Below are 57,103 nucleotides of genomic sequence, written 5' to 3' on the forward strand. Positions count from 1 at the left end.
GGCTAGAAAGACCGTAGAGTCAGGGCTGGATCGGCTTATTGTTTCAATAGATGGAACTACTCAGGAGACCTATCAATCTTATAGGGTAGGCGGAAGATTACATAAAGTGATAGAAGGTACAAAAAATATTGTGCGCTGGAAGAAGGAGTTAAATTCTAAAACGCCACATGTTATTTTTCAATTTTTGGTAGTCAGGCCTAATGAGCATCAGATAGAAGATGTGAAAAAAATGGCGGCTGATCTGGGCGTGGATGAGGTAGGCTTTAAAACTGCACAAATTTATGACTATGAAAATGGCTCAGATCTTATACCCACTATAGATAAGTATTCCCGTTATAAGAACAATGGAGATGGCACTTACTCTATAAAAAATAAATTATTGGATCATTGTTGGAAGATGTGGCACAGTAGTGTTATCACGTGGGACGGAAAAGTGATTCCTTGTTGTTTTGATAAGGATGCACATTACCGAATGGGGGATTTACAGCAGTTTTCATTTAAAGAAGTGTGGGAAGGGGATACCTATCGAAAATTCAGACAGGCCATTGTTAAATCAAGAAGTAAGATTGAAATGTGTCAAAACTGTACAGAAGGCACTAAAGTTTGGGCCTGATATTCTCCTGCTAAGAACGATCTGCCTGGTTCATTAAAGGGTTACCTGATTACTGTTTTTCTGTATAGTAAAGGTAGGTATGGAGTTTGTTATACACTCTCAAAATTTTTAAACGTACGGTTATGATAAAAAAACTTGGCTTTTTTAGTTTGTCTGTGGTTTTGCTTTTTACTATTTCTTCATGCGAAGATTTGGACGATGCATTAGGAACCAACTTAAGTGAAAGTGAAATAGTAGCGGGCCTTAAAGAGGCCTTAGTAGTGGGTACTGATACCTCTACTTCTATTTTAGGGGCTACAAATGGTTACTTAGAAGATGCCGCTGTTAAAATATTATTACCTGAAGAGGCTCAGCCTATTTTAGATAATATGGAGAAGTTAGGGATCACTTCGCTTATTCAGCCAATAATAGATCAGACTGTTACCAGTATGAACCGTGCTGCTGAGGAGTCAGCTGCTCTTGACTCTACAAAAACTATTTTTAAAGATGCTATTACCACTATGAGTATTGCAGATGGCTATACCATACTTACTGGTTCTGATTCTGCAGCTACAGTTTATTTGAAGGGCAGAACGTACTCTCGTCTGCTTACTAATTTTAGTGGAATTATTTCGCCTGTATTAAATAAGAACTTAATTAGTGGCGTAGACCTATCTACCGAAGAGTTATACACTAAGCTGATAAACACCTATAACGATGGTGTAAGCATATATAACCTGGCCTATACTTTTAATCCTGATAAACAATTGGATAAGATTACTTCTAATAGTTTAGCCGAGCATGCTACTGGTAAAGCTTTGGATGGTTTATTTTTGAAAGTTTCTGAAGAAGAGAAGGCTATCAGAGAAGATCCTATTGCTCGTGTTACTTCCCTTTTAGAAAGAGTGTTTGGAAGTGTAGATTAAAATTAAAGAGCTTGATATGAAAAATCCCTTTCTCAATAAGAAAGGGATTTTTTTATGGTCTTTATTTAAAAGCAGTTAATTTTTGTGTTGAACATTTTTTAAATGTTGAATGCCTGATGATGATTCACATCCGCAACCTTTAGAGCAGCCGGCATCACCTTTAAAGTGTTTATAAACCAAGTTCAGTAAATATATGATGGCTCCTAAAAATAAGAGGCCTATTATTATCTGTTGTACCATACTTTGCTAACGAATTAGATTTAGAATAGGTTTCTATGCATCCCAATGTTTTCGGATTACTTCTAGCAGGCTATCATTAAGCTTACCTGTGGCGCATATTTCTCTGCCAAAAATATAATCATCTTCTCCTTTAAAGTCAGTTACTTTACCACCGGCCTGCTGTACTATAAACGCCCCTGCAGCTACGTCCCAGGCATTCAGGTTATATTCAAAAAAGCCCTGAAATCTACCGCAGGCTACATAAGCAAGGTCTACTGCAGCACTTCCCATTCGGCGTAAGCCATGCGTGCTTTGCATAAGCTCGTCTAGTATTTTGAGGTACTTATTCATATCCTCAAAGTTATAGTACGGGAAACCTGTTGCCAGCAGGCTGTCTTTTAACTGACCTATGGGAGAAACTGAAATCTCCTCATCATTACAATAGGCCTTTTCTCCTTTTACCGAATAAAAGCATTCGTCTTTATTAATTTCATATACGAACCCCATTACTATTTTGCCATGCTGCTTGAGAGCTAGGCTTATAGCGAAAATAGGCAACCCGTGCGTGAAGTTGGTGGTGCCATCAAGAGGATCAATTATCCAGTTGAATTCTTCTTTTCTCTCTGTTTCTGTACCTTCTTCTGTAATGAAACCGGCCTCTGGAAGTATATTTTTACAGCCAGCAACTAATTTTTTCTCGGCCTCTTTATCTACGTATGATACCAGATCATTGAAGCCTTTGTGTTCTATATCAGATAATTTGAAGTTTTTACTTTCTTCTCTAATGAAAGTACCCACTTCCATTACCAGTGCCTTGGTAGGTTGGATTAGAGTTTTTAAGTCAGTCATTTTTTTGTTTTTCTTTGTACGAATCCATAGCAAATCATCAAAATACTTACCCACACCGCATTTTTACCCAAGTATTCACCGCTACCCGTGAGCTGTTTAGAGGCGGCTTCCATAGAAATGAGATCTATTGGGATTATAGCTTCAGATGAAATATTCATAGCGAAAGGAATAACCACAATTACAAGGGTGTATATGATGCTTAGCCAGCGAATTTTAGAATTAAATATGGCCAGATCTTTAAACAGAGCAAAATAAAAAAGAATGTTTACAAGAATAATCCAGAAGGAGACACCTTGCAAGCCAGTGTATAAGTCCCAGGAAATAAGATAAGTGTCATGGCTAAAAACAGCTCCCAGAAAGTAATTGGCAAAAGTAGGGATGTATCTATATAGCAGATATTCTATCGCCAGCCAATAAATAAGTATTGTAAACAAGCCAATTCTATTTTTTGCATACTTATTGGTGAATAGATAGATCAAAAACGATAAAGAGATGGCTATGCCGAAAAGGGCTCCCTGCATAAAGTGAACAGGTTCCGGTGTGCTGAATGAAAGCCCCCATGAGCCAAATCCCAGAGCGAGAATGGCTAGAATATACCCGTAGTTTTTTAGTTGAGAGCGTTCGCTGCCAGTTTTATTAAATTCATTAAATATGGCAAAGAGAGGGGATAAGCCTAAGAGTATTAAGAAGGAAAAAGTGTTAAAAACAGCACTAATAACTAATAATGAAAGCGATAATAGGGCTAGCAGCCAGAGTCTTGTGTTAGGGTTTTCCATCTATAATAATCACTATTTCACCTTTTACAGGTTTTTGAGAAAAATGCGTTTTTAATTCTGCTAAGCTGCCATTGGCAGTTTCCTCATGGAGCTTAGTGAGCTCTCTTGATACTGAAGCTTGCCTCTCTTCCCCCATGTGTTCAGCCAGTTGGTCCAGCGTTTTTAATAAACGGTGAGGAGATTCATAAAGAATAATGGTTCTAGATTCGGTTGCCAGAAATTCTAGTCTGGTTTTCCTGCCTTTTTTGTGTGGTAAAAAGCCTTCGAAAACAAACTTATCAGAAGGAAGGCCTGATTTTACTAAAGCAGGTACAAAAGCAGTAGCACCTGGCAGACATTCCAGTTCTATCTCTGCTTTAAGGCACTCCCGAACTAATAAAAAGCCAGGGTCTGAAATAGAAGGGGTGCCGGCATCTGTTATGAGTGCCATTACCTCTCCATTATTAAGTCTCTTTACTAACTGATCTACCGTTTTGTGTTCATTGAAAATATGATAACTCTGTAACGGTTTAGAGATATCGTAGTGCTTTAGCAATTTACCTGAAGTACGAGTGTCTTCGGCCAAGATTACATCTACTGAATTGAGTATTTTTACTGCTCTGAAAGTGAAATCATCCAGATTGCCGATAGGAGTGGGTACAAGGTATAATTGCGTAGTATTTTCTTTCACTTACTTAAGCTAGTTTATCAATTTCTTCAGCCAGGTCGTGGTCTTTTTGCGTTACCTTATCCCCGGCATCATGTGTATTTAGCTCAAAGCTAACAGTATTATAGATATTAGACCAGTTTGGATGATGATTCATTTTCTCTGCTACTATTGCCACCTGGGTCATAAAACCAAAAGCCTCTTTAAAATCTTTAAATTCAAAGGTCTTTTTTAGCTTATTATCTTCTTCTTTCCACATAATTTTAAGGTTTAGTTGCTGTAATCATATATTGATAGGGCAGGCTTTCATTATCATTTTTTATATCTGTAAAACCTGCCGCTTTCAGTTCATTAGCTACTTCGGCTGGGCTAACTTTATTTATTTCTTGCGGACCAACAGGTAAATCGCCCTGTTTATAGTCTACAATCAGAATGGTTCCATTAGTAGTAATGGCATTTAAAATTTTCTTCAGGTAATTTGTTCTATCACCAAGAAAATAATAAGTATTCACCACCAATGCGCCGTCTACTTCACCGGCCTCAAGTAATGGGTCATTCTCAGCCGAAATACGAGTGCTGATTCTTGATCTTTGTTCTCTGGGTAATTCTGCTTTATGCTCATCAATATAACTAAGGAAACGCTCATCAATGTCTACAGCAATTACTTCAGCACCTTGATCTGCCATTCTAAAAGTGAAGTACCCAGTTCCTGCACCTATGTCAGCAATGGTTTTTCCTTTTAAAGGGAGTAATTTATTGAGAACCATTTGAGGGTTTTGCCAATTACCCCTATCTGGGGCTTCATAATTTTGCACCAGACTTTCAAACGGATGTCCTTCATCTTCATCTGATGAATCTGCTATAATCACTTGCTGTACTGCTTCCTTTTTATCCTGTGGCTGACAGGCATAAATAACCAAGGGTAATGCGCAGATCAAAAACCGTATACTCACATACATATTAACAGACAACGAGGGCTGATGTTACAGCGCTATAATTCCTTCTATTTGGTTAGCTTTAATGTAATACTCTATGATGCTGTCGCTGGAGGGCATCATCATTTCTACGGTAATGCTTATATAATTTCCGTTGCTAGAGGCCTTTTCTTTAATTTCATGCTTAGTAAAAAGCCCTTTTAGTTCGGCTTCCTTGCCTTTAGGAGCTATAAACTTGAATATATATAGTGCAGGGAATTCGTATTCTTTATCTAGCTTGTCTTTAAATAACTCTATTGTTCCTTCTTGCATAATTGAAAATTGCTTTTGCCTTTAAATAAGAAAAGCGGGGCTTAAGTTCCCCGCTTTTCTTATTCTATAGTTGAAATGTTTTTAATAGAACTTATATCTATAATCTTCTATGTCAGCATCTTCTTTAATAGCCTCACCTATGTTGAAGGCGGTTCTACTTTGATTACGCTGCTCTATTTGGGCTTTATATGAAGAGTAATCAGCAATTTCTGGTGCAACAGTTTTGTTTTGCATTGTAACTATTAACACTCCATTTTCAACCTTAAGTGGTTCTGATGTTTCTCCGTTATTCAGAGCAAATGCTTTACCTACCGCTACAGGATCAAAACCTACGTTAGGGATTGAGTTAGAGCTAAGTTTAAGGTTACTTGTTGAATAAACATTAGCATCTTCTCCGAAAGAAGAAGCTTTTTCATCTAAGTTACCAGAAAGACCGCTTAGCTTTTGGATGATCTGATCTCCTTTTTTCTGCTTTTTCACTTCAGCAGTGATTTCAGTTTTTACATCAGCAAGATCTTTATAACCTTCTTCTGTTTCTGCTGTCATTACAGCTACTACGTAGTCTTCATCTAGTTCAAAAACTTTAGATACATCTCCTTTAGAAGCATCTCTAAACAACCATTGCACTATTTCTCTTGCTTCGCCAAGTACTCCTATGCGGCTATCATTTGGCCCTAGTTGGTTAGCAGGTGTAACTCTTAATCCTTTTTCTTCTGCAGAAGCATCAAATGAACTAAGGTCAGAAACTTCATTCGCAAAAATATCAGCTTTACTGAAGGCAGCATTTCTGGTGTCATCACTAGCGATTACACTTCTGTCAATTCTTGCGATTTTGTAAGCCTGGTTGGTTTTAGCTTCATCTACTTTAATGATATGGTAACCATATTTAGTTTTCACTAAGTGATTTATCAGTCCTGCTTCATTTGCAGAGAAAACAGCTTCTTCAAACTCTGGTACCATTCTTCCTGATTCGAACCATCCTAGGTCTCCACCTCTGCTGGCACTGCCATCTTCACTGTTTTCTCTGGCTAGAGTAGCGAAGTTAGCACCTCCTTTAAGTTCGTTTAATAAGTCTTGTGCCTTTTGCTTGGCTTCGTCATCATCTCCTTTTATAAGTATGTGGCTAGCCTTGGCATATGATACAGTATCTTGATAAACATCAGATACTTTGTAAAGAACATAACCATCGTTAGTAAGGTATGGTCCTCTTACATCTCCTATAGTTAGGTTTCCTTCGTTAGCCTGAAGTTCCTGAGGTAAAATTCCTGAGTGGTAAGATCCAAAGAAAGTATCTCCATCAGTGCTGGTGCCTGCAAAAAGAGAATCGTTTTTGCTGGCTTTAAATTCTTCTTTTAATTTCAGCATATCTTCTTTTACGAAGGCAGAATCTTCTGCAGAGGGCACAATAGGGAATGTTACGTATTTTAAGCTTCTGGTGTGCTCTGATTTATATTTCTCCTTGTTCTTGTTATAGTAATCTTGCAGATCACTATCAGAAACATTCACAGCAGAATCACTAATTGCATAGTAAGGAACGTATAAATATTTTATTTCAGCTACATCATTTTGCGCATGATACTCCATTTCGGCTTCAGCATCTGTAATGTAGTTAGTTTTTATGATCAGGTTTTCAAACTTAACCCTTTCTCTACCTGGTCTTAGGTTTTGTTTTAAGATAGCCCAGTAATTTTGATACATAGCTGGTTGCTGATCTATATTTTGGTAGAAGTTAAGGAACAACTGTCTGTCAAATTCTCCTGTTTCAGGATTAGTGAAGAAGTTAGCTACGTTAGGGTCCTGGTTTTTACCTTGGATCATATCCCAAACTTCGTCGCTGGTTACTTCAGAGCCTACTTCATCATACTGCTTTTGGAAAGCATATTTATTGATGAGAAGTTGCCATGCCTGATTTCTTAAAAGAGGACGATCACGATCTGATGGCTGGCGATTATATTGAATAGAGTATTCGGCTTCGCGCTGCTGCACCAGACTTTGGAATTCCTTGAGGTCGACATTCTCCCCAGCGATTTCGCCGATTTGATTATCGTTTCCAAAGAGACCTGATTGGTTGCTAGCAAAGTCTGCCAGGATAAAGGCTACGATAGCGAAGGATATTAGAAATACCACTACCTTCCCCATTTTGTTTCTCAGAGTGTTGATTAATGCCATTTTGTGTATAATACGTTCATTTTAAAAGAGGCGCAAATTTACATAGTATCCAACTAAAATCAAACTACGTTTTTTGCTCCATATTATTTATTTTCAGAGTCTTTAATATCTAATGTAAGTTTTACGATCTCAATTCGTATATCATTAGTAGATTGAATAGAAAAATTAAAAGGAGGAAGAGTAATAGAATCACCTGGTTGAGGCAGATCTTCAGTAATAGATAGAATGAGTCCGCCCAGAGTTTCATAGTCTCCTGTAGGTAAGTTCCACTCATATTTATCATTGAGGTAATCTATCTCATGGCGAGCGCTTAAGAGGTAATTATTGTCATCAAGCTGCTGTTCTACCCAGTCTTCATCGTCATGTTCATCTTGGATTTCTCCGAAAATTTCTTCTATAATGTCTTCTATACTTACTATACCAGATGTGCCTCCAAACTCATCTACTACTAATGCTAGGCTCTTGCGTTCATTAATAAACTGAATCATGAGTTCATTGGCCAGCATGGTTTCTGGTACTATCAATATAGGTGTAAGAATATCTTTAATATTTTTAGGTTTTTTGAATAACTCAAGTGAATGGCAGTAGCCAATTACATTATCTATAGAGTCTTCATAAACTAATATTTTTGAATGGCCGCTGTCAATAAACGCTTTTTTCAGGTCGGCCAGTGCATCTTCTATGTCTACTGCTATGATTTCCGTTCGGGGTATCATACATTCTCTGATGCGGATATTTTTAAATTCGAGAGCGTTATTAAATATTTTTGTATCTACCTCTACGTTGGTGTCTTCATCGGAGAGGATGGTATTTTTGATATAGTTATCAAGGTCTGTGAGGCGAAATGCCGGCCTGTCTTCAGAATATTCCAGCCCCATGACTTTAGTAATGATCACTTTTGAGAGTGAAACTATAGCCCATACCACCGGGCCCATGATCCAGTAGATAATGTACATGGGGAAGGCGAAAATGGTGAGCATCCAGTTAGGGTTAATCAGGAATATGCTCTTCGGTAGAAATTCGGCAGTAAGTAATACAATCAGGGTAGAGGCTACCGTTTGTACGATCAGTACCGACAGTTCATTGTATATTACTTCTGGCAGGGCCTCCCTTATAAAAGGATCTAACAGCTTGGCCATAAATATACCGTAGATAACCAGTGCGATAGTATTACCTATAAGCGTAGTGCCTATGAATCTGCTGGAGTTGTTTAGAAATTTCCCTAAAATCTTGCCTGTTCTATAACCTTTTTTGCCTTGTAGCTCTATATGAAGCTTGTCTGCCGAAACAAAGGCAATCTCTATACCTGAGAAGAAGGCAGAGAATAGTAAGGTGAGAGCGATGGGAATAAGAACGGATAGGTCCATGTATTAGTTAGAAGTATTGTCTTTCTTGTTCTTGTCTTTTAAAAGTTTATATAAAAATAAAAGACTTAAACATAACATAAAAATCCAGTAAGACGCCATCAGTCCCACAGTCATGAGCTGGTGTATGCCTATAATGAAAAAAGCTACGCTTAAAGAAAATATAATTATAGGAGAAAGTTTATTCATTATCGTCTACAGAAAATATTCCTTCGGGTTTTAATATTTGATATTCAGAAAAATCCTGCTTGGCGTCCAAGCCGGTGCCGTATACTGTTTGATCTGGCAGTTTTATGGTTACAAATTTATCGGTATACATCTTTTCTTCATCAGGCTTCCAGAATAATTCTTCAGTATTTAGTTCTTGTTGGTTTTCAATGTTCTTTAACTGAACGTCTCCACGGCCTCTCCATTTATTTTCTTCTTTGAAATAAACAGCTTCATTGGCCTTTAGAGTAGAAGAAAGCTGTCCTTCTTCATCATAAAATTCCATATATAATCCTTCAGGAAATTCTCTGTTGCCATTAGCAAATTCTAGTAGCCGGTCTGTGATGAGCTTTACTTTTAAGGTAGCAGACTCATTATAGAATAGCTCCAGGTCTTCGGCCTCCTGAATAGGGCCTTCGTAAGGCTTTATTTCAGTTACTTTTTTTTCAGAATCTCCACAGGAGAGTAAAAGTAAACTAAAAAGGATTAGAATTAAAGAGGGTAGATGTCTCATGGCTATATAAAAACATGGGCCATGAAACATAAATTCATGGCCCATGTACAAATTATATGATCAATGTATTAATCTCTGCTTCTAATAGTAGTTGATCTGCCCCAGCAATCAACAGTGATTTTCTGACCTTTTTCATGGTTGAAAGTAAATATCTCTTCAGTAGAAGGGAATTGTTCTTTCATAGAGTTCATCATTCTGGAGTTACCAGCTTGAGAGAAAAAGTCATAAGCTAAAAGGAATACTCCTCTATCTTCTACAGGGTCTTTACCTTTTTTACAGCTGTTATAGCTTTGAGAGATAGCATAACCCATAGCATTATAAGCATCCTTATTGTTAGGATCTACAGATAAAGCTTTTTGGTAAAGTTCTAAAGCTGCTCCGCCACTTCTTAATGAACCTAACTGTATGTACATGTCAGATTTTTGAGAAGGATCTTCTGTAAGAGAAAGAGCCATGTTAAAGTACTTTTCAGCTTTAGCTTTATCAGTGTCTTTAAATTTAATACCCAGGTTTTTAGCCAGTCCGTAGTTAGGCTCTTTTTCCTGAATTACTTGTCCTGCTTCTAACCAAAGAGGGTCATCAGTACATTTACCATTAAGCATAAAGGCAAATATCTTTTTAGCCAATTTAAGGTCTGTAGGATTTTCTTTAAACTTAGGAGCCAGGTTAGTTTTAACGAAGTCACAGTCCACATCGATAATGCTTACTAACAACCCATCGATTTTACTTTTGTAATCTTCTAGTTTTTCAACATACTTACCTCCTTCATTGATTTGGTAATCTACAGCTTCCATGATTTTATCATAGCGCTCTAAAATTTCCATGTCAGTCAGGTTATCTAAGTATTTTTTGTTATAAACCACAGCACTCATATAAGGTACGTGCATGTAGTAAGGAATGCTGGTACCATTAAGGTCATAAGCTTTGTCAAAATGCTCTAGCACTTCTTTAAGTTTATCCTTTTGTCTGATGTTATAAACGTAAAACTGGTAAGCTTTTCTGGCTGTTACTTCAGCTTCTTCTCCACAGTTTTCTATTCTCATATCATATATGAGCATAAGCGAGTCTACTAGCGCTGCTTTTCTGGTTTCATCATCAGTAGCGTCTATAAGACCTTTATATATTTTTTCTCCATTGATATAAATGGAAGTGTTTAGTTTAGGTGCATTTTGCAATAACCACAAATGCGGCTTTTGAGCAGCTGCAAAGTTGTCATTTCTAACTGCGTCGGTGTAAAGTACGTTTTTTTCTTCTGCTGTTGCTTTGTCTTCTGGCCAGTTCCAGTCATTACATTGCGCCTGAAGCATGTAGGTCTGTAAACAAATAGCCGCTAACAAAAAGATGCGCTTCATTATTTTACTTTTCATCATTCTTAAAAATTATTACTTAATCATATTTTCTTTTGATAAACCACTGGTCGTTAAAGTTAAAGCCCAGGGTAACCTGGTAGTAGTCTTCTTCTATAGTGTTATCACTAATGCTTCCTCTTTTACCCACTTTAAAGGCAAAATCTAGACTTGACAAGCGGCCTACTGGTAATGACCAGCCAAAATTGATGCCAAGATCTGTTACTTGCTCTCCGGTTTCAGGATTAGGAAGTACATAAGGTGTATTTTCATAACTCAAACCTAAGCGATAAGTCACCCTTTTGAGATAACTATTTACAGAAGCATAATCTGGAGTAAATTCCCCTCCTACAGCTACGCGATAGGAGTTTTTCATTCCATCATCACTACCACTGAAGTTTCTAAAATCTGACCACTGTTGTAGTTTTACGTCTACTCCTGCAGTCCATTTATAACCATTGGTAAATGAAAAACCAGCGGTTAACGCCTGAGGAAGCACAATTTCGCCACGTTCATAGGATAATGTGTCTGCTATTGCGGCTTGATTCCCCACCAGTTGTTCAGTCGCAATGTACCTTTTTGCCTTTACATTTGCTTTTAAATCGTAAGTTATTCCTGCGTTGAACCTAATTCTGTTATTAAAAATGGAGTCTTTTCTAAATGCAACACCACCGCTAAACATAAAATCAGAAACACTGGTACGAGTTAAAAGGTTTGGCGTGTAAGAAACTCCGTCAGAAAAACCTTCAATAGTATTGTTTAATTCACGTTCAATACTACTGAAAAGGTATGTAATTTTTAAGCCTACACTAAAGTTCTTGTTTAAAGCTACACCGTTAGACCAATAAAGTTGATTAAAGCCGCCACTACCGGTAGAGGTAGTAAGAGCTCTCACGGAGTCGCTGGTATTGGCAACCGAGCTATAGTAGCTGTTAGTGTAATCAACGTTAGAGTAAGGCATTAGGCCAAGAGATGAAGTCCATTTTCCTGGCTTAATAGGTAATGATATTACCAAATAGCTTAAGTTACCTCCAGAATTAGTTTCTGAAGTGGTTTCGTTACTTATCTCCCGGTATTCTCCTAAAAAACCGGCAGTAAAAATAGTGAGTGAGTTATAAGGAAGTAATGCCGGGTTAAGATTATTGATATTCCAAGGGGTACCATTACTCACACCTACACCTCCCATTCCTTTATTATGAATTAACCCCATGTCATTGATATCACCTATTCCGCGAGAAGTGAAAGGAGATTTGGAAGCCTGTCCTATAGCTACAGATGTGAAGAGACACAGAGTAACTACTAATAAAATTCCTGATTTTAGTTTATACATTGTAAAGTAATATCCTGTTTAAGCCCGTTAATACCAATTCAGGGGCTACAAATATGTTAGCTTTGATTCTGTTTTCAAAGAATTTGGCATCTCCACCACACATAATAATCTGCAAATGTGCAAATTTGTCAGTATACATCCGAATTATTCCATCTATTTCGGAGATCATTCCGTTAATTACTCCTGAAAGAATAGATTCTTTGGTGGACTGTCCTATGAGTTCAAAATCGTTAGTAGGTTCTATTAACGGTAGTTTGGCTGTGAAATTATGTAATGATTTGAATCTCATTTTCAAGCCAGGAGAAATGCCCCCGCCGTGGTATACATTTTTAGCATCTATAATATCATAGGTAATGCATGTACCTAAATCTATAACAAGCGTATTTGCATTCGGAAATATGTATTGGCCACCAGCAACTCCCGCCACTCTATCACGCCCCAGTGTTTGAGGAGTTTTATAATCAATGGTAAAGGGAAGAGGTAAATTGTATTCAAGAAAAAAAAATGTCCTTTCTGTGAAAGAAAGTGTATACATCTTCATAACTTCTGCTCACCGTGCTTACAATAATATGCTCAGGGGCAAAGTCTTTTTCAATGGCTTTCAGTTCCTCCTCCTTAAGATTAGAGAACAATTGCTTTTGCTCTGAACCTTCAAAGAGGGCTGCTTTTATAGAAGTGTTGCCGAAGTCAACCGTTAAATTCAATGTGGAAATATTTTAAGTTTCAAACTTACATATTTGATGTGAGATATGAAATCAGCTTATTTCATAATAGGCCTTGAATTAATGTTTAAAAAAGTAAAAGATCTAAATAATGTATATGAATGATATATTAATTATAAATAATAATCTATAATGAACATTATTTTAATTGATTAGTTTTGTAGATGTTGGAAATACTACAAGTATGTCTCAAAACTAATTTTTTTAATGAGTATTGTCATTTTTTGTATACTGAACACTAAGAGTCATCATTTATCTACTTTTAGGCTGGCTAATGAACTTCAGAAGAAGGGGCATGAAGTGGCTTATGTGGGGCCAGATTCTATGAAAAATTTCATTGAAAGTAATAATTTTACTTTTATTGAAAATGATCATAAGTTAATCTCATCTCCCGTAGATGTTCATTTGAAGAGGTCAAAGGAGATTTTTAAGGAGTTTGTGCGAGATTATAAGCACAATGATCCATTTGAGGGTGTCTTCAAAAGGGTTAAGCCTGATCTAATGCTTCTAGATACTTCGTATTTACATTACAATTTTCATGTTAAAAAGCACGGTGTTTCGGTTATGCATGCTCAGACTATGTTGCCTTTAGAGAAACAGAAAAATGTGCCTCCTATTAACTCTGAAGTAGTTCCTAAGAATACATTTTGGTCTAAGATGAAAATAGAAATGCTGTGGCAAAAATATTTTCTAAGGAGGCGCATGAAATTCTTTAGGAATTTAGCGAAGCATAAAACTGATGAATTATTACTTATAAAAGAGAAACTTGCTAATAGCCAGGAGGCAGGGAATCAGGTAATAACAAAAGACCGCTTCTTACATTATGGTTTAAGCAACGTTCCGGAAATAGTTTTTCCTCCTAACGAATTTAATTTCCCATATGAAGCCAAACAAAATCAGTTCTTTCTTGGGTTTAAAGATCAATGGCATTCTGGGTATATTCCTGCTGCCAAGAAAAACTATGATGAGAAAAAAGCACAGGTAGAGGCTAAGCCTATTATTTATTGTTCTTTTGGAACCTTAAGTAAAGGTGATGTTGTATTAGATTTCTTTTATAGATTAATAGATGCATCAGAGAGTTTTCCTGAGTACCATTTTGTGCTTTCAGGGGGTAACATGTACTCTTATTTTTCTAAAGAAAAGCTAGCTAATTTTCCGGAAAATGTATTTCTTTTTGAATTTGTACCTCAGGTGGATATACTGCAACGTACTGCGCTTATGATTACGCATGGAGGCGTAAATAGTGTTATGGAATGCATACTTAATGAGGTGCCCATGCTTGTGGTTCCTTTAGTTGATTGGCTCGATCAGCCAGGAAATGCAGCCAGAGTGCTTTATCATTCGCTAGGATTAAGAGGCAATATTAAAAAGGAAACTGCTGATAGCTTGAGGATGAAAATGAGAGCAATACTGGAAGATGGTGATTGTAGAGTCAATATTAGAAACATGAAAAACAGAATATTGTCGTCTCCTTCTTATGAGCAAACCGTAGATTATATAACTTCTCAGATTAAAGCCTAAATTCGTGCATTCATCAAATTGAAAATTTGTATTTAATATAAGAGTGGATACTAATTTTCTTAAATGAAGCGTGAATGAAAGCAAAAACTGAATTTAAAGTAATTGGCCTCATGTCAGGCACATCGCTTGATGGTCTGGATATAGCCTACTGTCACTTCACAAAGGACTCAGCATGGAGTTTTTCTTTAGAGAAGGCTACAATGGTTAAATACCCGGAGAAAATACTTAAAACGTTAGTCGGTAGTACTCAACTTTCTGCTGTTGAACTCCAGGAACTCGATCATTCTTTGGGGGAGTACATTGGTAGTGTAGTTAAAGATTTTATTGATGCGGAAAGTTTGAAGGTTGATTTTATAGCTTCGCATGGACATACTGTCTTTCATCAGCCAGATAAGAATTTTACTACTCAAATAGGTAATGGTAATGATATCAGTGCAGTGACCCAGCTGCCTGTTATTTATGATTTCCGGTCGATGGATGTGGCTTTGGGAGGGCAGGGTGCGCCTTTAGTGCCTATTGGAGATAAGCTTCTCTTTCATGACTATGAATATTGCCTCAACTTGGGAGGTATTGCCAATATCTCTTTTGAAAAACAAGGAAAGCGTATCGCTTTTGATATTTCTCCTTGTAATATGATTCTAAACTACCTGGCTAATAAACTAGATCTTGAATATGATGATAGAGGAAAGTTAGCTGAGGAGGGAATGCTAATACCTGAATTATTAGAAAAATTTAATGTCTTAAATTATTATACGCAGCCATGGCCCAAGTCATTGGGTTATGAATGGGTAGAGAAGGAGTTTTTTCCATTTCTGGATTCCCCTTCCTATGCTATTAAAGATTTAATGCGTACCTGTGTGGAGCATACAGCTATTCAAATAGTGAATGTGATTAAAGATTCTGGAGGTAGCGGTAAAATTTTAATTACCGGAGGCGGTGCATTTAATGATTTTCTTATAAGTAGAATGAGAGATTTGATCGGTAGTAATCATACCCTGCTAGTGCCTGGGGCTACCCTTGTTTCATTTAAAGAAGCCGTAGTATTTGCTTTTTTGGGGGTGCTGAATGTGAATGGCGAAAATAATTGTCTTGCTAGTGTTACAGGAGCCAGCTCTGATTCATGTGGAGGAGTTAAAGTAGGGTTTTGAGAAAATCTTTTTTGGTAAGTTTGTCAGTTTAAAAAACATCACATTTTATATAAATGAAGAAACTACAAGAGAAATTTGAAAATAAAAGACCAGAAATAGTATTTGAATGGAGCGATAGTGAGACTGATGCCGAAGGATGGGTTGTAATCAATTCACTTCGCGGAGGAGCTGCCGGAGGAGGTACACGTATGAGAAAGGGCCTCGATAAAGATGAGGTGATTTCATTGGCAAAGACCATGGAAGTGAAGTTCACCGTTTCCGGTCCACCCATTGGAGGCGCTAAGTCAGGTATTAATTTCGATCCTAATGACCCTAGAAAACACGAGGTGTTAGAAAGATGGTATGCGGCCGTTAAACCCCTGCTAAAATATTATTATGGAACTGGGGGAGATCTGAATGTAGATGAAATTCATGAGGTGATACCTATTACAGAAGATGTAGGGGTGTGGCATCCGCAAGAAGGTGTTTTTACCGGTCATTTTCAGCCTACAGAAGCACAGATTATCAATCGCATAGGACAGCTGCGCCAAGGGGTGATTAAAGTATTGGAATCAGAAAAGTATTCTCCTTCATTAGTTAAAAAATACACCGTAGCAGATATGATTACGGGTTTCGGAGTATCTGAGGCTGTTCGCCATTATTATACGCTTTGGGGAGGAGATATTACCCAAAAACGAGCTGTAATTCAAGGTTGGGGTAATGTAGGAGCTGCGGCTGGCTTTTATTTGTCACAATTGGGAGTGAAGATTGTCGGAATTATTGATAGAGATGGTGGTGTGATTAATGAAAAAGGCTTTACTCATGAAGAAATTACTTCTTTGTTTTTAAGCAGGAAGGGTAATCAGCTGGTGGCAGATGATATGATTCCTTTTGAAGAGATGAATGAAAAAATATGGGATCTTGAATTCGAAGTGTTTATACCGGCAGCGGCTTCCAGGCTAATAACCAGAGATCAGGTAGAGAGAATGATCAATTCAGGATTAGAAGTTTTTTCTTGCGGAGCAAATGTGCCTTTTGCGGATCCTGAAATATTTTTTGGGCCTACAGGGCTTTATGCAGATAGTAATTTTTCTGTTATTCCAGATTTTATTGCTAACTGTGGTATGGCTCGTGTGTTTGCTTATCTTATGGAGAGTGAAGTGAGTTTGGAAGACGAAGCCATCTTCTCAGACACCTCGGATAAAATTAGGCAAGCTTTAGAGAGAACTTATAATTTAAATTCGAAAAAGACAGAAATTGCCAAAACTTCTTTTGCTTATGCTCTAAGTCTGTTAGTTTAAAGGAACTAAAAATTAGTCTGTAATTAACATGTTAAAAGATGTTAATTTATGGAGATTGCATACCTTTGAGAGGAAGGAATTTAAACGAAATGCCTTCCCACGCAAAACTTATTCTTTGAATTAATAAAAACTTAAATTGGTGAGCAAAGCGCTATTTAAATTATTACTGGTTTTTTCATTACTTACCGCATCCATTTTTTCATATGGCGCGAATGAACCAGTTAGAATCGCAGAAGCAAGTGCTCTTGAAGTAGTTCAGGAAGGAGAGCACGGGCCATCAATAGAGCATTCAGAGGAAGTACATGCCGCAGAACACCATACTCCTCCGGGATGGACGGTGATTCCGTTCGTAGTGTTACTTTTAATGATCGCTACAGGCCCTTTATTTTATGAGCATTTTTGGCATAAAAATTATCCGTTGGTAGCTATAGCTTTAGCTACATTAGTAGTTCTATATTACTTGTTTGGCCTTCATAACGTACATGGGCCTATACATGCTTTAGCAGAGTATGTTCAGTTTATTGCACTTTTAGCATCGTTATATATAGCTTCTGGGGGTATCATGATAGATATCGACAAGAAATCTTCCCCAATTGCTAACGTTTTATTACTCTTCGTAGGAGCCATAGTGGCTAACCTCATCGGTACTACCGGGGCTTCTATGTTATTAGTAAGACCATATATACGTTTAAACAAAACAAGGATAAAGGCCTATCACATTATCTTTTTCATTTTTGCTGTTAGTAATATTGGTGGTTCACTTACTCCTATAGGAGATCCACCACTGTTTTTAGGGTTTTTGAAAGGGATTCCTTTTTTCTGGACTCTTCAACATAACATAGGAGCATGGTTTTTTGCTCTCGCTTTATTGCTAACGGTATTTTATATTTTAGATAAAAGAAACAATTCAAATTATGGACTGGCTGATGAAGAGATCAGCTATACCAATAAAGTGAAGTTAGTAGGATTTAGAAATTTCATATGGCTTGCAGTGGTTATAGGCTCGGTGTTTTTAGATCCTAACGTTATTAGCTGGGTGCCAGCTATTCATTATGATGGACAGAAGTTTTCATTTCTTAGAGAGGCTATAATGCTGGCAGTGGCATATTTTTCTTACAAATTTGCTAATAAAAAGGCCATTGATGGAAATGAGTTTAGCTTTGAGCCTATTAGAGAGGTGGCCTTTATCTTCATAGGTATATTTGGCACCATGATGCCCGCACTTGCTATTGTAAGTGGGTTTGCTGCATCTCCGGAAGGTTCTCAGTTGATCAGTCATAATACTTTGTATTGGGGTACAGGCATGCTCTCAGGTTTTCTTGATAATGCGCCAACCTATCTTAACTTTTTAACTGCAGCCATGGCTTCTCAGGGAGGAGATATTGGGTCAATATCACAGGTGGTTGATTTTGCTAAAGGAGGCGTTTTTCATGATAGTGTCCTGGATCTGAAGGCTATTTCAATAGCAGCAGTGTTCTTTGGAGCATTCACTTACATCGGAAATGGACCTAACTTTATGGTAAAGTCTATTGCTGAGCAAATAGGAATTAAAATGCCAAGTTTCTTTGGCTACATAATAAGATTTTCAATTCCTTTCTTACTTCCGCTCTTAATACTAGTGTGGCTAGTGTTCTTTGCTTTTGTAGGATAAGATTGAGGAGAACAATAACAAAAAAGGCAGCTTATAGCTGCCTTTTTTGTTATTCATGCTTTTAGCTATTAAAATATGGCATTCAGCTTCACTAAAGCATCATTTTTGTGCTTGCTGTCTACCAATATAGAGATGTTATTCTTACTGCCTCCGTAAGAAACCATTCTAATAGTGATATCTTCCAATGAATCAAATATTTTAGTAAGTACACCTTGCTTTTCGGTAATCATACTACCTACTACACAAACAATACTCTGATTATTGTCTACTTCTACATAGCCGAAGTTTTCCAGCTCTTCTACTATTTCATGTAAGTGAGTAAGGTTATCAATAGTAACAGAAACTGCCACTTCAGAAGTAGCAATCATGTCTATTGAAGTTTTATATTTCTCAAATACCTCAAATAGTTTTCTTAAGAAACCATGTGCCAATAGCATTCTGGTCGACTTAATTTTTATAGCAGTGATGCCATCTTTAGCTGCTACGGCTTTAATATCAGCACTACCAGTGGTAGAGTTAATTAATGTGCCATGAGCTTGGTGGTCAATAGTGCTTTTAAGCCTAACCGGTATGCCGTACTTCTGTGCTGGTAATATTGATGATGGGTGCAATATTTTTGCTCCGAAATAAGCAAGCTCTGCCGCTTCATCAAAGCTAAGCTCAGAAATAGGGAAAGTATTGTCTACTATTCTAGGGTCATTATTGTGCATGCCATCTATGTCAGTCCAGATTTGAACTTCCTTGGCCGTGATGGCAGCTCCTACTAATGAAGCCGTATAATCGCTTCCTCCTCGTTGAAGGTTGTCAGTTTTTCCTTCATGGTTTTTGCATATAAAACCCTGAGTGATATATAGTTGCTTTTTATCCTGACCGTCGATAAGGGCTTTTAACCTAGATGAAATAGCTTCTATTTCAGGCTCTGCGTTTTCATCAATAGACATGAAGTCTAATGCAGGTAATAGGCCGCTTTCAATACCTTTCTCCAGTAAATATTGATGAAACAGATTAGTAGACATGATTTCACCAAAGGCCAATAAAGTTTTATTGTTACCCTCGTTAAAATCAGGAATATTGGTTAAAGCATATATGTTTTCAAAGAAACCGTCTATTAGCTCAGTGCCTTTGTTTTTGCTTTCTTCTGTGCTAAATAAGTTGTCAATAAACTCGTCGTAGTGCTTCTTTAGATTATCTACCTTACCCTTGGCCTCCTTTTGCTTCTTGTCTAAAAGTAAGTCTCCAATTTCAACTAGTGAATTTGTAGTGCCGGATACAGCGGATAGAACCACAATTTTAGGCTCGTTATCTGCAGTAATGAGGTCAGCTACTTTGTGCATACGTTCTGGTAATCCTACAGAAGTACCTCCAAATTTGTAGATAATCATTTTATAATCGTTTTAAAATAAGGCCGCAAAATTAGGATGAATTATATTAAAATTCTTGAATAGGAGGCTTTTTTTGATAGAAAATGAGGTGAAGCAAGGCTTTTGCCGAATATGTTTTTATGAATAGGGGAGTAGGAATATTTTATTTTTAGGAAAGAAAGGGTTGAATTTATATATTATTAGGTAGCGTTCAAGTTTGAATTGATATGAAAAAAGCCGCTTCAATTTCTTGAAGCGGCTTTCATGCTTATTTATAAAAGCGGATTATTTTTTTATTGTCGTCCACTTCTTCAAATTCTACATCAGATACATCACTGTCAGATCCACCTGCATTGGCATCAGCACCTGCTTGGCCAGCGCCAGCATCAGCCGCACCTGCATCAGCACCAGGTTGTCCGCCAGTAGCTGCATACATTTCTTGAGCAGCACCTTCCCATGCTTTGTTAAGACCTTCCATTGCTGAGTCTATAGCTGCAAGATCTTGAGATTGATGCGCTTTTTTCAATTCTTCCAGAGCAGAGTTGATTTTACCTTTATTATCTTCAGATAATTTATCTCCGTACTCTTTCAACTGCTTTTCAGTTTGGAAGATTAAAGAATCAGCGGCATTTACTTTATTAATCTTTTCTTTTGCTTCTTTATCAGCATCAGCATTGGCCTGAGCTTCTTGCTTCATCTTTTCGATTTCTTCGTCAGTTAAGCCAGAAGAAGCCTCGATTCTAATTTTTTGCTCTTTGCCTGTTCCTTTATCTTTAGCAGATACGTTCATGATACCGTTAGCATCAATATCGAATGTTACTTCAATTTGAGGAACCCCTCTTGGTGCTGGTGGAATACCATCAAGGTGGAATCTACCAATGGTTCTGTTATCCTTAGCCATTGATCGCTCTCCTTGAAGAACGTGTATTTCTACAGAAGGCTGGCTATCAGCAGCAGTAGAGAATACCTCTGATTTTTTAGTAGGGATAGTAGTGTTCGCTTCGATTAGCGGAGTGAATACACCACCCATAGTTTCTATACCTAATGATAGAGGAGTAACATCTAAAAGAAGTACATCTTTCACATCTCCAGAAAGCACACCACCTTGGATTGAAGCTCCTATAGCTACCACTTCGTCAGGGTTTACTCCTTTAGAAGGCTTTTTACCGAAGAATTTCTCTACTTCTTCCTGAATTTTAGGTATTCTGGTAGAACCACCTACTAAGATAACCTCATCTATGTCAGAAGCACTTAGTCCAGCATCTTTAAGAGCCGTTTTACAAGGATCCATTGATCTTTTGATAAGATCATCGCAAATTTGCTCGAATTTAGATCTGGTTAATTTTCTTACCAAGTGTTTAGGCACACCATCTACAGGCATGATATATGGTAAGTTTATTTCAGTTTCTGTAGAGCTTGATAATTCAATTTTAGCTTTTTCAGCTGCTTCTTTTAATCTTTGAAGAGCCATAGGATCTTTACGAAGATCTATATTCTCATCGCTAAGGAATTCTTCAGCTAACCAGTTTATGATTTTTTGATCGAAATCATCACCACCAAGGTGTACATCACCATTAGTAGATTTTACTTCAAATACACCGTCGCCAAGTTCAAGAATAGAGATATCAAATGTACCACCACCAAGGTCATACACTGCTATTTTCATGTCCTGATCTTTTTTATCAAGACCATAAGCTAATGCAGCAGCGGTAGGCTCATTAATAATTCTTTTTACCTCTAATCCTGCTATTTGACCAGCTTCTTTTGTTGCTTGTCTCTCAGCATCGTTAAAGTAAGCTGGTACAGTAACTACAGCCTCTTTTACTTCAGTACCCAGATAATCTTCTGCAGTAGACTTCATTTTTTGAAGTATCATCGCAGATAACTCTTGAGGAGTATAATTTCTGTCGCCTATTTTTACACGAATAGTGTCGTTGTTTCCTTGCTCTACCACATAAGACATGGCTTTTTTCTCATTGCTAACTTCTGAGAATTTTTTACCCATAAATCTTTTTACAGAGCTTATGGTGTTATGAGGGTTGGTAATAGCTTGTCTCTTTGCAGGATCCCCGATTTTCCGTTCACCTTTACCATCTTCTAGAAAGGCTACAATAGAAGGAGTAGTTCTTCTTCCTTCACTATTGGGGATTACTACCGGCTCGCTACCTTCCATTACAGCCACGCATGAGTTGGTAGTACCTAAGTCAATTCCAATAATTTTTCCCATGATAATTAAGTCCTTATTTATTTAATGAATCGTTTCTAATTTTTTTCGTAATTACAACTTATCAATGGTTGTGCCAAAGCAATGACTCTGACAGTATGGCAGTGGCGGCTGACATAATTGGAATAAAAAAGGGCTGTTTCAAAAAATGTAACTAGACATAAAAGTTACTTTTGAGACAGCCCCTTCTTCAGGTAATATGTACCAGATGAATTAGGAAGGAGAACCTTCTACTCTATATACTCTAATATTTACTGCTCCGGATACATTCAATTCGTGCTCTGTGGAGTTATCTTCTGCAGAAGATGTTAATGTGAAATTAAAACTGAACATACCAGTGCTAGTATCATAATTGTAGTCCGATACTGTGAAAGAGTCATCCGGGTCGTTATCAAAGGAAACCCAGTAAGCTTTAAAGTCATCAGTCTTTACTATGTTGGCAACGTATATTTCTTGTAAAGTAAAACCGGTACTATTAATTAATGTGTCCACTTCAAAACCTATTGAAAGGCCAGAGCCTACTTCAAAAATGGGTATGGTGGGCTCTTTATATCTATAAAATTGTACCCTATCGATTTCATCTACTTCGTCATATGATGCCGTAGAGATTATTCCCATAGTATATTTGTAATCAGCAGTGTCTCTAAATGCCATATCATTAGGTAATGTGCCATCAAAGTATAATACCACATTGCCGTCTTGGGTCAGCTCATCAAAGCCAACGCCATCTTCGCCATCTTGCCCGTCTATTCCATCTGTTCCATCAGCGCCTACAGGGCCAGGGTCCCCGTCATCAGCACAGTTGAAAAGAGAGAACGATACAAGAAGCATACATAATAAGTAATTAATTTTTTTCATAGCCGTATAATTGATTTTCATGAATGATTTGAATAATACCCTGCCTGTTTTCTCGGTTTAGAATAAGTTAGTTATTATTTGATAATAAATTGGTTAACAAATGATTAGCTCTGCATACATGTGATATTTAAATGAAAATATAATGTTTGAGGACTAGCAGAAGACTTTTGAAAAATGAGTTTTTTATTAAAAAATTAATGCGTTGAATAAGATAGAGAAGTTAAACTGCTATATACTTAGTTTAATTAGTTATTAAATGTCATTTGATATTATCAGTTTACGGGAGGTGTACTAAACTGCGGAAGCAGCGAGAGTGTAATGTTTAAAGGGGGAATGAATTATTATGAAATATCAGGTTAGATGGAATAAAAAGGCCGCTTCGAAATTTGTGAAGCGGCCTTAATGCTTTATCTTTTAAGATCGTGCTTTGATTTTCACAAGGTTTGTAAAACAATTATATCTACTACTCCAGAAACCTGAAGATCATTTCCTGTACCATTATTGCTTCCGGCCACATTGAAAGAAAATGTGAAATATAATCTCCCAGTGCTAGGAGTGTAACTGTATTCATCAATCACTAAATCAGTATAACTTGAGGATGAATAGGTGTCATTTAAATCAAATACTTTAAAGTCTGAGGTGACAACATCCTTACGAAAACTGATGGAAAAGTTGGAAAATGTAGGTGTTTCACCATCCTCTACTGTTAGGTATAGAACTGAATATGATTCTTGATATACGTCATCTGGAGCACTTAGGAAGCGTCTAATATTATTATATGTGTAGGTTGATCCTGATACATTAACAATATTATTGGAAGATAGATATTCTACAGGGACAAACTGGAAGAAGGATGTGTCCTGAAAGGCAACATCATCGGCTCTTGTGCCATCTAGGTATATCATAAAACCGCCATATTTAGATATTTCTTCTAGGCCATATCCATCTTGGCCGTCTTGACCATCTACTCCGTCTACGCCATCCACACCATCGGCTCCGTCTGCACCAGCAGGCCCCGGATCCCCGTCTTCAGCGCAGTTCAAAAGAGAGAAGGATAGGAGTAATGCGAATAATAAGTAACTAATTCTTTTCATAGCCATAAAATTGATTTTGATTAATAATTAAAAAATAATACCTGACCTGTTTTTAAAGGCTATGGTCAAATTAGTTATTCTGTTATAATAAATTGATTAACAATCTGTTAACTGTTGATGTGCGTGCGTTTTCTTGAAAAATAGTTTGCTGGAAGTTGATTTTTTGTGTATACTTTATTATGGTATAATATTAATATATTGAGAATTTGGATAGTTAGACATAGCAAATGGGTTGTTAATTATGTGCAATAATGAGTATATATAGTATGCTTAAATTGGCTTGAAATATTTGAAATAGGAATCATGATATTTTCCATATGTGACAAATAGATGGAATGATCTATTTTGAAAGGGAATTTGTAAATATCTTAAATAGGACAATATCTTTTTTGTAGTTATTTCCATTATTATGCTTTACTTCTTATATGGCGCAGGAGCTATGACGTAATCGGTTGATAGAGAGCTTTAAAGCTATATATCAATAGCTGACTCTGCTTTTGAAAAATAAAGAGCCGAAAATAATGTAGCTGATGGTAATAGTTTCACCTTCTTCGTCAATGATAGAGAAGGAGGTGTTTGTGTTCTTTACCATCAACGCAGTTCTTTAGAGTTAAAGTGGTGTGATAGTCTATCACTAATACCTGAAAATTTTAATTTATAAGCTTATAAAGAGTATGCATATGCTTTTTTATTTAGCTAAATACAGAGTGTTAATGTGAATTCAGTACAACTTAAAGCTAGATTCTATGAAATATCTATCTTTGCAGACTAATTCAAACTATTAGGTTAACTCATGGCACTGAAAGAAGAAATAGAGAAGCGAAGAACGTTTGGTATTATTAGTCACCCTGATGCGGGAAAGACCACACTAACAGAGAAATTACTTTTGTTTGGTGGAGCTATTCAAACGGCAGGGGCGGTTAAATCCAACAAAATTAAAATGCATGCCCGCTCTGACTGGATGGAGATTGAAAAGCAAAGAGGTATTTCGGTAGCCACCTCTGTTATGGGATTCAACTATAATGGAAAGAAAATTAACCTTTTAGATACTCCTGGTCACCAGGATTTTGCTGAAGATACCTATCGTACGCTTACTGCTGTGGATAGCGTGATCATGGTGATAGACTGCGTGAAAGGGGTGGAGATACAAACAGAAAAACTTATGGAGGTGTGTAGAATGCGAAATACACCTGTAATCTGTTTTATAAATAAGCTGGATAGGGAAGGCCGAGATCCGTATGATCTTTTAGATGAGATAGAGGAAAAATTAAATATAAAAGTAAGGCCTTTGAGCTGGCCCATAAGTATGGGTAAGACTTTTAAGGGGGTTTATAGTCTGTTCAATAAGAGTCTACATTTGTTTAAAGCCAGTAAGTCAAAACTGGAAGATGATGGCATACAGATAGCTGATATTAATGATCCGCAAATAGATAAAGAGGTAGGCGAGAATGATGCAGCACAGCTCCGTGAAGATGTGGAGCTGATTGAAGGCGTGTATCCTGAATTTGATGTTAATGAATATTTATCAGGAAATGTAGCTCCGGTATTTTTTGGAAGTGCGGTGAATAATTTTGGTGTGAAGGAGCTATTGGATTGCTTTATAGAGTTAGCGCCAGCTCCTAAATCCAGAGAGACAGAGGAAAGATTAATAGCTCCTGATGAAAATAAGTTTTCAGGATTTGTTTTTAAAATACATGCCAACATGGATCCTAATCACAGAAACAGGATCGCCTTTATAAGGGTGTGTGCTGGTAAGTTTGCCAGGGGTACTAACTATTATCACGTGCGTGCAGATAAGAAAATCAGGTTTTCTAATGTAACGGCCTTTATGGCGCAGGAGAAGGAGCTGGTAGAGGAGGCGTGGCCTGGAGATATTGTAGGGTTATATGATACAGGAAACCTCAAGATAGGAGATACTATTTCAGAAGGTGAAAAAGGGATGTATAAAGGTATTCCTAGCTTTTCTCCTGAAATATTCAAGGAGGTGATTAATAAAGATGCCATGAAAACCAAACAGCTGGATAAGGGCCTTAATCAGCTTATGGAAGAGGGCGTGGCGCAGCTGTTCACCTATGAGATGGGAGCCAGAAAGGTGGTGGGTACGGTAGGAGCACTTCAGTTTGAGGTGATTCAGCACAGGCTTAAGCATGAGTATGGAGCATCTTGTGACTTTATGTCTATGAACTTATATAAAGCTTGCTGGATTACCAGTAAGGATAAGAAGAAACTCAACGAGTTTATAGATTCTAAGTACCGTCATATAGCTAAAGATAAAGATGGTAAGTGGGTATTTATGGCTGAATCCAGAGCGTGGCTCACTATGGTGCAAGATAATTTCCCTGAGATAGAGTTTCATTTTACTTCTGAATTTTAAAATTGAGTTTGATGATTGATCAACACAATGTTCTGTTTGAAGATAATCATTTGCTGATTGTGAATAAGCCCGCCGGAGTGCTTGTGCAAGCCGATAAGACTGGTGATGTTACTTTGGCAGAGCATGCGAAAGATTATATTAAAGAAAAATACAATAAGCCGGGAGAGGTATTCTTAGGGGTAATTCACCGGCTTGATAGACCCGTGAGCGGAGCAGTAACGTTGGCTCGTACCTCTAAGGCTCTGGAGCGGATGAATAAGATATTTAAGGAGAGAGAGGTGACAAAGACCTACTGGGCTATAACTACTCACAGGCCGCCTCAAACTCAGGATAAACTGGAACATTGGCTAAAGAAAAACCAGAAAATAAATAAAACTACTGCTTTCAATAAGAAGGTCAAAGAGTCGAAAAAGGCGGTGCTGTCTTATAAGATGATTGGCAGAATTGCTGATTATTATTTATTGGAAATTACTTTAGAGACAGGTAGGCCGCACCAGATAAGGGTGCAGCTAGCTAAAATAGGCTGTACTATTTATGGAGATGTAAAATATGGAGCGGAGAGTCCTGCTAAAGATGGTAATATTTATTTACATTCGAGGAGCGTTAGCTTTATCCATCCGGTGCGGAAGGAGCCTGTAAATGTAGTGGCGCCAGTGCCGGCTAAGGATCAAATCTGGAATTTGTTTGTAAAAGGATGAAAAAACCGAATTGGCTTGAGAAATTAGAGAATAGATGGCAGGTAAATACTATTAGAGCCATATTAATTCTGGTAGTATTTGCATGTACTGGTTTTACTGTTTTCTTTTTAAAAGAGCCTATTCTTAGTAGTATTGCTCCCGCAGATGAAAGAACCTGGGTGTTTTCACTCGTTTATTATATCCTTATCTTCCCTATCTACAATGTTATTCTGCTTTTTTACGGCTTTATCTTTGGGCAGTTTAACTTTTTCTGGGCTTTTGAGAAGCGAATGTTCCGAAGAATGGCCGGAAAAAAAGGTCAATAAAAAAGACCCTTAATTTCTTAAGAGTCTCCTTTATATATTTTTAGTATTATGGATTCTGTTATTTAGTTTCCTCTAACAGACCATCAGCAAGTACTACAATCTTGTTATTAAGCACTTCAGCTACACCTCCTGTAATTACAAAAGTGTCTGTTTCTCCGCTAGAAGTCTTATATGTCAATTGTCCTTCTTCTAAGGTACTTATAAGTGGAGCGTGGTCATTTAAAACCTGAAATGATCCTTCTGCACCAGGAAGTGTAACAACACTCACTTTACCTTCAAATACCTTTTTAGATGGAGTAACTATTTCTAATAACATTTTACAGTTATAATTATAGAGTAAAGGTGCTCAAAAGAGAGCACCTGATAAAGATTTATTTTTTAGCTTCAGCAAGCATTTTCTCACCTTTTTCTACAGCTTGTTCTATAGAACCAACAAGGTTAAATGCCATTTCAGGTAGGTGATCAAGCTCACCGTCCATAATCATGTTGAAGCCTTTGATTGTATCTTTGATATCTACAAGTACACCAGGTATACCTGTAAACTGCTCAGCTACGTGGAAAGGCTGAGATAAGAATCTCTGTACCCTTCTGGCTCTGTGTACTACTTCTTTATCTTCGTCAGATAATTCGTCCATACCAAGGATGGCGATAATATCTTGAAGTTCTTTATATCTCTGAAGAATTTCTTTTACTCTTTGTGCACAACCATAGTGCTCTTCTCCAAGTACTTCTTCGCTCAAAATTCTAGAAGTAGAATCCAAAGGATCCACTGCTGGGTAAATACCAAGCTCAGAAATTTTTCTTGATAATACAGTAGTAGCATCAAGGTGAGCAAAAGTTGTAGCAGGAGCAGGGTCAGTTAAGTCATCCGCAGGTACATAAACGGCCTGTACAGATGTAATAGATCCCTTCTTAGTAGAAGTAATTCTTTCCTGCATAGCTCCCATCTCAGTAGCCAAAGTAGGCTGATAACCCACAGCTGAAGGCATACGTCCTAGTAGGGCTGATACCTCAGATCCTGCCTGAGTGAATCGGAAGATGTTATCAACGAAGAAAAGGATATCTTTTCCTTGTCCTTCACCGTCACCATCACGGAAGTACTCAGCGATAGTAAGACCAGAAAGGGCCACTCTGGCACGAGCACCAGGAGGTTCGTTCATCTGTCCGAATACGAAGGTTGCTTTAGATTCTTTAAGTTTTTCTCCATCTACAGTAGACAGATCCCATCCGCCTTCTTCCATAGATTTCATAAAATCATCACCGTAAGAAACGATGCCTGCTTCGATCATCTCACGAAGAAGGTCATTTCCTTCACGCGTTCTTTCTCCTACACCGGCAAATACAGAAAGACCAGAATAAGCTTTCGCAATGTTGTTGATCAATTCCTGAATAAGTACGGTTTTTCCTACACCTGCACCACCAAACAAACCGATCTTACCACCTTTTGCGTAAGGCTCGATAAGGTCGATCACTTTAATACCTGTGAATAGAACTTCTGTTGAAGTAGATAAGTCTTCAAATTTAGGCGCAGGCCTGTGTATTGGAAGGCTAGTCTTTCCAGAAGGTTGTGCTATACCGTCAATTGCTTCACCTACTACATTAAAAAGACGACCTTTAATATCATCACCCGTAGGCATGTTGATAGGTGCGCCGGTATCAGTAACTTCCATACCTCTCACCAACCCCTCTGTACTTTCCATTGATATGGTACGAACACGGTCTTCTCCTAAATGTTGCTGACACTCAAGTACTACTTTCTGACCGTTTGCCTTAGTTACTTCTAATGAGTCAAGGATATTAGGTAACTTAGCTCCTTCTGCATCAAAGCTAACGTCTACTACAGGGCCTATTACCTGGGTAATTTTACCAATATTTGCCATTTTTTGTTATTTGATAGAAATGATTTAGTGCCTCGATAATTTTAGCCGCAAAACTAACGCTTAATCATACATAAAACAAACTTATTTTACTACATAAAAAGCTTCTATGAATATAATTACGACTCGGTACGAAGAATAATCCTGAAAGTAGTGCCCTTGTTTTCCTCAGAGCTTTTCACGAAAATCTTTCCTCCATGATATACTTCTATGATACGCTTTGCTAAGGTAAGCCCTAAGCCCCAACCTCTTTTTTTAGTAGTAAAACCAGGAGTGAAGATCTGCTTTAGCTTAGATTTTGGGATGCCTTTTCCGGTGTCTGAGATGTCTACAAACACTCTGTAGTCACTGCCTCTAAGTATGTTAATGTTTAACTCTCCTACGCCTCCCATGGCGTCTACGGCGTTTTTACTGAGGTTTTCTATTACCCACTCAAATAAAGGAGGGTTTACTATCGCTTCAATATTTGGTGAGATAGCATCTACGCGCATCTCTACTTTTCTGGAAATTCTAGGTTTAAGATAGGCAATACTACTTCTGATAATGCTTTCTATATTTTCTTCTGAAAGTACCGGCACTGAACCTATATTAGAAAAACGTTCGGTGATTACCTGGAGTTTGTGAATGTCTTTATCAAGCTCACTAATCAGTGCTTTTTCTTCCATAGTGGCTTGGTCTTTAAAATATTCTACCCAAGCCATAAGTGATGAAATAGGGGTGCCAAGCTGGTGAGCAGTTTCTTTAGCCAGTCCAACCCACACCCGGTTTTGTTCTGCAGCTTTAGAATAATTAAAGGCCATAAAGGCAATAGATCCGAATATAGCGATTACTGACAGCTGTATATAAGGGTAGTACATGAGCTGAGTAAGTAAAAAGCTGTTTTTATAATAGACATACTGAATGCCATATATTTCATCATTTTTATCATCACGAAGCTGTATTTCTATTGGCTCATAGGTCGCTCTCATTTCTTCCAGCTCATTATAAAGCTGTTTATTAATAGCTACCTGGCTTTTGCTGGAATCAATTTCTATGTTTTTAACACCATTGATCTTGCCATTTTCAGTGATGAGTAAGGTGGGTATGGAGTTGTTCTGGAATAATATCTGATCTGTTACGAAAAAATAGGTTTCGCTTTCAAGGGGCTGATTGGCAGTGTACTCTAATGCCCTGGCGAATAGCTCTATCTGCTTGCGCTCCCTGGCTTTTAGCTGATCTATGAGTATGTCTGTGTAGTAAATAGATGCTATACTTATTATTAATGAAACTGTAAGTACAATCCATTTAAGCTTAGACTTATCATAGTAAAACTCTGCGCTTGGTGTGGTGCTGTTTTTTGCCATAGTAACGCGGAAAATTAAAATAAAAAAACCGGATAGAAAACACTATCCGGTTCTAGTAACGTCTTATAGTGAAGTTAATTTTTCATCATAAACCATTTAGCCAGAGTTTTATAGTTCACTTTCACGCCGTGCATAAGTATGCCTACTCGGTAAATTCTGCCCGAAAGCCATACAGTGCCAATAAATCCGGCTATGAGTAGTCCCATAGATAAGGCAAGCTCCCACCAAGGCACTCCGAAACCAATGCGGCCCATCATAATGATAGGTGAAGTAAATGGTATAATGGATAGCCAGAAGCTAACCGCTCCATCTGGGTTATTTACTACACTGCTCATACCAATGATACCAACAATTAGAGGCATCATTATGGGCATCATAAATTGCTGAGCCTCTGCCGGAGTATCTACTGCTGAGCCTATGGCTGCAAATAGAGAGCCGTATAATAAATAGCCACCTATGAAATAAAATATGAAAGTAAGAACTATTTGAGTAATAGGAATTGAAGCTATCAATCTCATGAGCTTTTCCGCTTCAGGTGAAGTGCTGGCTTGTTGTGCAGCATCTGCCATCTGTGAAGATTGAGACATATCTATCCCGAAAACAGCACTTGCTATTAGAGAAAAGGTACTGACCAACACAATCCAGATGATGACCTGAAATAGTCCTACAGCGGCTACTCCTAGTATTTTACCCATCATAAGCTGGAAAGGCTTCACAGTGGAGACTATTACTTCTACTATTTTACTGCTCTTTTCTTCAATAACACCTTGCATTACCTGGCCGCCATACGCAAACATGAAAATGTAGATGAGGAAACCAGTAACGTAGCCAATAATGAAAGAAATACCTGCATCATTTTCCTTTTCACCGCCCTCGCTTACATTTAGCGATTTAAGGTCTATTCTAGTCTTTAGTTTTTCTAAAATCTCAGTATCTACTTGGTAAGCCTGTAGTTTTTTCTCTTTTACAGATTCTCTGATTTTGGCTTCCAACTCATTTACGGTGCTAAAATGAGTATTGCTTTTAGCGTAAAGCGTGAAACCTTCAGGATTTTCCAGATCATAATCTGGAATGTAGAGTAGGGCGAAATCATCACTTTCTTTAAATGCTTCTTTGGCCTGATCTAAATTGCCTGTTACGGGTATAAACTTAAACTTAGCCAGGCTGTCCATATTCAAGCTGTGGCTTTCATCTAGTACCTGCACAGTTTTTTGCTTAGCAGTATCATCTTCCTTTTTTATGAAATAGAAGACCGTACCTATAATGAGCGGGAAAATAAGAGGTACAAGTATGGTCGTAAGTAAAAATGACTTCTTTTTTACTCTACTGAGAAATTCTCTTTGTAAAATAAGGAACATCTTATTCATGGCTGCCTCCTTCCACTAATGAGATAAATATTTCGCTTACACTAGGAATTTTCTCTATAAATGAATGTACTTCGGTGTTATTTATGAGCGAAGAAAGCAATTGATTGGGGCTATATTCTACGGGCATTTGAATGATACTTTTTTGAAGGTTATCTTCTGTGGTGACCTGGCTTTGCATGGAATATTCAGCAGATAAATTCTCTATAGGACCTTTATGCTCCACTATGTAGGTGCTGGACCTATAGGAGTTTTTAATATCCTTTTTAGTGCCTGATAGAATGAGTTTTGATTTATTAATCAGTGCTATGTCATCGCACAATTCCTCCACTGACTCCATTCTGTGGGTGGAGAAAATGATAGTGCTGCCTTTTTCTCTAAGCTCAAGAATTTCATCTTTAATGAGGTTAGCATTAACAGGATCAAAACCAGAGAAAGGTTCATCAAGAATGATCAGTTTAGGTTCATGCAGGACCGTGGAGATGAACTGAATTTTTTGAGCCATTCCTTTTGAAAGGTCTTCTATCTTTTTATTCCACCAATCAAAAATGCCTAGTTTTTTTGTCCAAGCCTTACTTTTTTGGATAGCTTCTTTACGTGACAGGTCTCTGAGCTGACCAAGATATACCAGCTGTTCACCTACCTTCATTTTTTTATAAAGGCCCCTTTCTTCAGGTAAATAGCCGATAGTGGCTATGTGTTTTTGAGATAACTTTTCTCCGTTTATGAGTATTTCTCCCTCGTCTGCCGCTATTATTTGGTTGATAATGCGGATAAGGGTGGTCTTTCCTGCGCCATTGGGTCCGAGTAGGCCATATATTCGCTGAGGAGAGATGCTTATGCTTACATTATCAAGAGCGGTATGTTCCGCATATCTCTTGCTAATGTTTGATACATTAAGTGCTTCCAATATATACTTAAGTTTATGTGAATCTGTAGCGTTAGTCTCAAAAGAAAGGTAAATATTACAGTTCTTTCAAGAAAAATCAGATAGAAGTTTAAGTTTTATATTGGAAAGAAGAAAATTGGTTAGCTTAAGCGGTTTTAAATATCAATAAATGAAAGAAACGCTTGATAGCCTGGAGCTTACTTTTCCTGAAAAGTGATGCTACCCATGCTAACATCAAGGTTAAAGCTTAGTAGATTTTTAGCATCTTCAGAATAGGCAGCGTTAACAAAAGTGTGTTCGTTAAGCTTTTTGAATGACTTGGTGAGTTTTACTCTGCAAAGCCAGGAGTCATTTACGGTAACTATTACAGGTATTTCATCTTCCTCTGGTAATACAATGAGGAGGCTGCCAGCACCTACACTTCCTTTTATAGTGCTTGCTACCTGAGGTTTATCACTAAAGTCTAGGAGGAGGTTTCCAAAACCGATATCAGCCACTACGTGCTTAGATTTGGAAAGGTTGAGCTGTTTAACGTTTACGGAGCCAAGGTCTACTTTTACATAGAAAGTGTCCATCACTATGCCGTTATCATTTCCTGAGAGGTAGCCAATATTTACGTCAGCACTACCAGTATAGACTTTTAATTTGCCTACAGAGAGACCAGAAAGGTCTATATCAGCTTCTCCAATGCCGTATTTAAATTGAAGATCGTAGTTTTTATTTTCTTTGAGGTATAATTTCCAGAGTTTCTGATCAGAATCATTAGAGCCGCCAAACATACGATAGGAGATGGACTGGCTGAGGCCTTCGGACTTATTGTCTTCTACGTGAAGGGCTACGTTGCAAGTTTTGTTGGTAATGTCTTTATCGTAGGTGTGAGAATAGCCATTCTCATCCTGATTACTATAAACCGTTAAAACCTGACTATTCTGACTAGGTTTAATAATGCAGCTACCATTATTCACACTAAAGTTGATATCAACTTTATCTATAGATGAATCGTCCTCTACTGAGAACTGTTTTTTTTATTTGTGAGAATGTAGTAGTTGCGCATAATACGCCAACACTTAAGAAAAAAAGTTTTCTCCGCATGGAAGATTAATACGATATTCTAAAATATGTGTTGCGTGGAGAATAAAATTTTTTCTATAAAAAAAGAGACAACTGGATTAGTTGTCTCTTTTTCTAATAGTATGTTATATTATTCGAAGAATTCTCTCATCTTTCCGAATATGCTCTTATCATTTTTCCCAGGATTTGGCTGGAAGTTTTCTGAATCTCGAAGGCTTTCCAGCTTCGATTTCTCGTCTGAAGAAAGGTGCTTAGGAGTCCAAACGTTAACATGGATCAGCTGATCTCCTTTTCCATATCCATTAAGATCAGAAATACCTTTACCTCTCAGTCTTAATATCTTTCCACTTTGAGTTCCAGCATCTATTTTTATGCGAGCCTTACCTCCTATGGTAGGTACTTCTACAGAAGTTCCTAAAGCGGCATCTATAAAGCTTACGTATAAGTCATAGACTATATTATTACCCTCTCTTACCAGTTCTTCATCTTCTTTCTCCTCTATTACTATGAGCAAGTCTCCTGGTATGCCTCCGCCTGGCGCTTCATTTCCTTTGCCAGACATAGAAAGCTGAATGCCATCACTAACACCTGCAGGTATTTTAATAGAAATAACTTCTTCTTTAGACTGTAAGCCTGAGCTGTCTACCCCTGGAGGTCTTTGATCTACCAATTGGCCTGAGCCACCACAAGTAGGGCAGGTGCTGGTAGAAACCATTTGGCCTAACATTGTATTGACAGCTTTACGTACCTGACCAGTACCTTGGCAGGTGGTACAGGTTTTAAAGGTTACGCCATCAGCTTTAACCAGCCTGTTTACCTTTATTTTTTTCTCTACACCTTCAGCTATTTCCTGGAGGTTGAGTTTTAGTTTTATTCTTAAGTTAGATCCTTTACGCTGACGACGGCCACGGCCACCACCGCCACCAAAGAAACTATCAAAGGGGCTACCGCCACCTCCAAATATATCACCAAATTGAGAGAAAATGTCTTCCATGTTCATCCCTCCGGCACCGCCGCCGCCGAAGCCACCGCCATTCATTCCGGCATGACCGAATCTGTCGTAGCGCTGTCTTTTCTCTGCATCGCCTAATACCTCATAAGCCTCTGCTGCTTCTTTAAATTTCTCTTCAGCTTCAGGGTTATCAGGGTTCTTGTCTGGGTGAAATTTTATAGCCACTTTACGATAAGCTTTTTTAATCTCATCCTGAGAAGCAGACTTGTCTACACCTAGTATTTCGTAAAAATCTCTCTTAGCCATATTTTTTAGTTTCTTTTATTAAAAAGGTTTAGTTGCCTACTACTACTCTGGCGTAGCGAATAACCTTTTCTTTTAATAAATATCCTTTTTCAATTACGTCTACTACCTTTCCTTTAAGGTCTTCAGAAGGAGCAGGTATTTGAGTAATTGCTTCGTGAAGTTCTGTGTCGAAATCCATACCCTGCTTGTCTTCCATAGGTTTTAAACCTTTTTGCTCCAGGGTCTTTTTGAATTTGTTTGAGATTAGACTAATACCTTCTTTTACTGCAGCAAGATCAGTTTTTTCATCATCAAAAGATTTTTCTGCTCTTTCAAAATCATCAACCACAGGTAAAAGAGCCTTCATAAGGTCTTCATTAGCTGTTTGTACAAGGTCTAACTTCTCTTTAGCGGTACGTCTTCTGAAATTATCAAATTCAGAATAGAGCCTTAAGTACTTGTCTTTGCTTTCAGCTAATTCTTTTTTTAGTTTCTCCACTTCACTTTCTGCCGTATTGTCTGTCTCTTCTTCCTTTTCTTCTGTCAACTCTTCCTGTTTGTTTTCAGGCTCCTGGTTTGTTTCAGTTTCTTGGTTGTCAGTATCAACGTTTTCAGGTGTCTCGTTTTGATCTATATTCTCCTTCTTCATGGTTAAAGTAGTTCTAATCTGATTGAATATTACACTCTTGGACAATTATGCTGCCAATAATAAATGTATGTCAAATTGACATTTTTTATTTATTTAGAGACTTCCAGAGCATATCTTTTAGCTCTACAAGGCCTTTTTGGGCAACAGATGATATGAAAATATATGGGATATTTTCCGGTAGTTCTTGCTTCATCTCTTCTATCAGTTCATCATCTAGCATGTCTGATTTAGAAATGGCTAAAATACGCTCTTTGTCCAGTAATTCCGGATTGTACGTTTTAAGCTCTTTAAGCAATATTTCGTATTCCTGTTTTATGTCTGCGGCGTCTGCCGGGACTAAAAACAGTAGTATTGAGTTTCTTTCTATATGCCTTAGAAATCTGGTTCCAAGCCCTTTTCCGCCTGATGCGCCCTCAATAATTCCAGGAATGTCAGCCATTACAAAAGATTTATAATCTCTGTAAGCGATAACGCCCAGGTTAGGAGTGAGGGTAGTAAAAGGATAATCAGCTATTTCCGGCTTGGCCTCTGATAGCACAGAAAGTAAGGTAGATTTACCTGCATTAGGGAAGCCAACCAAACCTACGTCTGCCAGTAATTTAAGCTCAAGGATGATCCACTCTTCTATGCCATCTTCACCCGGCTGTGCATAGCGAGGAGACTGATTAGTGGCAGTTTTAAAGTTTTCATTACCCAGGCCGCCTCTGCCGCCTTGGGTCAGTATAGTTTCTTCACCATCTTCGGTTACTTCAAACCTGATTTCGCCAGTTTCAGCATCTTTGGCTACAGTGCCTAGAGGTACCTCAAGGATAATGTCTTCTCCCTGAGCGCCAGACCTGCGTCCGCCTTCACCAGGCTTGCCCACGCCGGCAATAACGTGTTTTTGGTATTTAAGGTGCAGTAGAGTCCATAGTTGAGAATTACCCCTAAGGATAATATGACCACCACGTCCCCCATTTCCACCATCAGGCCCGCCTTTTGGAACGTGCTTTTCTCTTCGGAAATGGGCTGACCCGGCACCACCTGCTCCTGATCGGGAGCAGAATTTTACGTAGTCAATAAAGTTAGATGATGACACGCAGTATTATTTTTCTACACTTAAAGAATCTACTACTTCACTGATCTTATTGAAGATCTCATCAATGCTGCCTACCCCGTCTATAGCGCTATATTTTCCTTGTTCTTTATAGTATTCAGAAACAGGAAGCGCCTCGTCTTGGTAAACCTTTATTCTATTGTTGATTTTATCTTCGTTTTGATCATCTGCACGGCCAGAGACTTTTCCTCTTTCCAGTAAACGCGTTCTTAGTTCTTCGAAAGGAACTTCAAGAGCGATCATGCCTGAAATAGGAGTGGCTTTGCCTTCCATAAGCTTGTCTAGAGCTTTAGCCTGAGTAACGGTACGTGGGAATCCGTCAAAGATAAAGCCATTAACACCTTCAGTGTTTTTGATTTTATCATCTACCATGTCTATTACTACCTCATCGGGCACCAGGTATCCGTCATCCATATATTTCTGAGCAAGTTTACCCAGTTCTGTACCTTCTTTTAAGTGTTTTCTGAAAAGGTCTCCTGTAGAGATGTGGGTGAGGTTGTATTTGCTAATAAGCTTTTCGCTTTGAGTGCCTTTTCCTGCTCCGGGAGGGCCAAATAATACTATGTTTAGCATGGGGTTGTGTTTTTTAATAAATATAAGGGAATTTAAGGGATTAGTCTTTGAGTTGGTAAATGTCTTTTAAGTTTCTTCCTAAGCCATCATAATCAAGACCGTAACCTAGTACAAATTTTTCTGGTATGCTGAAGCCGATGTATTTAATCTTATCTCCTAAGTCATTAGAAGCCGGCTTTTGTAAGAGCGTAATCACTTCTACTGAGCTGGCACCCAGAGATCTGAATTCTTCCAGAATTTTAGTGATGGTTCTGCCCGTGTCCACAATATCTTCAATGATAATTACATCTTTGTTAAAGATGGTTTCGTTTAACCCTATGAGCTGCTTCACATTACCAGTGCTTTCCATCTCCTCATAGCTGGCTACTTTTACAAAGGATATCTCACAAGGAATGGCCACTTCTTTGAGCAAGTCTGCCGCAAACATAAATGAGCCATTAAGTATAGCTATAAACAATGGGCGTTTGTCCTCATAATCAGTGTTAAGGGCGGTGCCAAGCTCAGCTATTCTTTTAGAAATTTCACTTGCGCTAATGTATTCTACGAATTCTTTATCTTTTACAATCATAATAATCAATAAAAAAGCCTTTTGTCTCCAAAAGGCCTGCAAATATAAAAATTATATTTTAATAAGTCATATTTCAGTGTCTTGCAAGGGCTTATAGTTGGCCATTCTTGCTATAATTTAACACTTCCTTAAAGTACTTTCATTAAGTATTGATAGAAACGGATCATGCAGGTAATGTCATGCTTGTGAACCTTTTCATACGGAGAGTGCACATTATCTTCAGCAGCTCCTATAAAACACCAGTCAAAAGGATAAGGTGATGTTTGTAGCTCACGGCCATCACTGGAGCCACTGCCTTCTACTTCCAGCTGAAAGTCAATCCCTGATTCATTAGCGTGTTGAATAATTTTTTGGATATAACTCTTCCTGGGTATGTTTCGGTCTCGCATAGATACTACTACTCCACTGCCTGGGAGCACGCCATCGGTGATCCAGGTAATGTCAGAAATGAGCGCTTGCTTTATCTGCCATTTCTCATAAATAAACTTGGCCAGATAAGGTACTGAGCCCCCGCCATGCTCTTCCCACGTGCTGAATACTATAACGCCATCAGTAAGTGTTTCTGCCAGCTTTAAGACGTTATAGATTCCCAGTCTATTGTCTAGGTAGCAAGAGGAAATGTATTCTTCAGTTTCTTCAAAATTGCACTTAAATACCAGGTCTGTGCCGGTTTCTATAGGTCTTCCAAATTTGTAGAATAGCTGGTGGTCATCATTTACTTCCAGTTCACATTCTATGGGGCCAAGATTATCCTGACCTACTAACTCGTAGCCTGTTTGTGCATCTGGCCCGCCAATAGGCACTAGCTGATTTTGATACCTTACAGTAAAGCCAATAGAATCCATGTGTGCAAAAACGGCTGTTCTGGGAGATCCGAATTTTAAAATGATACAATCCTGCAACTCATCACCTTCGTAAATTTCAGGAGAACATTTCCACTGGTCTTTGTTATCATTAATATAGTCAAGTAAGAATTTTTTCATTAAACCTTCGTTTCCAGAAGGAGCATGGACTTGACAAAGGTTTTTTAATAATTTCATAAAAAAGTGAAATTTGATTATATAATTAAATTAAGGGGAATGATAACAGGTTAATTGTTTATTTTTACCCTATATTAAAAGTTTTGAATAGTAAGAATTATAAATAAATATCTTCTAAACGATTAAATGCTGAATATTTTAAACCATTCACCATCCGCCATAAATCATTTCTTATACGAAATGCGGCATAAAGATATCCAAAAGGACCGAGCCAAATTTCGAAATAACTTAAAAAGGTTAGGAATGATCATGGCCTATGAAATATCCCGAAAATTTACGTATTCAGCAAAGACAATAACTACTCCGCTTGCCGAGCATGACGTTCAGCTTATCGAGGACAAGCCGGTGTTAATAGGTGTTCTACGAGCCGCCACTCCTTTTTTGGATGGCTTTATTGAGGTGTTTGATGATTCTGATGTAGGTTTTATTGGAGCTTATAGAGTAGAAGAAGGAGATGAAATAGAAGCTACTTTAGAGTACAAGGCTACTAACTCATTAGAAGGCAAGACCGTGATATTGATTGATCCTATGTTAGCTACCGGTAAATCGGTGCTAACCTCTGTAAATACATTGGTAAATAATGGTAAGCCGGCACATGTACACATAGCTGCTGCTGTAGCAGCACCGGAGGGGGTGAGTTATATTTCTGAAAACTTAAAGACTAACCACACCATATGGACTGCGGCGCTAGATGAAAAGCTCAATGAAAAGGCATATATAGTGCCTGGATTGGGTGATGCCGGAGATCTTTGTTTTGGCCCAAAATTGTAAGTAAATTTCTATGTTACCAGAAATAGGTATGCTCATAGTTGGCCTCATTATACTCATAGTAGGAGGCGACTTGTTGGTGAGAGGTGCGTCTAGTATAGCCTTGAGGTCACATATTTCGCCCTTAGTGGTAGGGCTTACCATTGTGGCTTTTGGTACTTCTGCTCCTGAACTTTTAATAAGCATAAAAGCTGCTTTAGGTGGTAGCCCAGATATGACCATGGGTAATGTGGTGGGCTCCAATATCTGTAACCTCGGCTTAGTGCTGGGTGTAACCGCTATGATAGGACCTATTATGGTGAGGCAAGATAGTATAAAAATAGACTGGCCTGTAACTATGGGGAGTTCATTACTGTTATACTATGTAGTGAAGGAAGATGTGGGGATGATTAAAGCTTATGAGGGCGGTATATTTATTATGTTTTTAATAGCATATACTGTTTTTATAATTAGAAAATCAAGGAAAGAAACCAAAGCGAAAATGTCTAACAGCGAAGGCTTGGACATACCTAAGGCCTCTAAGAGTTTATGGAAAGATATTGCGCTGATTGCAGCAGGTTGCCTTGGACTTTATTTTGGTTCTGAGTGGTTTGTGGGTGGTGCTAAAGAAATGGCCGGTCTTCTGGGAGTAAGTGAAAGGGTAATAGGGATTACGGTGCTGGCTTTAGGTACTAGTTTGCCAGAGTTAGTTACAGCCATAGTGGCTTCATTAAAAAAACAAACAGATTTAGCCCTGGGAAATCTCATGGGCTCAAACATTTTTAATATCCTTTCTATTTTAGGTATAACCAGCATAATTAAAAACATTCATGTGAGTGATCAGATTATACATCATGACATGGTGGCAATGCTGTTAATAACGCTCATACTTTTTCCTATTATGGTATTTAAACGTGTGGTAGGGAGAATAGCAGGAGTTATATTGTTAAGCTTGTACTTAGTATATACTTATACTGTAATTAGTTAATGGAAGCGGAGATATTGAAGATATTGAGCATTGTGATGCTTACAATGCTGAAATTTATTGCAGGTCCTACCCTAGGTTTTGCCGGAGGGTTTAGTTTGCTTAGTACTATACTTATTACCATCACCGGTATGATGTGCAGTGTATTCCTCTTTACTTTTTTGGGTGATTTTTTGAAAGAAAAGGTATTTGGCAGGTTCTTTAAAAAAAAGCGAAAATTTACTAAAAGAAGCAGGCAGTTTGTTACTATCTGGAAAAAATATGGAATAGTAGGCGTTGCAGCTCTCACTCCAATAATATTTACCCCAATAGGCGGCACTATATTGCTTAGTAGCATGGGTACTCCTAAGAAAACCATAATATTTGTTATGCTACTCAGTGCTGTGTTTTGGGCATGCTTCTTCTCTAGTATTATTTATTTCTTTGGAATGAAAATACTGCCCGACTTCATGCAGTAATCAACCTTCATTCTCATCTTCATCAGGAAGCATTTCAATATCCTGAATGAGTACTGATTTAGATATTTTTTGTCCAGTAGGTGTTGCAGCGAGTCCACCAAGGGCGGTTTCTTTATATCGCGCCTCCATACTTTGTCCTACTTCACCCATGGCATCTACACACTCATCTACAGGAATTACTCCACTTAAATTTGCCAGAGCCATTTGGGCTGATGAATTGGCTATTGCCGCAGCACTGGCATTTCTTACTACGCAAGGCACTTCCACCAAACCCGCCACAGGGTCGCACACTAAGCCCAGCATGCATTGAATGGTTATGGCTACCGCGTTAAATACCTGGTCTATGTCTCCATCTAGGCAATAAACTATGGCGCCAGATGCCATAGCCGCAGCGCTACCGGTCTCTGCCTGGCAGCCTCCTACAGCTCCTGCCAGAGATGCTTTCTGTTCTATAATTAATGCTATACCGGCGCCTACCAGTAATCCTTCCAGTATTTTATGGTCTTCAAGGCCATGGATCTCTTGCAATGTGTAAAGCGTGCCAGGTAGTATACCCGAAGCTCCTGCGGTAGGAGCGGCTACAATTCTGCCCATGCAGGAGTTCACTTCTTTAGCTGCTAAGGCTCTGGAAATAAGGTTTTTAAATTCCTTAGATAATACCACTTGCTGGTGTTGAAAGACTTTTTTTGCTCCATTGTTAATCATGCCGGAGCGAGAGCTCATGTCTTCGTTAAGGCCTGTTTCTACGGCCTCTTTCATTACACCGTAGGCCTTTTCTAAGCCTGTCCATATTTCATCTGCTGTACGTCCTTTCTGCTCTTGCTCATAGTCTAGCACAGTTTCATAGAGCTTTAAGTCGTGCTCAGCACAATATTTTTTCCAGCTTGCAAAATCATTGAACAAAAAAGCCATTGTATTTTTCAGTTTAGGGTGTCGAAAATATACTCAAAGGTATCATCTAGTAGGGCACATCTACAAATAGATAACACATTATGTCAGATTTTGGGGAGAGAAAAGCTTGTCGGCGAGGGTAAAATGAAAAGGCCGTCTTACAAAAAATGTAGGACGGCCTTTAATATGTTTATAATCAAAATGATTATCCGTTCATTGAAATAAGGAATTCTTCGTTATTTCTTGTTCCTTTCATTTTTGAAAGCAAGAATTCCATCGCCTCGTTAGAGTTCATGTCAGACATAAATTTGCGAAGGATCCATACTCTTTTGAAGTTCTTCCTCGCTAAGGAGTAAATCTTCTCTACGAGTACCTGAAGCAGGTACATCAATAGCAGGATAAACTCTTTTGTTAGAAAGTTTTCTATCCAGTTGAAGTTCCATGTTACCTGTTCCTTTGAATTCTTCAAAGATAACTTCATCCATTTTAGAACCAGTTTCTATCAGAGCAGTAGCAATAATAGTTAATGAACCACCATTTTCTACATTTCTTGCAGCTCCAAAGAATCTTTAGGTTTATGAAGTGCGTTAGCATCAACACCACCAGAAAGAATTTTACCTGATGAAGGCACAGTAGTGTTATACGCTCTGGCCAGTCTGGTAATAGAGTCAAGTAGAATAACTACGTCATGACCACACTCAACCATTCTTTTGGCTTTTTCTAACACCATGCTAGAAACCTTCACGTGTCTTTCTGCCTGCTCATCAAAAGTTGAAGATACTACCTCAGCTTTTACGCTTCTGGCCATATCAGTAACTTCTTCAGGTCTTTCATCTATCAATAATATGATTAGATAACACTCAGGGTGGTTTTCAGCAATAGCATTAGCTATATTTTTAAGAAGCACCGTTTTACCTGTTTTAGGTTGTGCTACTATCATACCTCTTTGGCCTTTTCCAATAGGAGAGAAAAGATCCAGGATACGTGCTGAGTAGTTGTCAGCTTTAGAGCTTAATCTGATTTTTTCTTCAGGGAAAAGAGGAGTAAGGTATTCAAAAGGAACCCTGTCTCTTATTTCTTCAGTAGTCTTACCGTTAACATTTTCTACTCTAAGTAAAGCGAAATATTTTTCACCTTCTTTAGGTGGTCTGATCTGTCCTTTTACGGTATCTCCAGTTTTAAGACCAAATAATTTGATCTGAGAAGGAGATACGTAAATATCATCAGGGCTGGCAAGGTAGTTATAGTCTGAAGAACGCAAGAAACCATATCCATCTTGCATGATTTCCAGCACACCTTCGTTTTCGATTACACCGTCGAAATCACGAACGTTGCCTTCTTTCTTCTTGTTATTACCCCTGTTATTGTTGTTGTTATTATTGCTGTGACTTGTGCTTTCGCTTTTGCTGTCATTATCCTTTGACTTCGCTTCAGCTTTTTCCTTATTGTCATTGCTAGCGCTAGGTTTACGCTCTCTTCTAGGCTTGCTATTGTTGTCATCAGCGCTTTCTTTTTCTTTAGTGTCTTTAGATGGCTTAGCTTCTTTTGTGGATTTTTCATCAAAAGAAGTGACTTTGTCATCTATCTCTATCTTAAAAGATTCCAAAAGCTCTTCTGAGGAAAGATCAGCATCTTTCTTTTCTTTCTTAGCTTTTACATTTTCTCTTTTTCTAGGTCTTTTTGTTTTTTCTTCCTTAGGAGTTTCTGTAGCGGTTGTAGCGGTTTTGCTATCGGAAGCTTTTTTCTTAGGTAGGTCACTTTCTGGAGTTACGGCTTGCTGATCAAGTATTTTGTAGATTAACTCCTGTTTTGAAAGCCTCTTGTAGTTTTTCAGGCCTAGTTCCTCCGCTATCTCCTTGAGTTCTGAAAGAAGCCTTACGTTCAATTCTTCAATGGTGTACATAAATTCTTAGTGCTGAATTCTTTTTAAAATAAATGGGTAAATTTTAACAATTAACATGAGTAGTCTCTTAATACGAGCACTTGTAACGTGCATCTGCAGCTATTGAGTAGCTTATAAGATTATTTCTAGATGGTATATTGAGTTGTTAGAAAAAATAAGCTTTAATAAATCGGAATGTCTTTTAAAGCCTCTTTAAAGTTATCTTTGATAATGCAATATTATACTAACGGTGATCAATTGTCAAATTTTTATTGCTAAATAATTATTCTTGAGGGAAAAAAGTGCGTTTTTACTTTGAAAATCCTTTATTTTTGCCACTGTTTTTAATATAATAATATGCTACAGGTAACCTATATTCGGGAAAATAAGGATCAGGTAATAGCTGGTCTCGGAAAAAGAAAGTTTGCAAATGCTGAAGATGTCATCAATGAGGTGTTAGAGCTCGATGACCTAAGAAAGTCCACACAGCAGAAACATGATGAGGCTCAGTCGGAATCAAACACACTTTCTAAAGAAATAGGTGCTCTGATGAAAGCTGGTAAGAAGGATGATGCCGAAGAGATAAAGCAAAAAACGGCTGATCTAAAAGTACAAGTAAAAGACCATGCAGAAAGGCTCACGCAATATGAGAGTGATTTAAAGGCCTTATTATATAAAATACCTAACGTACCTAATAACGACGTGCCGGAAGGAGCGGGCGAAAATGATAACGTTACGGTAGAGCAACATGGAGATGTGCCTGAACTTTTTGAAGGAGCATTGCCCCACTGGGAGCTCATTAAGAAATATGATATTATAGATTTTGAGCTGGGAAATAAGATAACTGGAGCTGGTTTTCCGGTTTATAAAGGAAAAGGAGCTCGTTTACAGAGGTCTTTGGTTAACTATTTTCTTGATAAAGCAGTAGAAGCCGGCTATATGGAAGTACAGCCGCCTATTCTTATTAATGAAGATAGTGGCTATGGCACTGGCCAGCTCCCTGATAAAGATGGTCAAATGTATTATGTAAGAGAAGAGAACTTTTACCTGATACCTACAGCCGAAGTGCCTATCACTAATATGTACAGAGATGTAATAGTAAATAGTGATGACCTGCCTATTAAGCATGTAGGCTTTACACCATGCTTCAGAAGAGAGGCCGGTTCTTGGGGAGCTCATGTACGTGGACTGAATAGACTTCATCAGTTTGATAAGGTGGAAATTGTAGAGATTCATCACCCAGATAACTCTTATGCAGCTCTTGAAAGAATGTGTAATCATGTAAAAGGTCTATTAGAAAGTCTTAATTTACCTTACCGAGTACTTAATTTGTGCGGTGCAGATTTAGGATTTACTTCTGCTCAGACTTTTGATATGGAAGTATTCTCAGCGGCTCAGCAAAAGTGGTTAGAGGTAAGCTCAGTAAGTAATTTTGAAACTTACCAGGCTAACAGGCTTAAGCTAAGATGTAAAGGAGATGATAATAAGAGCTTCTTCTTGCATACCCTTAATGGTAGTGCATTGGCCTTGCCTAGAATTTTAGCAGCCATTTTAGAAAATAATCAAACAGAAGACGGAATTAAAATCCCTGAGGTACTTGTGCCTTATACAGGTTTTGATTCAATCAGCTAATTCATAGCATTTAAGGTGGAGGTTATTAGCCATCCATCAATTTTTACTGGTAGATGTTTCTTTCTTGTTCTAAATTTAGATTAGATTCCAAATTGACTAATGAACATGAAACATCTATCAGTTTTTTTATTCCTGCCATTATTAATTTTATCCTGTACAAAGAAGAAAGAGGTGGAAGAGAACAAATTAACTTATCCTGAAACTGCAACGGTAGACACCGTAGATAACTATTTTGGAGTAGAAGTAAAAGATCCATACCGTTGGTTAGAAGATGATCAATCTGAAGCTACCAAGAGTTGGGTGAAAGCAGAGAACGAGGTCACTTTTGGCTATCTGAATAAAATCCCTTTTAAAGAGGATTTAAAAGGCAGATTAGAAGAGCTTTTTAATTATGAAAGAGTATTCGCTCCAGCTAAGCATAGAGATTATTACTATTTCTATAAAAATGACGGGCTGCAAAATCAGAATGTGCTTTATAGAAAGAAAGGCGAAGATGGTGAAGCTGAAGTATTTTTAGATCCTAATAAATTCACAGAAGACGGTACCATTTCTTTGGCAGGTGCTTCATTTACAAAAGATGGATCATTGTTTGGCTACCTAATTTCTGAAGGTGGATCTGACTGGAGAAAGGCTATAGTTTTAGATGCAGAGACTAAAGAGCAGGTAGGAGATACGCTGAGAGATATTAAATTTAGCGGAATAGCCTGGAAGGGAACAGAAGGCTTTTACTATAGCAGTTATGACAAGCCTAAAGAAGGATCAACCTTATCAGGTAAAACACAATTGCATAAATTATACTACCATAAAATGGGAACTCCTCAATCTGAGGATGAGCTGATTTTTGGAGGAGAAGAAACACCAAGAAGGTATATTGGCGCTTATCTCACTGAAGATGAAAGGTTTTTGGTTATAAGTGCTGCGGAGAGAACCAGCGGAAATGAGCTATATATAAAAGATTTAAGCAAACCAGATAGTGAAATTGTAACTATTGTTGAAGGTTATGATAGTGAGCAGGGAGTATTGCTTAATGATGGAGACCGATTGATAATAAGTACTAACCTTAAGGCTCCAAATAGCAAGTTAGTGGAGGTAGATATTGCTAATCCTACACCTGAACATTGGAAGGATCTGATTCCTGAAACTGAAAATGTGTTAACAGCTGGTAGTGCAGGAGGTAAAATATTTGCTGATTATATGATAGATGCTAAAACGGCGGTGAAGCAGTATGATCTGCATGGTAACTTTGAGCATGATATTGAATTGCCAGGCATAGGCACAGCCTATGGTTTTAGCGGCGAAGCTGATGATAAGGAGCTTTATTATACTTTTACCTCTTTTACTTATCCTTCTACTATTTTTAAATATGATATTGCTTCGGGTAAATCAACTCTATATCAGCAGGCTAATGTAGATTTTAATCCTGATGACTATGAGACCAAACAGGTTTTTTATACCAGTAAAGATGGTACAAAAGTGCCTATGTTTATTGTGCATAAAAAAGGATTGAAACTCGATGGCAAAAATCCTACTTATTTATACGCATACGGTGGTTTTAATGTGAGTCTTACTCCGTCATTTAGTACCAGCCGAATAGTATGGTTAGAAAATGGAGGTGTTTATGCTCAGCCCAACCTTCGTGGAGGAGGTGAGTATGGAGAGGAATGGCATAAAGCAGGCACCAAGATGCAAAAACAAAATGTATTTGATGATTTCATAGCGGCTGGAGAATACCTGATAGAAAATAACTATACTTCTCATGATTATCTGGCTATATCAGGCGGTTCTAATGGCGGACTGCTGGTAGGCGCTACTATGACTCAAAGGCCAGATTTGGCAAAAGTGGCTTTTCCTGCAGTAGGAGTGATGGATATGCTCAGGTATCATACCTTTACCGCTGGTGCTGGTTGGGCTTATGACTATGGTACGGCAGAAGATTCAAAGGAGATGTTTGAATATATTTATGGTTATAGTCCCGTTCATAATGTTAAGGATAGCGTAGAATATCCTGCTACTTTGGTAACTACCGCCGATCATGACGACAGGGTGGTGCCGGCTCATTCATTTAAATTTGCTGCTCAGCTACAAAAGCACCAGGTAGGAGATAACCCTGTGCTAATAAGAATAGAGACAGATGCCGGCCATGGTGCTGGTAAACCAATAGCTAAAATTATAGAAGAGGAGGCCGATAAATATGCGTTTGCATGGTACAATATGGGTTATACTCCTCAGTTTGAGAAAAAAGACCTTTAAAAAATGATCAGAGAAGGAAAAAAAGAAGACTTGCCTCAGGTGTTAGCGCTTATTAAAGAATTGGCTGTTTATGAAAAGGCTGGCGATGAGGTAGATAATACCGTGGAGCAAATGGAAGAGGATGGCTTTGGCCCAAATCCTGCCTATGGATTATTTGTAGCAGAGTCTGATCATGGCGCCATTGTAGGAATTGCTATTTATTATTACCGTTATTCTACCTGGAAAGGAAGACGAATCTATTTGGAAGATATAGTGGTTACAGAAAGCGAAAGAGGAAATGGTCTTGGTAAAGCGCTTTTTGATAGCGTAATAGCCAAAGGAAAAGGAGAGAAATGTAAAGGAATGGTATGGCAGGTTCTTGATTGGAACGAACCTGCCATTAATTTTTATAAGAAATACTATGATGCAGATCTAGATCCTGAATGGATTAACTGCAGTATTAATTTTTAACTGTATACGACGTGCTCAAAAGGTACATCTACCATGTCGGCTATTTCTTTGCCTAGCTCAGCCATATCTTCATCATCCGGATCATACTTCCATCGTACCATGATTTTGTTTCCGAAAATGAAAAATTTGTTGAGCTCAAATAGAATGTCTAAGAGCATTTTAGTGGAAGAAGTGTTTAAATACTCCATTTCAAGGTCAAGAAAGGTCTCTTTCTGAGGGCTTTGGAAGTAGGTTCTAAGCCACCCTACTATCGCCTGATGAAAAGGAGCAGTGTCTTCCATGAATGATCGGCCTACTATAGATAACTTACCTGAAGAATAGTCAAGAAAAACTTTCGGACTATCTTCGGTTGATTCTAGGTATAATGCATTCATGATATAAATGTATAATAGAAATTGTAAAATTCATTTCTGAAGTAAGTATTTTGATCAAATTCTTAATTCAAACTTACATTATAATTAATGGAAGCAATATTTTATTAAGTTCTTTTTATACGCTTAATGTAAGAAATTACTCTACTTGCTGCAATAATGTTCTGAAAGCCACATGTTTATCTTTGTAATTCTTGTGTAGCAGTTGCACTATTGTAGGGGCGTGGTTGTCTAAATAATCTACAACTTTGTCTACACTTTCTGTGAAGTACTGAAAAGAGTAAGAAACACTTGCTTCTTCATCTTGCCCTAAAACTTTAAAAATCTGGCAATCTTTAAACAAACCAGTGGCCATTACCGTTGGAATATACGTTGTCTTCATCCATGCTAGCCACTCTTGCTCTACGTCGCTGTCAATACCTATAGTTACGTTATAAAGAACCATGATTAATTATATAAAATGCTTAAATATTTAACAATATATATTTGAATTGCGAAAATTCTTTTGCAACATCAAAATTATGATTATTTTCATAGATTATGGCTTTATCATTTTATAAAAATAGGCCTCTTTATTATTTGTGTTTTGTGTTAGTAATGGTATTTATGGCGGGCTGTCATAAGACCACCAATGAAAGTACTGAACCGGAAGAAGAACAGATACCCGCAGTTAGACCTGTGGATTTTGATCTTGAAAGAATTAAAAAGAGGGGCTCAATAATAGCTATTGTAGATAACAGTTCTACAGGTTATTTCCTCTACAGAGGCCGCCCTATGGGGTATGAATATGATTTACTTTCTCTATATGCTGAGCAAATAGGTGTAACACTTGAAATAAAAGTGACTACCAGCATAGATGAGGCATTTGATATGCTAAATAATGGAGAAGGAGATATTATTGCTTATTCACTGGCTATAACCAAAGCCAGAAAAGAAATAGTTGATTTCACACACAGTCATTACACCACTCGTCAGGTGCTGGTGCAGCGTAAGCCCAGAAACTGGAGGAGAATGACTCGTGCTGAGATAGATAAAAAACTGATCCGAAATCAGGTAGATCTTATTGGTAAAGAAGTACATGTGCGTAAAAGCTCTTCTTTTGTAGATAGGTTGCAGAACTTATCAGATGAAATAGGAGGTGATGTGCTTATTATAGAAGAACAAGATAGTGCAGAGTCTGAAGAGTTAATCAGACAAGTGGCCTTTTCAGAAATTGATTATACCATTGCTGATGAAACTATGGCACTTGTAAATGCCTCTTACTACCCTATTCTTGATGTGCGTACTGACATTAGCTTTCCTCAACAGATTGCCTGGGCTGTGCGTAAAAACTCTGACCAGCTGCTTAACTCTCTAAACGAGTGGATCGTTCAGGTGAAAAAGAAGCCTACTTTTAACATCATTTATAATAAGTATTTCAAAAGTCCCAGGGCCTCATTGATAAGAGCTAAAAGTAGCTACTCTTCTATGGGAGGCGAAAAAATTAGTGTTTATGACGATATTATAAAAGTAGCGGCTGACAGTTTGGGCTGGGATTGGCAGCTATTGGCGGCACAGATATATCAGGAATCGCACTTTGATCCTAATGTGGAATCATGGGCAGGAGCTATCGGCCTTATGCAAATAGTGCCAGAAACGGGAGAACGCTATGGCGCTACAGACCTGACTGATCCGGTAGATAATATTATGGCCGGAGTGAACTTACTCAGGTTTTTAGATGACCTTTGGTCTAAGACCATAAAAGATGCAGATGAGAGACTCAAATTTGTGCTGGCGAGCTATAATGTAGGCTTAGGCCACGTCGTAGATGCTCGTGAGTTAGCTAAAAAATATGGTAGAGATCCATTGAAATGGGATGATAACGTAGAGTATTTCCTTTTAATGAAGTCTAAACCAGAGTTTTTCCGTGATCCTGTAGTGAAGTCTGGTTACTGCCGTGGTGAAGAGCCTGTTAATTACGTAAAAGAAATATTAAACAGGTATCAGCAATACAGACAGCTAATTACTACATAAATGTATTATACCATTGGGGGCAGCTGATTGACTATTGATTCAAAATCGAGTTGTTCCCATTGGCTCTCAATATTGGGTGTGGCCATCACTTTATCCATAATTTCGGACTGTAGCTTGCCAAAATCAGCCGCTTGAGAATATCTGATATTCTCATTAAAAGTGACCATAGAATATAGAGGAATCCATTTTTCGGGATAGAGCTCATGGAGTTTTGCTTCTATTTTTTTTCTAAGAAGGAAGCTTTCATCGGCTACTTGATCTCGCATTTCAATGAAATTTTTAAGAGCCAGGTCAGAAATAGCATCTCCGTCTGGTTTTCTTATCTTACTGTACTCAGGCAGTACCAAGTCCCAATGGTCATCATGCTTATTTAATAAATCATTGAGTACACGACAATCTTCAAAGCCGCAATTCATACCCTGGCCGTAAAAGGGAACTATAGCATGGGCAGCATCTCCTATTAGTAATGATTGATTCTTGTGCCATGGAGAAGATCTTACTGTGACTAAAGCAGACGTGGGATTAGAATGAAAATCATTAAGCAAATCAGGCATAAGCTCATAAGCATCAGGAAATTGCTTTTTAAAGAATGCTGTTATGTCTTCATCTGATTGCAAGTTCTCAAAAGACTGTTCTCCTTCAAAAGGGTAAAATAGGGTGCAGGTGAAGCTGCCATCCAAATTAGGAAGGGCTATGAGCATAAAATTTCCGCGTGGCCAAATGTGCAAGGAGTTTTTGTCTATTTTAAAGCCGTTGGTTGCGGTAGGCGGTATAGATAGCTCTTTATAACCATGTTCAAGGTATTGCTGAGAGTAGTTGAAACGTGAAGTGTGTTCCATCGCCTGCCTGATAATGGAAAAAGCACCATCGGCACCTATAATAATATCAGATGAAACCTTTTTGTCTTCGAAATGGAGGATGTTATTATTAAGGTCTACTTCATTACATTTTTGGTTGAAGAATATTTCTACTCCATTGGCTTCTGCGGCATCTAGTAAAAGGGCGTTTAATCCACCTCTGGAGATAGAGTAAATGGCTTGTCCGCTTTTGCCGTAAGGCTGAAAAGTTAATTGTCCCTCTTCATTATGCATCATTCGGCCTTTCATAGGAATGGTTAATTCCTCGGCTTTTTCCTTTAACCCCACTTCTTGCAGTGGTAGCCAACCCCTGTTGCTCAAGGCCAGGTTGATAGATCTTCCTGCCGAAATGTCTGCTTTTCTGAGGTCAGGACGGCTTTCAAATAGGGATACTTTGTAGCCTCTTTTGGCTAAGTATACTGACATCAGACTGCCAACCAAACCAGCTCCTACAATCGATATTTTTTCTACTTTAGTCATTAGCCACAGTTTGTTTTAAGATGTCATAAAAACGATATACTTCAGTGAAAGTATTGTAGAGAGGTACCGGAGCTACTCTTATGGCATTAGGTTCTCGCCAGTCAGCTATTACGCCCGCTTCGGTCAGTTTATTAAAGGCCTTTTTGCCATTTTTCTCAGCTTCTAATGATAGCTGACAACCACGCTCAGCAGGATTTTCGGGGGTTATGATGTTAATGCCTTCAACTTTTTTTAGCAGAAACTCCATGAAGCCGGTCAGTTCTATACTTTTCTTCCTTTAGGGCTTCCATACCTGCATTATCAAATATTTCTAAGGCCGCTAGGTTTACAGCGCTACTCATAATATTGACATTGCTCGTTTGCCACCCATCAGCGCCAGGCATGGGCTTAAAGCCTTTTTCCATTTTAAACCTGGAGGCTTCATCATAGCCCCACCAGCCTGCCAGGCGTGGAGTATCAGGATTAAGGCCATGTTTGTCATGAACAAAAATACCGCTTATGCCCCCAGGGCCAGAGTTTAAATATTTGTAACTGCACCAGGCTGCAAAGTCTACGTTGTCATCATGTAGAGAAAGCGGAACATTTCCTGCAGCATGGGCCAGGTCAAAGCCAGCCAGCGCTCCGGCTTTATGTGCTGCTTCCGTAATTTCTTTCATAGGGAAAAATTGCCCCGTATAATACTGAACAGCACCAAAAAGCACCAGCGCGAGTGAATCACCAGCTTTTTCGATGGCGCTATTAATATCATCCATATCCAAAGTGCTTTTTCCTTCTTTAGGATGTACTTCTATTAAGGCGTCTTCGTAATCAAAGCCATGCAGTTTTATCTGACTTTCAATCGCATATTGGTCTGAAGGAAAGGCTCCGGCTTCCATAATGATCTTATATCTTTCTTTGGTAGGCCGGTAAAAGGAGATGAGTAAAAGGTGCAAGTTGGTGGTAAGGCTATTCATAGAAACCACTTCAGAGGGATTTGCCCCCATTATTTTAGAAAGCGTTTCTTTGCTGAATTTGTGGTATTCAAACCAAGGCCTTTTGTTAGAATGAAAATGACCTTCCACACCTAAAGTAGCCCAGCCTTGTAGTTCTTCGTTTACATATTTTGCCGTGCTTTTGGGCTGTAGCCCCAGGCTATTGCCGGTAAAGTAAATGCTGGGCTTGCCGTTTACCTCAGGGATAAAAAATTGATCTCTGTAGTCTTTGAGAGGATCTGTATGATCCTTATGCTGAGCAAATTCTAAAGAATCCTGATAAGTCATGGCTTTTTCTTTTAACTCAATATTAGCCAAAAATTTTCATCTGTTCCCCTTTGATAATGCCTTCGTGTTTTAAAAGCCATTCTTTCTTTTCTAACCCACCTGCAAAGCCCACCAGCTTACCGTCTTTACCTATTACCCGGTGGCATGGGATAATTAGGGGTAATTTATTTTTGCCATTGGCAGTGCCGGCAGCTCTTATGCATTTCAGGTCTCCGAGCCTAATCGCAAGTTCAGAATATGAAATAGTTTGTCCGTAGGGTATTTTAGAAAGCTGTGCCCATACTTTGTTTTGAAAGTCAGTGCCTTTGAGCAGATAAGGAACGGTAAAATTTTTAAGTGTACCCTTAAAGTATTGATCAAGTTCATCAATACAATGATCTATAATGCTGTTAGTCTCCTTTTCTGATGGCTGAATGTCTGGTGCATTAAAAGTAATAGACAATACTGCTTCTTCATTAGCCTCAATGCCTAAAGGGCCTATAGGAGATGAATAGATGTGGTTGATCAACTTCTTAAATAAACTTTTTGTCAGTCTCCATTACATGACCACAGTTATCACAAGTGCGGAGTTTTTCAGAGCTATAAAACTCTTTAAACCTGGGGAGGAAGTCAGTTTCAATATTGTGAAGCGGGAAATAAGTCTCATGGAGCTTGTGGTTGCATTTTTCACAATACCATATTAACCCATCTGTATATTTTTCATCCCTTTTTCTTTCTATTACCAAGCCTACACTACCTTCAGACCTTATGGGGGAGTGAGGGACTTTGGCGGGATTCAGATACATTTCACCTTCTTTTATAGGCACATCTACAGCTTTACCATCTTCTTGTATTTTCACCAAAATATCACCTTCTAGCTGATAAAAGAGCTCTTCTGTTTCATTATAATGATAGTCTTTTCTGGCATTAGGGCCACCTACTATCATTACAATATAGTCACCTGCATCAGCATATAAATTTTTATTACTCACAGGAGGTTTTAATAGATCGCGGTTTTCATCGATCCACTTTTTTAGGTTAAAAGGTCTTTTAATAGCCATTATATTTCTAATTAATAAAATGATTATAGAACCAGTAAGCGGGGTTCGGCTTCCTGTTCATTTATTTTTAAATTTAGGGAATTTTGAACCTAAAAGAACATAAATAGCTATGGATATAGATTTAAAAGGAAAAAGAGCATTGGTTTGTGGTAGCACACAGGGAATTGGTAAAGCCGCTGCTATAGAGCTGGCTAGTTTAGGGGCGCACGTTACCTTAGTAGCTCGAGATGAAAACAAGTTGAAAGAAGTGCTTGACGAGTTGCCTCTCACTGGTGATCCTCAGCACCATTATATTTGTGCAGATTTTGATGATCCTGAAAGTTTGAAAAATGCCCTCAATGCTTATTTGATTAAGGAAAATGATGTTCATATACTTATAAATAATACGGGCGGACCAGCTGGAGGCGCTGCCATAGATGCGGAGCTGGATGAATTTACTTTAGCCTTCAATAGGCATTTGATCTGTAATCAGATACTTGCACAGGCAGTAGTGCCTTCTATGAAAAAGTTGGGTTATGGTAGAATTATTAACGTCATTTCCACCTCGGTAAAAGTGCCTATTCAAGGTTTGGGGGTTTCTAATACTATTAGAGGCGCTGTGGCGAATTGGGCTAAAACCTTATCATTAGAATTAGGAGGTTTTGGTATTACAGTAAATAATATTTTGCCCGGGTTTACTGAGACTGCCCGTATTAGATCCATTATAAGTAATAATGCCAGAAAGAATGGAGTAAGTGAAGCTGAAATTGAGGAAGGCATGAAAAAGCAAATCCCGGTTGGCAGGTTTGCTGAGGCATCAGAAACGGCAGCAGCAATAGCATTTCTGGCCAGCCCGGCAGCAGCTTATATTAATGGAGTGAACCTTCCTGTAGATGGAGGCAGGTTGGGTTGTTTATAAACGATTAGTTTAAAAAGCTAAGAGGCCATGGATAAAATACAGAACTATATTGACGGGCAATTAACCGACCCGTTATCAGGTCATTATCTTGAGAACTATAACCCGGCAGAAGGAGTAGTGTATGGTCTAATCCCTGATTCTGACGAAAAGGATGTGCAGAGGGCGGTGAAGGCTGCTACCAAGGCTTTTCCTGTCTGGTCAGCTATGTCTGTGGCTGAGCGTTCTGATGTTTTACTGAAAGTTGCTGATTTAATAGATCGGGATAGTGACTTGCTGGCTTTGGCGGAATCTGTAGATAATGGAAAGCCTCTATCGTTAGCTAAATCTGTAGATATACCCAGGGCTAGTAGTAACATGCGTTTTTTCGCTACTGCTATTCTTCATTTTTCTTCAGAATCTCACCTTACTGATAACAAGGCTATTAATTATACCACCAGAACTCCTGTGGGTGTGGCGGGCTGTATTTCTCCATGGAATCTGCCTCTGTATTTATTTACCTGGAAAATTGCACCTGCTTTGGCTGCTGGCAATACCGTAGTAGCCAAACCTTCAGAAGTCACACCCATGACGGCCTATCTCTTTTCTAAAATATGCATAGAAGCAGGTTTGCCGTCAGGAGTGCTAAATATAGTGCATGGTTTAGGGCCTAAAGTGGGACAAGCCATAGTGGAGCACCCGGATATTCCGCTCATATCATTTACTGGAGGCACTGCTACTGGTAAAAGTATAGCGGCTACAGCGGCGCCTATGTTTAAAAAGCTGTCATTAGAGCTTGGGGGTAAAAACCCAAATATCATTTTTGGAGATTGTGATTTAAAGAATACGGTTGATGAATCAATAAGGGCTTCGTTTTCTAATCAGGGGCAAATTTGCTTGTGTGGCTCCCGAATATTTGTTCAGAGGAGTATTTATGATCAGTTCCTTAAACTATTCCTGGAGCGAGTGAAAGCTCTTAAAGTAGGAGATCCGTTGGAAGCAGGTTCTGATATTGGAGCGGTAGTTTCACAGGCACATATGGATAAAGTTCTGGCTTACATAGAATTAGCCAAAAAAGAAGGAGGAGAGATTCTTTGTGGAGGAGCACAAGTGAAGCTGCCAGGCAGGTGTGAAAATGGCTATTTTATAGCTCCAGCCGTAATTACAGGCTTAGATTATAACTGTAGAGTAAATCAGGAAGAGATATTTGGCCCGGTAGTGTCGGTGATGCCTTTTGATAGTGAAGAGGAGGTGATCGGCTATGCTAATAGTACTGCTTATGGTCTTTCTGCTACTATATTTACTGAGAATCTTAAACGGGCACACCGTGTATCACATCAGCTTAAAAGTGGGATAGTCTGGGTTAATTGCTGGCTGCTTAGGGATCTGAGGACACCTTTTGGAGGCATGAAGCAATCAGGCGTAGGGCGTGAGGGAGGAGAAGAGGCCTTAAGGTTTTTTACTGAGGCTAAGAATATTTGTATTTCATTAAAATAAAAGCAGAGGCTGTCTTCAAAAGCGAAATTTAAGTCAGATTAAGCAGCTCGAAATCCTCATTATTAGGAATGGGAATGTTTCGAGTTCCTCAAAGTGATAATCACTAATCAAGTAACTACTATTGAAGGCAGCCTCTTTTTTGATGCTTTTCGAAATATCTTTGATTAGAATTTCTCTACTTCAGCGAAGAAGAATTTACCTTCAATTTCAGCATTTTCGTCAGAATCAGAACCATGGATTGCATTAGCCTCAATAGACTCTGCAAATATTGCTCTGATAGTACCTTCAG

Annotated in this window: 58 protein-coding genes and 1 pseudogene (2 of these 59 cut by a window edge); 18 read left to right on the top strand and 41 right to left on the bottom strand. The window is 38.3% G+C overall.

Annotated elements, in window-relative coordinates:
- Together LVD15_RS09625 and LVD15_RS09630 are read left to right on the top strand one after the other, a co-directional pair.
- Window positions 1-613, top strand: the 3' portion of a protein-coding gene (locus LVD15_RS09625) for an SPASM domain-containing protein (RefSeq protein WP_233780070.1). Its footprint begins 410 nt before the window's first position; the window shows 613 of its 1,023 coding nt (coding positions 411-1,023); the start codon falls outside the window, past its left edge; it ends in the stop codon at window positions 611-613.
- 122 nt (window positions 614-735) lie between these two features.
- On the top strand, window positions 736-1,518 hold the full coding sequence (locus LVD15_RS09630) for a DUF4197 domain-containing protein (RefSeq protein ID WP_233780071.1): 783 nt from the start codon (window positions 736-738) through the stop codon (window positions 1,516-1,518).
- 75 nt (window positions 1,519-1,593) lie between these two features.
- Here the strand turns inward: LVD15_RS09630 and LVD15_RS27410 are convergent, their stop codons facing one another.
- The 14 genes from LVD15_RS27410 to LVD15_RS09695 all read right to left on the bottom strand — a co-directional run bounded on the left by LVD15_RS27410 (window position 1,594) and on the right by LVD15_RS09695 (window position 12,889).
- Window positions 1,594-1,758, bottom strand: a complete 165-nt coding sequence (locus LVD15_RS27410) for a FeoB-associated Cys-rich membrane protein (protein WP_502798021.1) — start codon at window positions 1,756-1,758, stop codon at window positions 1,594-1,596.
- A gap of 33 nt (window positions 1,759-1,791) precedes the next feature.
- Window positions 1,792-2,586, bottom strand: coding sequence for an inositol monophosphatase family protein (locus LVD15_RS09635; protein WP_233780072.1), 795 nt, complete (start codon window positions 2,584-2,586; stop codon window positions 1,792-1,794).
- On the bottom strand, window positions 2,583-3,362 hold the full coding sequence (locus LVD15_RS09640) for a hypothetical protein (RefSeq protein ID WP_233780073.1): 780 nt from the start codon (window positions 3,360-3,362) through the stop codon (window positions 2,583-2,585). Before LVD15_RS09640 ends, LVD15_RS09635 begins: the two co-directional genes overlap by 4 nt.
- Complete coding sequence (gene rsmI, locus LVD15_RS09645; protein ID WP_233780074.1) at window positions 3,349-4,032, bottom strand: 16S rRNA (cytidine(1402)-2'-O)-methyltransferase; 684 nt, start codon at window positions 4,030-4,032, stop codon at window positions 3,349-3,351. The genes LVD15_RS09640 and rsmI overlap by 14 nt, the downstream gene beginning before the upstream one ends.
- 4 nt (window positions 4,033-4,036) lie before the next feature.
- On the bottom strand, window positions 4,037-4,267 hold the full coding sequence (locus LVD15_RS09650; RefSeq protein WP_233780075.1) for a 4a-hydroxytetrahydrobiopterin dehydratase: 231 nt from the start codon (window positions 4,265-4,267) through the stop codon (window positions 4,037-4,039).
- Window positions 4,268-4,271: 4 nt separating this feature from the next.
- On the bottom strand, window positions 4,272-4,979 hold the full coding sequence (locus tag LVD15_RS09655) for a class I SAM-dependent methyltransferase (RefSeq protein ID WP_233780076.1): 708 nt from the start codon (window positions 4,977-4,979) through the stop codon (window positions 4,272-4,274).
- A 12-nt stretch (window positions 4,980-4,991) separates the two neighbouring features.
- On the bottom strand, window positions 4,992-5,255 hold the full coding sequence (locus LVD15_RS09660) for a DUF493 family protein (RefSeq protein WP_233780077.1): 264 nt from the start codon (window positions 5,253-5,255) through the stop codon (window positions 4,992-4,994).
- 81 nt (window positions 5,256-5,336) lie between these two features.
- Complete coding sequence (locus LVD15_RS09665) at window positions 5,337-7,424, bottom strand: peptidylprolyl isomerase (protein WP_233780078.1); 2,088 nt, start codon at window positions 7,422-7,424, stop codon at window positions 5,337-5,339.
- Between the two features lie 83 nt (window positions 7,425-7,507).
- A complete protein-coding gene (locus tag LVD15_RS09670; RefSeq protein WP_233780079.1) occupies window positions 7,508-8,791 on the bottom strand; it encodes a hemolysin family protein in 1,284 nt (427 codons plus the stop codon).
- A 178-nt stretch (window positions 8,792-8,969) separates the two neighbouring features.
- On the bottom strand, window positions 8,970-9,509 hold the full coding sequence (lptC, locus tag LVD15_RS09675; protein ID WP_233780080.1) for an LPS export ABC transporter periplasmic protein LptC: 540 nt from the start codon (window positions 9,507-9,509) through the stop codon (window positions 8,970-8,972).
- Between the two features lie 68 nt (window positions 9,510-9,577).
- Window positions 9,578-10,861, bottom strand: a complete 1,284-nt coding sequence (locus LVD15_RS09680; RefSeq protein WP_233780081.1) for a tetratricopeptide repeat protein — start codon at window positions 10,859-10,861, stop codon at window positions 9,578-9,580.
- A gap of 34 nt (window positions 10,862-10,895) precedes the next feature.
- Complete coding sequence (gene bamG / locus LVD15_RS09685; RefSeq protein ID WP_233780082.1) at window positions 10,896-12,185, bottom strand: BamG family beta-barrel-assembly machinery protein; 1,290 nt, start codon at window positions 12,183-12,185, stop codon at window positions 10,896-10,898.
- The gene (locus LVD15_RS09690) at window positions 12,178-12,726 is read right to left on the bottom strand and encodes a type III pantothenate kinase (RefSeq protein WP_233780083.1); all 549 of its coding nucleotides are present in this window, start codon (window positions 12,724-12,726) and stop codon (window positions 12,178-12,180) included. The genes bamG and LVD15_RS09690 overlap by 8 nt, the downstream gene beginning before the upstream one ends.
- Entirely contained in the window at window positions 12,677-12,889 is a 213-nt protein-coding gene (locus LVD15_RS09695) for an acetate and sugar kinases/Hsc70/actin family protein (protein WP_233780084.1), read from the bottom strand. The genes LVD15_RS09690 and LVD15_RS09695 overlap by 50 nt, the downstream gene beginning before the upstream one ends.
- 225 nt (window positions 12,890-13,114) lie before the next feature.
- On the opposite strand from LVD15_RS09695, the gene LVD15_RS09700 reads away from it, so the two are divergent.
- From LVD15_RS09700 to LVD15_RS09715, 4 genes are all read left to right on the top strand, one after another.
- A complete protein-coding gene (locus LVD15_RS09700) occupies window positions 13,115-14,428 on the top strand; it encodes a nucleotide disphospho-sugar-binding domain-containing protein (RefSeq protein ID WP_233780085.1) in 1,314 nt (437 codons plus the stop codon).
- A gap of 74 nt (window positions 14,429-14,502) precedes the next feature.
- The gene (locus LVD15_RS09705) at window positions 14,503-15,576 is read left to right on the top strand and encodes an anhydro-N-acetylmuramic acid kinase (protein WP_233780086.1); all 1,074 of its coding nucleotides are present in this window, start codon (window positions 14,503-14,505) and stop codon (window positions 15,574-15,576) included.
- Window positions 15,577-15,629: 53 nt separating this feature from the next.
- Window positions 15,630-16,856, top strand: a complete 1,227-nt coding sequence (locus LVD15_RS09710) for a Glu/Leu/Phe/Val dehydrogenase dimerization domain-containing protein (RefSeq protein WP_233780087.1) — start codon at window positions 15,630-15,632, stop codon at window positions 16,854-16,856.
- A gap of 139 nt (window positions 16,857-16,995) precedes the next feature.
- A complete protein-coding gene (locus LVD15_RS09715; protein WP_233780088.1) occupies window positions 16,996-18,507 on the top strand; it encodes a sodium:proton antiporter in 1,512 nt (503 codons plus the stop codon).
- 68 nt (window positions 18,508-18,575) lie between these two features.
- Here the strand turns inward: LVD15_RS09715 and LVD15_RS09720 are convergent, their stop codons facing one another.
- From LVD15_RS09720 to LVD15_RS09735, 4 genes are all read right to left on the bottom strand, one after another.
- Entirely contained in the window at window positions 18,576-19,889 is a 1,314-nt protein-coding gene (locus LVD15_RS09720; protein ID WP_233780089.1) for an aspartate kinase, read from the bottom strand.
- 247 nt (window positions 19,890-20,136) lie between these two features.
- Window positions 20,137-22,095, bottom strand: coding sequence for a molecular chaperone DnaK (gene dnaK, locus LVD15_RS09725; RefSeq protein WP_233780090.1), 1,959 nt, complete (start codon window positions 22,093-22,095; stop codon window positions 20,137-20,139).
- Window positions 22,096-22,305: 210 nt separating this feature from the next.
- Window positions 22,306-22,950, bottom strand: coding sequence for a hypothetical protein (locus tag LVD15_RS09730; protein ID WP_233780091.1), 645 nt, complete (start codon window positions 22,948-22,950; stop codon window positions 22,306-22,308).
- 434 nt (window positions 22,951-23,384) lie between these two features.
- The gene (locus LVD15_RS09735; protein WP_233780092.1) at window positions 23,385-24,044 is read right to left on the bottom strand and encodes a hypothetical protein; all 660 of its coding nucleotides are present in this window, start codon (window positions 24,042-24,044) and stop codon (window positions 23,385-23,387) included.
- 793 nt (window positions 24,045-24,837) lie between these two features.
- Here LVD15_RS09735 and LVD15_RS09740 point away from each other — a divergent pair.
- From LVD15_RS09740 to LVD15_RS09750, 3 genes are read left to right on the top strand one after another with little or no spacing between them, the layout of a single operon-like run.
- A complete protein-coding gene (locus LVD15_RS09740; protein WP_233780093.1) occupies window positions 24,838-26,418 on the top strand; it encodes a peptide chain release factor 3 in 1,581 nt (526 codons plus the stop codon).
- Window positions 26,419-26,429: 11 nt separating this feature from the next.
- The gene (locus LVD15_RS09745; protein WP_233780094.1) at window positions 26,430-27,116 is read left to right on the top strand and encodes an RluA family pseudouridine synthase; all 687 of its coding nucleotides are present in this window, start codon (window positions 26,430-26,432) and stop codon (window positions 27,114-27,116) included.
- Window positions 27,113-27,421, top strand: coding sequence for a DUF6787 family protein (locus tag LVD15_RS09750; protein WP_233780095.1), 309 nt, complete (start codon window positions 27,113-27,115; stop codon window positions 27,419-27,421). Before LVD15_RS09745 ends, LVD15_RS09750 begins: the two co-directional genes overlap by 4 nt.
- A gap of 58 nt (window positions 27,422-27,479) precedes the next feature.
- Here LVD15_RS09750 and atpC read toward each other — a convergent pair whose 3' ends face one another.
- From atpC to LVD15_RS09810, 12 genes and pseudogenes are all read right to left on the bottom strand, one after another.
- Window positions 27,480-27,737, bottom strand: a complete 258-nt coding sequence (gene atpC, locus LVD15_RS09755; RefSeq protein ID WP_233780096.1) for an ATP synthase F1 subunit epsilon — start codon at window positions 27,735-27,737, stop codon at window positions 27,480-27,482.
- Window positions 27,738-27,792: 55 nt separating this feature from the next.
- Window positions 27,793-29,301: a F0F1 ATP synthase subunit beta gene (atpD, locus tag LVD15_RS09760; RefSeq protein WP_233780097.1), complete on the bottom strand. Its 1,509-nt coding sequence runs from the start codon at window positions 29,299-29,301 to the stop codon at window positions 27,793-27,795.
- A 116-nt stretch (window positions 29,302-29,417) separates the two neighbouring features.
- Window positions 29,418-30,641 carry a sensor histidine kinase gene (locus tag LVD15_RS09765; protein WP_233780098.1) on the bottom strand — a complete coding sequence of 408 codons (1,224 nt, stop codon included), beginning with the start codon at window positions 30,639-30,641 and terminating at the stop codon, window positions 29,418-29,420.
- 74 nt (window positions 30,642-30,715) lie between these two features.
- Window positions 30,716-32,008 (bottom strand): ABC transporter permease, encoded by a 1,293-nt coding sequence (locus LVD15_RS09770; RefSeq protein WP_233780099.1) that lies wholly within the window; start codon window positions 32,006-32,008, stop codon window positions 30,716-30,718.
- On the bottom strand, window positions 32,001-32,915 hold the full coding sequence (locus LVD15_RS09775) for an ABC transporter ATP-binding protein (protein ID WP_233780100.1): 915 nt from the start codon (window positions 32,913-32,915) through the stop codon (window positions 32,001-32,003). The genes LVD15_RS09770 and LVD15_RS09775 overlap by 8 nt, the downstream gene beginning before the upstream one ends.
- Before the next feature lie 176 nt (window positions 32,916-33,091).
- Window positions 33,092-33,901, bottom strand: a pseudogene (locus LVD15_RS09780) (toast rack family protein); the annotation flags it as partial.
- Window positions 33,902-34,095: 194 nt separating this feature from the next.
- On the bottom strand, window positions 34,096-35,223 hold the full coding sequence (dnaJ, locus tag LVD15_RS09785) for a molecular chaperone DnaJ (RefSeq protein WP_233780102.1): 1,128 nt from the start codon (window positions 35,221-35,223) through the stop codon (window positions 34,096-34,098).
- A gap of 28 nt (window positions 35,224-35,251) precedes the next feature.
- Entirely contained in the window at window positions 35,252-35,851 is a 600-nt protein-coding gene (locus LVD15_RS09790) for a nucleotide exchange factor GrpE (protein ID WP_233780103.1), read from the bottom strand.
- Between the two features lie 85 nt (window positions 35,852-35,936).
- The gene (gene obgE, locus LVD15_RS09795; protein ID WP_233780104.1) at window positions 35,937-36,929 is read right to left on the bottom strand and encodes a GTPase ObgE; all 993 of its coding nucleotides are present in this window, start codon (window positions 36,927-36,929) and stop codon (window positions 35,937-35,939) included.
- A gap of 6 nt (window positions 36,930-36,935) precedes the next feature.
- The gene (locus tag LVD15_RS09800; protein WP_233780105.1) at window positions 36,936-37,520 is read right to left on the bottom strand and encodes an adenylate kinase; all 585 of its coding nucleotides are present in this window, start codon (window positions 37,518-37,520) and stop codon (window positions 36,936-36,938) included.
- Between the two features lie 40 nt (window positions 37,521-37,560).
- Window positions 37,561-38,088, bottom strand: a complete 528-nt coding sequence (gene hpt, locus LVD15_RS09805) for a hypoxanthine phosphoribosyltransferase (RefSeq protein WP_233780106.1) — start codon at window positions 38,086-38,088, stop codon at window positions 37,561-37,563.
- 128 nt (window positions 38,089-38,216) lie between these two features.
- Window positions 38,217-39,128, bottom strand: a complete 912-nt coding sequence (locus LVD15_RS09810) for an aminopeptidase (protein ID WP_233780107.1) — start codon at window positions 39,126-39,128, stop codon at window positions 38,217-38,219.
- Between the two features lie 126 nt (window positions 39,129-39,254).
- Between LVD15_RS09810 and upp the strand changes: the two genes are divergently transcribed.
- The 3 genes from upp to LVD15_RS09825 are packed head-to-tail and all read left to right on the top strand — an operon-like array spanning window position 39,255 to window position 41,318.
- Window positions 39,255-39,899, top strand: coding sequence for a uracil phosphoribosyltransferase (upp, locus tag LVD15_RS09815; RefSeq protein ID WP_233780108.1), 645 nt, complete (start codon window positions 39,255-39,257; stop codon window positions 39,897-39,899).
- A 10-nt stretch (window positions 39,900-39,909) separates the two neighbouring features.
- Complete coding sequence (locus tag LVD15_RS09820) at window positions 39,910-40,863, top strand: calcium/sodium antiporter (protein WP_233780109.1); 954 nt, start codon at window positions 39,910-39,912, stop codon at window positions 40,861-40,863.
- On the top strand, window positions 40,863-41,318 hold the full coding sequence (locus LVD15_RS09825) for a hypothetical protein (protein WP_233780110.1): 456 nt from the start codon (window positions 40,863-40,865) through the stop codon (window positions 41,316-41,318). Before LVD15_RS09820 ends, LVD15_RS09825 begins: the two co-directional genes overlap by 1 nt.
- On the opposite strand, the gene sdaAA is transcribed toward LVD15_RS09825, so the two are convergent.
- From sdaAA to rho, 3 genes are all read right to left on the bottom strand, one after another.
- Window positions 41,319-42,230 carry an L-serine ammonia-lyase, iron-sulfur-dependent, subunit alpha gene (sdaAA, locus tag LVD15_RS09830; RefSeq protein ID WP_233780111.1) on the bottom strand — a complete coding sequence of 304 codons (912 nt, stop codon included), beginning with the start codon at window positions 42,228-42,230 and terminating at the stop codon, window positions 41,319-41,321. It lies immediately after the preceding gene.
- 275 nt (window positions 42,231-42,505) lie between these two features.
- Window positions 42,506-42,694, bottom strand: coding sequence for a hypothetical protein (locus LVD15_RS27260; protein WP_370687404.1), 189 nt, complete (start codon window positions 42,692-42,694; stop codon window positions 42,506-42,508).
- A gap of 56 nt (window positions 42,695-42,750) precedes the next feature.
- Window positions 42,751-44,112: a transcription termination factor Rho gene (gene rho, locus LVD15_RS09835; protein ID WP_370687405.1), complete on the bottom strand. Its 1,362-nt coding sequence runs from the start codon at window positions 44,110-44,112 to the stop codon at window positions 42,751-42,753.
- A gap of 336 nt (window positions 44,113-44,448) precedes the next feature.
- On the opposite strand from rho, the gene serS reads away from it, so the two are divergent.
- From serS to LVD15_RS09850, 3 genes are all read left to right on the top strand, one after another.
- Window positions 44,449-45,723, top strand: a complete 1,275-nt coding sequence (gene serS / locus LVD15_RS09840) for a serine--tRNA ligase (protein ID WP_233780112.1) — start codon at window positions 44,449-44,451, stop codon at window positions 45,721-45,723.
- Window positions 45,724-45,828: 105 nt separating this feature from the next.
- Window positions 45,829-47,973 carry a prolyl oligopeptidase family serine peptidase gene (locus tag LVD15_RS09845; RefSeq protein ID WP_233780113.1) on the top strand — a complete coding sequence of 715 codons (2,145 nt, stop codon included), beginning with the start codon at window positions 45,829-45,831 and terminating at the stop codon, window positions 47,971-47,973.
- A gap of 3 nt (window positions 47,974-47,976) precedes the next feature.
- Window positions 47,977-48,423, top strand: coding sequence for a GNAT family N-acetyltransferase (locus LVD15_RS09850; protein WP_233780114.1), 447 nt, complete (start codon window positions 47,977-47,979; stop codon window positions 48,421-48,423).
- Here LVD15_RS09850 and LVD15_RS09855 read toward each other — a convergent pair.
- Together LVD15_RS09855 and LVD15_RS09860 are read right to left on the bottom strand one after the other, a co-directional pair.
- Window positions 48,420-48,797 carry a DUF1987 domain-containing protein gene (locus LVD15_RS09855; RefSeq protein WP_233780115.1) on the bottom strand — a complete coding sequence of 126 codons (378 nt, stop codon included), beginning with the start codon at window positions 48,795-48,797 and terminating at the stop codon, window positions 48,420-48,422. The genes LVD15_RS09850 and LVD15_RS09855 overlap by 4 nt on opposite strands.
- 136 nt (window positions 48,798-48,933) lie before the next feature.
- Window positions 48,934-49,239, bottom strand: a complete 306-nt coding sequence (locus LVD15_RS09860; protein WP_233780116.1) for a DUF4286 family protein — start codon at window positions 49,237-49,239, stop codon at window positions 48,934-48,936.
- A 95-nt stretch (window positions 49,240-49,334) separates the two neighbouring features.
- Here LVD15_RS09860 and LVD15_RS09865 point away from each other — a divergent pair, with 95 nt between their 5' ends.
- Window positions 49,335-50,807 (top strand): MltF family protein, encoded by a 1,473-nt coding sequence (locus LVD15_RS09865; protein ID WP_233780117.1) that lies wholly within the window; start codon window positions 49,335-49,337, stop codon window positions 50,805-50,807.
- Window positions 50,808-50,812: 5 nt separating this feature from the next.
- Here the strand turns inward: LVD15_RS09865 and LVD15_RS09870 are convergent, their stop codons facing one another.
- The 5 genes from LVD15_RS09870 to LVD15_RS09885 are packed head-to-tail and all read right to left on the bottom strand — an operon-like array spanning window position 50,813 to window position 54,443.
- Window positions 50,813-52,144 carry an FAD-dependent oxidoreductase gene (locus tag LVD15_RS09870; RefSeq protein ID WP_233780118.1) on the bottom strand — a complete coding sequence of 444 codons (1,332 nt, stop codon included), beginning with the start codon at window positions 52,142-52,144 and terminating at the stop codon, window positions 50,813-50,815.
- A complete protein-coding gene (locus LVD15_RS27095; RefSeq protein WP_306416910.1) occupies window positions 52,137-52,391 on the bottom strand; it encodes a kynureninase/PvdN C-terminal domain-containing protein in 255 nt (84 codons plus the stop codon). Before LVD15_RS27095 ends, LVD15_RS09870 begins: the two co-directional genes overlap by 8 nt.
- Window positions 52,366-53,403, bottom strand: coding sequence for a kynureninase (gene kynU, locus LVD15_RS09875; protein WP_306416911.1), 1,038 nt, complete (start codon window positions 53,401-53,403; stop codon window positions 52,366-52,368). The genes LVD15_RS27095 and kynU overlap by 26 nt, the downstream gene beginning before the upstream one ends.
- Window positions 53,404-53,425: 22 nt before the next feature.
- On the bottom strand, window positions 53,426-53,911 hold the full coding sequence (locus tag LVD15_RS09880) for a methylated-DNA--[protein]-cysteine S-methyltransferase (RefSeq protein ID WP_233780119.1): 486 nt from the start codon (window positions 53,909-53,911) through the stop codon (window positions 53,426-53,428).
- Window positions 53,912-53,915: 4 nt separating this feature from the next.
- Window positions 53,916-54,443, bottom strand: coding sequence for a 3-hydroxyanthranilate 3,4-dioxygenase (locus tag LVD15_RS09885; protein WP_233780120.1), 528 nt, complete (start codon window positions 54,441-54,443; stop codon window positions 53,916-53,918).
- Between the two features lie 109 nt (window positions 54,444-54,552).
- Here LVD15_RS09885 and LVD15_RS09890 point away from each other — a divergent pair, with 109 nt between their 5' ends.
- Complete coding sequence (locus LVD15_RS09890; protein ID WP_233780121.1) at window positions 54,553-55,341, top strand: SDR family oxidoreductase; 789 nt, start codon at window positions 54,553-54,555, stop codon at window positions 55,339-55,341.
- Between the two features lie 27 nt (window positions 55,342-55,368).
- Window positions 55,369-56,814, top strand: a complete 1,446-nt coding sequence (locus LVD15_RS09895; protein ID WP_233780122.1) for an aldehyde dehydrogenase — start codon at window positions 55,369-55,371, stop codon at window positions 56,812-56,814.
- Window positions 56,815-56,978: 164 nt separating this feature from the next.
- Here LVD15_RS09895 and LVD15_RS09900 read toward each other — a convergent pair whose 3' ends face one another.
- Window positions 56,979-57,103 carry the final stretch of a nucleoside-diphosphate kinase gene (locus LVD15_RS09900; protein ID WP_202244763.1) on the bottom strand. 295 nt of this gene lie beyond the right edge of the window, so 125 of the gene's 420 nt are visible here — the last part of the coding sequence; its start codon lies beyond the right edge, outside the window; it ends in the stop codon at window positions 56,979-56,981.

It is taken from the genome of Fulvivirga maritima, assembly GCF_021389955.1.
Classification (GTDB): domain Bacteria; phylum Bacteroidota; class Bacteroidia; order Cytophagales; family Cyclobacteriaceae; genus Fulvivirga; species Fulvivirga maritima.

What these genes read in the sequence shown, in the direction of transcription:
- LVD15_RS09630 (WP_233780071.1), top strand. Translation starts at nt 736, where the DNA reads ATGATAAAAAAACTTGGCTTTTTTAGTTTGTCTGTGGTTTTGCTTTTT.
- LVD15_RS27410 (WP_502798021.1), bottom strand. Translation starts at nt 1,758, where the DNA reads ATGGTACAACAGATAATAATAGGCCTCTTATTTTTAGGAGCCATCATA.
- LVD15_RS09635 (WP_233780072.1), bottom strand. Translation starts at nt 2,586, where the DNA reads ATGACTGACTTAAAAACTCTAATCCAACCTACCAAGGCACTGGTAATG.
- LVD15_RS09640 (WP_233780073.1), bottom strand. Translation starts at nt 3,362, where the DNA reads ATGGAAAACCCTAACACAAGACTCTGGCTGCTAGCCCTATTATCGCTT.
- LVD15_RS09650 (WP_233780075.1), bottom strand. Translation starts at nt 4,267, where the DNA reads ATGTGGAAAGAAGAAGATAATAAGCTAAAAAAGACCTTTGAATTTAAA.
- LVD15_RS09660 (WP_233780077.1), bottom strand. Translation starts at nt 5,255, where the DNA reads ATGCAAGAAGGAACAATAGAGTTATTTAAAGACAAGCTAGATAAAGAA.
- LVD15_RS09665 (WP_233780078.1), bottom strand. Translation starts at nt 7,424, where the DNA reads ATGGCATTAATCAACACTCTGAGAAACAAAATGGGGAAGGTAGTGGTA.
- LVD15_RS09670 (WP_233780079.1), bottom strand. Translation starts at nt 8,791, where the DNA reads ATGGACCTATCCGTTCTTATTCCCATCGCTCTCACCTTACTATTCTCT.
- lptC (WP_233780080.1), bottom strand. Translation starts at nt 9,509, where the DNA reads ATGAGACATCTACCCTCTTTAATTCTAATCCTTTTTAGTTTACTTTTA.
- LVD15_RS09680 (WP_233780081.1), bottom strand. Translation starts at nt 10,861, where the DNA reads ATGAAGCGCATCTTTTTGTTAGCGGCTATTTGTTTACAGACCTACATG.
- bamG (WP_233780082.1), bottom strand. Translation starts at nt 12,185, where the DNA reads ATGTATAAACTAAAATCAGGAATTTTATTAGTAGTTACTCTGTGTCTC.
- LVD15_RS09690 (WP_233780083.1), bottom strand. Translation starts at nt 12,726, where the DNA reads ATGAAGATGTATACACTTTCTTTCACAGAAAGGACATTTTTTTTTCTT.
- LVD15_RS09700 (WP_233780085.1), top strand. Translation starts at nt 13,115, where the DNA reads ATGAGTATTGTCATTTTTTGTATACTGAACACTAAGAGTCATCATTTA.
- LVD15_RS09705 (WP_233780086.1), top strand. Translation starts at nt 14,503, where the DNA reads ATGAAAGCAAAAACTGAATTTAAAGTAATTGGCCTCATGTCAGGCACA.
- LVD15_RS09710 (WP_233780087.1), top strand. Translation starts at nt 15,630, where the DNA reads ATGAAGAAACTACAAGAGAAATTTGAAAATAAAAGACCAGAAATAGTA.
- LVD15_RS09720 (WP_233780089.1), bottom strand. Translation starts at nt 19,889, where the DNA reads ATGATTATCTACAAATTTGGAGGTACTTCTGTAGGATTACCAGAACGT.
- dnaK (WP_233780090.1), bottom strand. Translation starts at nt 22,095, where the DNA reads ATGGGAAAAATTATTGGAATTGACTTAGGTACTACCAACTCATGCGTG.
- LVD15_RS09730 (WP_233780091.1), bottom strand. Translation starts at nt 22,950, where the DNA reads ATGAAAAAAATTAATTACTTATTATGTATGCTTCTTGTATCGTTCTCT.
- LVD15_RS09735 (WP_233780092.1), bottom strand. Translation starts at nt 24,044, where the DNA reads ATGAAAAGAATTAGTTACTTATTATTCGCATTACTCCTATCCTTCTCT.
- LVD15_RS09740 (WP_233780093.1), top strand. Translation starts at nt 24,838, where the DNA reads ATGGCACTGAAAGAAGAAATAGAGAAGCGAAGAACGTTTGGTATTATT.
- LVD15_RS09745 (WP_233780094.1), top strand. Translation starts at nt 26,430, where the DNA reads ATGATTGATCAACACAATGTTCTGTTTGAAGATAATCATTTGCTGATT.
- LVD15_RS09750 (WP_233780095.1), top strand. Translation starts at nt 27,113, where the DNA reads ATGAAAAAACCGAATTGGCTTGAGAAATTAGAGAATAGATGGCAGGTA.
- atpC (WP_233780096.1), bottom strand. Translation starts at nt 27,737, where the DNA reads ATGTTATTAGAAATAGTTACTCCATCTAAAAAGGTATTTGAAGGTAAA.
- atpD (WP_233780097.1), bottom strand. Translation starts at nt 29,301, where the DNA reads ATGGCAAATATTGGTAAAATTACCCAGGTAATAGGCCCTGTAGTAGAC.
- LVD15_RS09765 (WP_233780098.1), bottom strand. Translation starts at nt 30,641, where the DNA reads ATGGCAAAAAACAGCACCACACCAAGCGCAGAGTTTTACTATGATAAG.
- LVD15_RS09770 (WP_233780099.1), bottom strand. Translation starts at nt 32,008, where the DNA reads ATGAATAAGATGTTCCTTATTTTACAAAGAGAATTTCTCAGTAGAGTA.
- dnaJ (WP_233780102.1), bottom strand. Translation starts at nt 35,223, where the DNA reads ATGGCTAAGAGAGATTTTTACGAAATACTAGGTGTAGACAAGTCTGCT.
- LVD15_RS09790 (WP_233780103.1), bottom strand. Translation starts at nt 35,851, where the DNA reads ATGAAGAAGGAGAATATAGATCAAAACGAGACACCTGAAAACGTTGAT.
- LVD15_RS09800 (WP_233780105.1), bottom strand. Translation starts at nt 37,520, where the DNA reads ATGCTAAACATAGTATTATTTGGCCCTCCCGGAGCAGGAAAAGGCACT.
- hpt (WP_233780106.1), bottom strand. Translation starts at nt 38,088, where the DNA reads ATGATTGTAAAAGATAAAGAATTCGTAGAATACATTAGCGCAAGTGAA.
- LVD15_RS09810 (WP_233780107.1), bottom strand. Translation starts at nt 39,128, where the DNA reads ATGAAATTATTAAAAAACCTTTGTCAAGTCCATGCTCCTTCTGGAAAC.
- upp (WP_233780108.1), top strand. Translation starts at nt 39,255, where the DNA reads ATGCTGAATATTTTAAACCATTCACCATCCGCCATAAATCATTTCTTA.
- LVD15_RS09820 (WP_233780109.1), top strand. Translation starts at nt 39,910, where the DNA reads ATGTTACCAGAAATAGGTATGCTCATAGTTGGCCTCATTATACTCATA.
- LVD15_RS09825 (WP_233780110.1), top strand. Translation starts at nt 40,863, where the DNA reads ATGGAAGCGGAGATATTGAAGATATTGAGCATTGTGATGCTTACAATG.
- sdaAA (WP_233780111.1), bottom strand. Translation starts at nt 42,230, where the DNA reads ATGGCTTTTTTGTTCAATGATTTTGCAAGCTGGAAAAAATATTGTGCT.
- LVD15_RS27260 (WP_370687404.1), bottom strand. Translation starts at nt 42,694, where the DNA reads ATGGATGAAGTTATCTTTGAAGAATTCAAAGGAACAGGTAACATGGAA.
- rho (WP_370687405.1), bottom strand. Translation starts at nt 44,112, where the DNA reads ATGTACACCATTGAAGAATTGAACGTAAGGCTTCTTTCAGAACTCAAG.
- serS (WP_233780112.1), top strand. Translation starts at nt 44,449, where the DNA reads ATGCTACAGGTAACCTATATTCGGGAAAATAAGGATCAGGTAATAGCT.
- LVD15_RS09845 (WP_233780113.1), top strand. Translation starts at nt 45,829, where the DNA reads ATGAAACATCTATCAGTTTTTTTATTCCTGCCATTATTAATTTTATCC.
- LVD15_RS09850 (WP_233780114.1), top strand. Translation starts at nt 47,977, where the DNA reads ATGATCAGAGAAGGAAAAAAAGAAGACTTGCCTCAGGTGTTAGCGCTT.
- LVD15_RS09855 (WP_233780115.1), bottom strand. Translation starts at nt 48,797, where the DNA reads ATGAATGCATTATACCTAGAATCAACCGAAGATAGTCCGAAAGTTTTT.
- LVD15_RS09860 (WP_233780116.1), bottom strand. Translation starts at nt 49,239, where the DNA reads ATGGTTCTTTATAACGTAACTATAGGTATTGACAGCGACGTAGAGCAA.
- LVD15_RS09865 (WP_233780117.1), top strand. Translation starts at nt 49,335, where the DNA reads ATGGCTTTATCATTTTATAAAAATAGGCCTCTTTATTATTTGTGTTTT.
- LVD15_RS09870 (WP_233780118.1), bottom strand. Translation starts at nt 52,144, where the DNA reads ATGACTAAAGTAGAAAAAATATCGATTGTAGGAGCTGGTTTGGTTGGC.
- LVD15_RS27095 (WP_306416910.1), bottom strand. Translation starts at nt 52,391, where the DNA reads ATGGAGTTTCTGCTAAAAAAAGTTGAAGGCATTAACATCATAACCCCC.
- kynU (WP_306416911.1), bottom strand. Translation starts at nt 53,403, where the DNA reads ATGACTTATCAGGATTCTTTAGAATTTGCTCAGCATAAGGATCATACA.
- LVD15_RS09885 (WP_233780120.1), bottom strand. Translation starts at nt 54,443, where the DNA reads ATGGCTATTAAAAGACCTTTTAACCTAAAAAAGTGGATCGATGAAAAC.
- LVD15_RS09890 (WP_233780121.1), top strand. Translation starts at nt 54,553, where the DNA reads ATGGATATAGATTTAAAAGGAAAAAGAGCATTGGTTTGTGGTAGCACA.
- LVD15_RS09895 (WP_233780122.1), top strand. Translation starts at nt 55,369, where the DNA reads ATGGATAAAATACAGAACTATATTGACGGGCAATTAACCGACCCGTTA.